At 37.7% G+C, this 54,157-nt stretch carries 39 protein-coding genes and 2 pseudogenes; 9 read left to right on the plus strand and 32 right to left on the minus strand.

The window, feature by feature from the left end:
• Together ZA06_RS16145 and ZA06_RS16150 are read right to left on the minus strand one after the other, a co-directional pair.
• A partial coding sequence (locus ZA06_RS16145; RefSeq protein ID WP_157503304.1) for an HYR domain-containing protein occupies window positions 1-665 on the minus strand: 665 nt, incomplete at its 3' end.
• Between the two features lie 247 nt (window positions 666-912).
• Window positions 913-12,105: an HYR domain-containing protein gene (locus ZA06_RS16150; RefSeq protein ID WP_157503307.1), complete on the minus strand. Its 11,193-nt coding sequence runs from the start codon at window positions 12,103-12,105 to the stop codon at window positions 913-915.
• 378 nt (window positions 12,106-12,483) lie between these two features.
• Between ZA06_RS16150 and ZA06_RS16155 the strand changes: the two genes are divergently transcribed.
• From ZA06_RS16155 to ZA06_RS16170, 4 genes are read left to right on the plus strand one after another with little or no spacing between them, the layout of a single operon-like run.
• Complete coding sequence (locus ZA06_RS16155) at window positions 12,484-14,886, plus strand: patatin-like phospholipase family protein (protein ID WP_053978536.1); 2,403 nt, start codon at window positions 12,484-12,486, stop codon at window positions 14,884-14,886.
• 39 nt (window positions 14,887-14,925) lie between these two features.
• Window positions 14,926-15,150, plus strand: a complete 225-nt coding sequence (locus tag ZA06_RS16160) for a hypothetical protein (protein ID WP_053978537.1) — start codon at window positions 14,926-14,928, stop codon at window positions 15,148-15,150.
• Between the two features lie 29 nt (window positions 15,151-15,179).
• Window positions 15,180-15,539 (plus strand): hypothetical protein, encoded by a 360-nt coding sequence (locus tag ZA06_RS16165; RefSeq protein ID WP_053978571.1) that lies wholly within the window; start codon window positions 15,180-15,182, stop codon window positions 15,537-15,539.
• 8 nt (window positions 15,540-15,547) lie between these two features.
• Entirely contained in the window at window positions 15,548-15,937 is a 390-nt protein-coding gene (locus tag ZA06_RS16170; protein WP_053978538.1) for a YchJ family protein, read from the plus strand.
• A gap of 39 nt (window positions 15,938-15,976) precedes the next feature.
• On the opposite strand, the gene ZA06_RS16175 is transcribed toward ZA06_RS16170, so the two are convergent.
• The 3 genes from ZA06_RS16175 to ZA06_RS16185 all read right to left on the minus strand — a co-directional run bounded on the left by ZA06_RS16175 (window position 15,977) and on the right by ZA06_RS16185 (window position 20,749).
• The gene (locus ZA06_RS16175; protein ID WP_053978539.1) at window positions 15,977-18,409 is read right to left on the minus strand and encodes a glycoside hydrolase family 95 protein; all 2,433 of its coding nucleotides are present in this window, start codon (window positions 18,407-18,409) and stop codon (window positions 15,977-15,979) included.
• A 161-nt stretch (window positions 18,410-18,570) separates the two neighbouring features.
• The gene (locus ZA06_RS16180; RefSeq protein WP_053978540.1) at window positions 18,571-20,046 is read right to left on the minus strand and encodes a sensor histidine kinase; all 1,476 of its coding nucleotides are present in this window, start codon (window positions 20,044-20,046) and stop codon (window positions 18,571-18,573) included.
• 4 nt (window positions 20,047-20,050) lie between these two features.
• Window positions 20,051-20,749 carry a response regulator transcription factor gene (locus ZA06_RS16185; RefSeq protein ID WP_053978541.1) on the minus strand — a complete coding sequence of 233 codons (699 nt, stop codon included), beginning with the start codon at window positions 20,747-20,749 and terminating at the stop codon, window positions 20,051-20,053.
• A gap of 219 nt (window positions 20,750-20,968) precedes the next feature.
• On the opposite strand from ZA06_RS16185, the gene ZA06_RS16190 reads away from it, so the two are divergent.
• On the plus strand, window positions 20,969-21,724 hold the full coding sequence (locus ZA06_RS16190; RefSeq protein WP_053978542.1) for a spondin domain-containing protein: 756 nt from the start codon (window positions 20,969-20,971) through the stop codon (window positions 21,722-21,724).
• Between the two features lie 75 nt (window positions 21,725-21,799).
• Here the strand turns inward: ZA06_RS16190 and arsB are convergent, their stop codons facing one another.
• The 8 genes from arsB to ZA06_RS16230 form a co-directional block, all read right to left on the minus strand.
• Window positions 21,800-22,846: an ACR3 family arsenite efflux transporter gene (arsB, locus tag ZA06_RS16195; RefSeq protein ID WP_053978543.1), complete on the minus strand. Its 1,047-nt coding sequence runs from the start codon at window positions 22,844-22,846 to the stop codon at window positions 21,800-21,802.
• Window positions 22,846-23,466 carry an arsenate-mycothiol transferase ArsC gene (locus ZA06_RS16200; protein WP_053978572.1) on the minus strand — a complete coding sequence of 207 codons (621 nt, stop codon included), beginning with the start codon at window positions 23,464-23,466 and terminating at the stop codon, window positions 22,846-22,848. Before ZA06_RS16200 ends, arsB begins: the two co-directional genes overlap by 1 nt.
• A gap of 14 nt (window positions 23,467-23,480) precedes the next feature.
• Complete coding sequence (locus ZA06_RS16205; protein ID WP_053978544.1) at window positions 23,481-23,945, minus strand: DUF6428 family protein; 465 nt, start codon at window positions 23,943-23,945, stop codon at window positions 23,481-23,483.
• A gap of 44 nt (window positions 23,946-23,989) precedes the next feature.
• On the minus strand, window positions 23,990-24,319 hold the full coding sequence (locus tag ZA06_RS16210; protein ID WP_053978545.1) for an ArsR/SmtB family transcription factor: 330 nt from the start codon (window positions 24,317-24,319) through the stop codon (window positions 23,990-23,992).
• 140 nt (window positions 24,320-24,459) lie between these two features.
• Entirely contained in the window at window positions 24,460-25,731 is a 1,272-nt protein-coding gene (locus tag ZA06_RS16215) for a membrane dipeptidase (protein WP_168155239.1), read from the minus strand.
• A 149-nt stretch (window positions 25,732-25,880) separates the two neighbouring features.
• A complete protein-coding gene (locus tag ZA06_RS16220; protein ID WP_053978547.1) occupies window positions 25,881-26,972 on the minus strand; it encodes a fatty acid desaturase family protein in 1,092 nt (363 codons plus the stop codon).
• Between the two features lie 192 nt (window positions 26,973-27,164).
• Complete coding sequence (locus tag ZA06_RS16225; RefSeq protein WP_053978548.1) at window positions 27,165-28,382, minus strand: metallophosphoesterase; 1,218 nt, start codon at window positions 28,380-28,382, stop codon at window positions 27,165-27,167.
• A 7-nt stretch (window positions 28,383-28,389) separates the two neighbouring features.
• Window positions 28,390-28,980, minus strand: a complete 591-nt coding sequence (locus tag ZA06_RS16230; protein ID WP_053978549.1) for a CDP-alcohol phosphatidyltransferase family protein — start codon at window positions 28,978-28,980, stop codon at window positions 28,390-28,392.
• Between the two features lie 288 nt (window positions 28,981-29,268).
• On the opposite strand from ZA06_RS16230, the gene ZA06_RS16235 reads away from it, so the two are divergent.
• Together ZA06_RS16235 and ZA06_RS16240 are read left to right on the plus strand one after the other, a co-directional pair.
• The gene (locus ZA06_RS16235) at window positions 29,269-29,655 is read left to right on the plus strand and encodes a hypothetical protein (protein WP_053978550.1); all 387 of its coding nucleotides are present in this window, start codon (window positions 29,269-29,271) and stop codon (window positions 29,653-29,655) included.
• 66 nt (window positions 29,656-29,721) lie between these two features.
• Window positions 29,722-30,573 (plus strand): universal stress protein, encoded by an 852-nt coding sequence (locus tag ZA06_RS16240; RefSeq protein WP_053978551.1) that lies wholly within the window; start codon window positions 29,722-29,724, stop codon window positions 30,571-30,573.
• A gap of 36 nt (window positions 30,574-30,609) precedes the next feature.
• Here ZA06_RS16240 and ZA06_RS16245 read toward each other — a convergent pair whose 3' ends face one another.
• The 16 genes from ZA06_RS16245 to ZA06_RS16325 all read right to left on the minus strand — a co-directional run bounded on the left by ZA06_RS16245 (window position 30,610) and on the right by ZA06_RS16325 (window position 50,586).
• Window positions 30,610-33,108: a glycoside hydrolase family 95 protein gene (locus ZA06_RS16245; protein WP_053978573.1), complete on the minus strand. Its 2,499-nt coding sequence runs from the start codon at window positions 33,106-33,108 to the stop codon at window positions 30,610-30,612.
• 166 nt (window positions 33,109-33,274) lie between these two features.
• A complete protein-coding gene (locus ZA06_RS16250) occupies window positions 33,275-34,708 on the minus strand; it encodes an FAD-dependent oxidoreductase (RefSeq protein ID WP_053978552.1) in 1,434 nt (477 codons plus the stop codon).
• Between the two features lies 1 nt (window position 34,709).
• Window positions 34,710-35,381 (minus strand): phosphoglycolate phosphatase, encoded by a 672-nt coding sequence (locus tag ZA06_RS16255; RefSeq protein WP_053978553.1) that lies wholly within the window; start codon window positions 35,379-35,381, stop codon window positions 34,710-34,712.
• Between the two features lie 103 nt (window positions 35,382-35,484).
• Window positions 35,485-35,919, minus strand: coding sequence for an MBOAT family O-acyltransferase (locus tag ZA06_RS16260; protein ID WP_205625724.1), 435 nt, complete (start codon window positions 35,917-35,919; stop codon window positions 35,485-35,487).
• Window positions 35,920-36,324: 405 nt separating this feature from the next.
• Window positions 36,325-36,504, minus strand: coding sequence for a hypothetical protein (locus tag ZA06_RS17110; RefSeq protein WP_053978555.1), 180 nt, complete (start codon window positions 36,502-36,504; stop codon window positions 36,325-36,327).
• 87 nt (window positions 36,505-36,591) lie between these two features.
• The gene (locus tag ZA06_RS16270; RefSeq protein ID WP_053978556.1) at window positions 36,592-36,978 is read right to left on the minus strand and encodes a VOC family protein; all 387 of its coding nucleotides are present in this window, start codon (window positions 36,976-36,978) and stop codon (window positions 36,592-36,594) included.
• A gap of 81 nt (window positions 36,979-37,059) precedes the next feature.
• The gene (locus ZA06_RS16275; RefSeq protein WP_053978557.1) at window positions 37,060-38,589 is read right to left on the minus strand and encodes a carbon-nitrogen hydrolase family protein; all 1,530 of its coding nucleotides are present in this window, start codon (window positions 38,587-38,589) and stop codon (window positions 37,060-37,062) included.
• 229 nt (window positions 38,590-38,818) lie between these two features.
• A complete protein-coding gene (locus ZA06_RS16280; RefSeq protein ID WP_053978558.1) occupies window positions 38,819-39,427 on the minus strand; it encodes a hypothetical protein in 609 nt (202 codons plus the stop codon).
• A 60-nt stretch (window positions 39,428-39,487) separates the two neighbouring features.
• A complete protein-coding gene (locus ZA06_RS16285) occupies window positions 39,488-41,350 on the minus strand; it encodes an adenylate/guanylate cyclase domain-containing protein (protein WP_053978559.1) in 1,863 nt (620 codons plus the stop codon).
• A gap of 290 nt (window positions 41,351-41,640) precedes the next feature.
• A complete protein-coding gene (locus ZA06_RS16290; protein ID WP_157503309.1) occupies window positions 41,641-42,429 on the minus strand; it encodes a DUF6090 family protein in 789 nt (262 codons plus the stop codon).
• A gap of 250 nt (window positions 42,430-42,679) precedes the next feature.
• Complete coding sequence (locus ZA06_RS16295; RefSeq protein WP_053978561.1) at window positions 42,680-43,057, minus strand: DUF1428 domain-containing protein; 378 nt, start codon at window positions 43,055-43,057, stop codon at window positions 42,680-42,682.
• 118 nt (window positions 43,058-43,175) lie between these two features.
• Window positions 43,176-43,733 carry an OsmC family protein gene (locus tag ZA06_RS16300; protein ID WP_053978562.1) on the minus strand — a complete coding sequence of 186 codons (558 nt, stop codon included), beginning with the start codon at window positions 43,731-43,733 and terminating at the stop codon, window positions 43,176-43,178.
• 145 nt (window positions 43,734-43,878) lie between these two features.
• Entirely contained in the window at window positions 43,879-44,739 is an 861-nt protein-coding gene (locus ZA06_RS16305) for a helix-turn-helix domain-containing protein (protein WP_053978563.1), read from the minus strand.
• 212 nt (window positions 44,740-44,951) lie between these two features.
• Window positions 44,952-45,590 carry a hypothetical protein gene (locus tag ZA06_RS16310; protein ID WP_053978564.1) on the minus strand — a complete coding sequence of 213 codons (639 nt, stop codon included), beginning with the start codon at window positions 45,588-45,590 and terminating at the stop codon, window positions 44,952-44,954.
• A 65-nt stretch (window positions 45,591-45,655) separates the two neighbouring features.
• Window positions 45,656-47,071: a sodium:solute symporter family protein gene (locus ZA06_RS16315; protein WP_053978565.1), complete on the minus strand. Its 1,416-nt coding sequence runs from the start codon at window positions 47,069-47,071 to the stop codon at window positions 45,656-45,658.
• Window positions 47,072-48,162: 1,091 nt separating this feature from the next.
• Window positions 48,163-50,586: a DUF5916 domain-containing protein gene (locus ZA06_RS16325; RefSeq protein WP_053978567.1), complete on the minus strand. Its 2,424-nt coding sequence runs from the start codon at window positions 50,584-50,586 to the stop codon at window positions 48,163-48,165.
• A gap of 175 nt (window positions 50,587-50,761) precedes the next feature.
• Between ZA06_RS16325 and ZA06_RS16330 the strand changes: the two genes are divergently transcribed.
• Complete coding sequence (locus ZA06_RS16330; protein ID WP_168155241.1) at window positions 50,762-51,823, plus strand: sensor histidine kinase; 1,062 nt, start codon at window positions 50,762-50,764, stop codon at window positions 51,821-51,823.
• Window positions 51,816-52,547: a LytR/AlgR family response regulator transcription factor gene (locus tag ZA06_RS16335; RefSeq protein WP_053978569.1), complete on the plus strand. Its 732-nt coding sequence runs from the start codon at window positions 51,816-51,818 to the stop codon at window positions 52,545-52,547. The genes ZA06_RS16330 and ZA06_RS16335 overlap by 8 nt, the downstream gene beginning before the upstream one ends.
• Before the next feature lie 128 nt (window positions 52,548-52,675).
• Here the strand turns inward: ZA06_RS16335 and ZA06_RS16340 are convergent, their stop codons facing one another.
• The 3 genes and pseudogenes from ZA06_RS16340 to ZA06_RS17040 form a co-directional block, all read right to left on the minus strand.
• Window positions 52,676-53,398, minus strand: a complete 723-nt coding sequence (locus ZA06_RS16340) for an NAD(P)-dependent oxidoreductase (protein ID WP_053978570.1) — start codon at window positions 53,396-53,398, stop codon at window positions 52,676-52,678.
• A 1-nt stretch (window position 53,399) separates the two neighbouring features.
• Window positions 53,400-53,792 (minus strand): annotated as a pseudogene (locus tag ZA06_RS16345) (serine hydrolase); the annotation flags it as partial.
• A 123-nt stretch (window positions 53,793-53,915) separates the two neighbouring features.
• A pseudogene (locus ZA06_RS17040) lies at window positions 53,916-54,157 on the minus strand (hypothetical protein); the annotation flags it as partial.

The raw sequence follows: 54,157 nt of genomic DNA on the forward strand, positions 1-54,157 counted from the left end.
ACGGTATATGTAATTGTGGTTGTCCCTATCGGGAATGTATATGTTCCGACCTGTCCAGAACCGGTATCGTTTACAGCACCGGTCATTACCCATGCAATTGAGCTTACGGAACAATTATCGTTGAAAGTGGCATCGGTGATGGCCACGTCCACGGTACAGTCTCCAGAGGTATCTGCACTGGTTGTTGTATTGACCTCGGCAGCAGCGGCTACGGAAGGGCTTTCGTTATCGGTAATAGTAACAGTAAAACTACAGCTATCTATTGGATTTGAATTTACATCAAAGGTATTATAGGTTACAGTGGTAATTCCCAAATTAAAATTTTGACCGCTGGCATCATTTTTGTCTGTAGTTGGGCTTGAGGCAATAGTGGCTCCAGTTAGTTCCCAAGTAACGATATCTTCGGTGCCATCTGCAAGAAATCCAATTCCATTTACAATTGAAGAACAACTATTAGCATCTGTACCTTGATTGACATCAGCAGGACATGAACCGGTCAGTGCCATATTGACTTGGATAATTTCAGTCGCCTGAATTTCTGTATCCATCACGATGGAAACAGTATTTAAACTGATGTACTGGTCTAATTGATTTGTTTTAGCGTAAGAGAAATTGACAAAAATAAGGATGGCCAATTGAACATAGTAGGTGTAGACTTGTTTCATATTCACTAAATTGTTTCGGACGGACCCGCACAGGTTTAAATGTTGGTTTTACGGGTTTTACGTTGTTAAACATTCAATGAGGGAGGTACAAACATACTATGCCTACATTTTATGGGTGAAAAATATTCGATAAAGTGCAATTATATCTCTATAAGTGTTAAGATGTTCATAATGATGGGAATAGGAGTTTAGGTGAATTGCGAAAATCACCGATGAAGTGTAAATGAGATATTAATTTGTAAGATTTTTAATAATTGATAATCAGTTTTTTGTTGTAAGAGCCTTGTTCTGTGACTAGTTTAACGAGGTAGCTACCTTCTGAAATTTTACTTATAGGAATTCGTAGCTCATTGCTCATTTTGGGAGTATTGGTCATATTCCATGTTTTAACCGTTTGGCCAATGGTATTTATTAAATAAACTTGTTTGACTTTTATGTTTTCAGAAGTTTTGATATAAATGTCATGAGTGCTATTTAAATAATTAATCATAATTTTCTCTTTGTTAAGTTCTTCCAAAGACAGGGCATTACTGTCTTGGAAGGTAATATAAAACCTATCTATATATTCTCCTTCGTTTAGAATGGTTTGAAAACTAATATTATTGATTTGAGAATATGTGCCTAAAAGTGAGTCGTAGATATATACATCAATATCTTCTTGGAAGTTTTTCAATTCCATGAGAGAGATTTCAATTGTTCCTGCAGTTGCAATTTTAACAATAAAAGGGTATTGTTTGGAGGAATCAAATTCACCTACACCTTGAATAACAAAAGGCTCCTCATTGATTGACCAAGAAATGTCTGATGGATATGAATCTCGGTTTCGGGCATCGTATCCGTAATCGTACCCATCGGTAACAATTGCGTCCGTAACAAACCCTAGTAATAAGGTTCTTAAACTTCCTTCTGGTGTTTTGGCCCCAAGCAATATTTTTTTTGGGAGTGAAGATGAATTTTGACTTTGTTGTTCTTGATTATTGGCCTGCCTTAAGAAAATAGATTCGTTAGGGTTAGCTTCTCTTTTAAAAAATCTCTGGTCATTTTCAAATTTAACGTTTCCCCCCATGCCTTCTTCAACTGCAGTTGATACAAATCCCTGTCCAACAGGAATAAATAGTCCTGGTTTTAAGTCAGAACTACCCAACCCACTAATCCAAAAACCATCAGTAGTGACATATTGAGAAGATATGGGAGGCACACCTTCATCCAATAAATTGTATAGAGCAAACCCACCTTCGTATTCTTCAAGGTTATGAGAGTCATTTGTGTTATAGTGAATCCAGAATTGTAATGTTCCGTCGATAGCATTTGAGCTGCCGGGGTTTGCATTCGGTCCAGGGATATTGTCTTTTATAAATTCCTCAACATCCATAGCCGAAGGGTAGGGGTTTCCCAAAAAGATTTCATCATTTGCAGCCAAAGGGTTTTCAATTAGTCCATTATGGGGAATTCCCTTAAAGACATAGTTCTGGTATCCATTGCTTGTTCCGCTTCCCTTCATTGTGTATCCTATGCCAGTTTCTATATTTCCAGTATTACCCACCCGAGACCATACGGAATAAGTGTTTGCAGCTCCATTGAACTTATAGATCCAACGACTACTCATGGTTATGGGAGAGGTTGGAGAGGCATCACGCTCACTAGTCCATGTAATGGTCTTGGGGTTTGCAGAATCAGTCCCGTCTAAGAGTACTTCTCCTACAGAATAATCGGAATTTAATCCAGAATTTATAGGACTTACAGGGGAACTCCAATAATTATAGTTATATAGGTTGTAAGTTCCTTGTTGATCCCTTTCTATGAATCCACTACTATTGGGATCTAAAATACTTTCACTTAATTGAGAAGGAGTATAACGCTTTTGTACAAGCTGAGATTCCCCAATTAAATCTATGACACCATCAAGTTTCAAATAATGTGAAATAATAAGACCATTTCCTGGATTATTTTCGTCTTGTGGTACATTACTGTCGGTTATGGTTAATTCATTACTATTCACCAATAATCCAAGTAACTGTAATTCTACATCATCAGGGTTGTAAACTATATCATGGGAAGTAATAACTATGTTCCAATCTATGGGATCACCATTAATACCCGTAGAGTTTGGATAGTCCCAAACACTGTGACCCCAAAGCCAAGGAGAGCTGGCAGATGTGTCCATCCAATTACCATTGTTATCTGATGTATAAGGCAAAGGGGCATTTTCTTCTTGCCAAGTAGTGATGTTTCGCATGCGTCCATCTTGGGTTCCCGCGTTTGGTATTATATATCCACCAACAATATCTACCGTTTGATTCATTTGGTAATAGCCAGTAAAGTTTGCCCATGTTAATCCAGGAGCGTCAATTGGGACAACAGAACCTCTTATATTACCACCGATGTTTTCAACCTCTTGGTTCATCATAAACCTAATCTGTTCAACGGTAAGTGCGGTGTTCCAAATACGCAATTCGTCCATCCAACCTGTAAAATAATTTACAGGGTTGGGAGTTCCTCCAGAGGCAGCCTGGTCCATGGCTCCCAAAATGCATTCAAAATTATTATTGATTGGTGTGGAGCCAGTAGCTGCCCCAACCAAAATCCCATCTACGTATAAATTATATGTAGTTCCATTAAAGGTAACGGCTAAATGATACCATCGGTCGGTTCCAATAGGATCTGAGGCTGTCAGTGAACCTCCATTGTTCCAATTAAAGGAAAGCATGTTGTTTACAAGTCTTAAATCATAACCGTGAACCATATTGGTGGCATCGCGTTTAGAAATAATGGTTTGTACTGAGCTGTTAAAGGCTTCTGATTTTAACCATAATTCAATACTAAATGGCCCACTAAAATCATAATAATTTCTAAAGGTTACATTGTCATCAACACCATCAAAATCCAAGGTACTGCAATTCGTCAATGTAACTATCATAGTATCTGAAGAAGGAGAACAAGGAGACCCTTCGGCAGGTGTAACGGTCCATGTTAGGGTATAGGGACCTTCTTCATCCCCGGTAAATGTGGTGTTGTACGCAGAAGGGTCGGCAAAGCTATATGTGCTTGGGTCCTGGCCAGAGGTTACCGACCATTCTCCAGTTGAAACCAAATTTATTGTTTCTTCCAGATTGTCAGGATCGGGTATAGGGGTTACACCTGTCAACTGTTCAGCTGCAAGGGTTACCGTATTTAAACCACACTCGGCCTGACTAATTGTGATATCCGGACCAGCATTGGCCGTATCGGTATCATAAACTATCAAGTCTACAAATTCGGAGTTGTCTGAGGTTACTTCGTATCCACATGAATCTACTAAATAGGATGTTACTGCATAAGTGTGAACACCAGGGGTTGGAGGAATGACAGTTATACTGTTTTCGTAGGATATTACAGTTCCAGGGACAGCAGACCAAATCAAAACATCTTCAATTGGAGGGGATGGAAATGTTAATCCATCTATGGCCCAAAGACCATTTGTACTTGTTCCTGTATAGGTGAATTTTATCCTTAAGTTAGGCAAACCGTTGTATTCCTCTAGATCAAATGCAACTTCATTAACATTAAAGGGGTTGTAGTTACCCGAACTGGCAGGCCCACTAATGTTTTGTAGGACTTCAGTGTAGTTTGCTCCACCATCTAAAGATAGTTCTACTAATATTTGATCTCCTGCGTAGATATTATAGGCTTGAATGAATTCAAAAATAGCATCCTCCAACCCAAAAGTGTTAAAAATAGGGGTTTCCAAGGTTGAAGTCACAGGGCCTCCAACAATACCGAATTTAAGTTCACCTGAATCCAAATGACCAATTACAGGGAATGGGTGATCATTAGTACCTGACCAATTGGTAGGAAGTTTTATGTCATCTCCCGAAGCGGTCCACCCACCTGGGTTACCATCAACCAAAAAGCCATCAGGGTCTTGAGTGTTAAGTTGCCCTGTGTTGAAATTACCTTTTGTAATGAATTGACCATTTGCAATACTGCTTTCTGCACTTAAAGTAGAAGGGTCCCCTAAACAAAGTGTATAGGCCGATACTGTAACCGGATTCGGTTTTAAGTCGTTTGGAACCACACTTACTACCGCGGTAGTAGAGTATACTTGACCGCAGGGTCCGTTTTCAATGATTACACGGTAAATAGTAGTGTCTATAATTTCTGAAAAGTTATAAGAACTTGAAGTGATAGGATTTCCTTCCTCCAGTATAGAATACCAGTCAAGTCCTCCATTATTTGAATACTCCCAGCCAACAATAGAACCTGTTTGGCTAGAAAGGTTTAGTGTTCCTCCTGAAGATTGACATATTAATACTGTTGAAACATCATTTACCTCTCCATTAGGGCCAATAGCTGTTCCTGTTAAAGTCCCTCCAGAAGGTTCTTCATATAATGTTAGAGAATTGGAATGAGAAACAGCTACACAACCATCAGAGGCAGGGATGGTGTTGGTAATAGAATATATTCCCGCACTACTTGCTTGTAAGTCTATTATTCCAGTAGTAGGGTTTAGGGAAAGACCCGCAGGGCTAGACCAGAAGGTTCCTGCAACACCGCTCCCACTGAATATAGGAGTGGGATTTGTTGTTTCAGAAAGGCAATACTCGTTATCATTATAGGAGAAAGTTGCCTCAGGTAGCGGGTTTATACTGATTGTGGTTGTGGCTACGACAGCTTCACAACCATTAGCTTCAGCAATAGTATATGATATGGTATATTCTCCAACAGTACTTGTATTTGCTGTAATTTGACCTGTGGACGAATCGATACTTAGCCCAGCTGGACTTGAAGTAAAAGCACCACCACTGCTATCTGTTTCGGATAAATTAACGGATATTGGGGAGGAGTCAGTTTCACAATATGCAGGTTCGTTATAACTAATATTGGCGGTTGGTAATGGAGAAATTGTAACGTTGGTGATTGTGGAAACTTCGTCACACCCCCCAGAAGCTGGAGCAGTATATGTTACCACATAGGTGCCAGGATCACTTGAGGAAGGGGATATGGCACCGGTTGAAGGGTCAATAGTTAATCCGGCAGGCGCGGAATATGTTCCGCCAGTATAGGCATTGGTCCCACTTAAGGTAACTGCTTGTCCAGTTGCAATGTTATTGCAAAATGGACTGTCTGAATAGATTATGCTTGCTGTGGGGAGGGCTGTGACTGTCAATATTTTCGGAGAAGACGAAATACTTGGACAAGTCCCTCCAGGTCCTGAAATTACAACATAATAGCTTCCTGAATCTGAAGGTGTTGAATTTGAAATGGTTAATTCGGGGGTGTCTGCACCTGATATGTTTCCACCATCACTCAGGACTATGTCAGGACTTCCCACTTGGTACCATTCATAGCTTGTAATAGTTCCTTCAGCATCCACGCTAAAAATAGCATCGATACCTTCACAAATTTCTAGATCTGTAGATTCACTAGTAATAGTGATTTCCTGGTTCACATTTAAGCTGAAAGCATTTGAGGTTGCAGGCGTACAACTACCGTCACCACTAACAATCACGTAATAAGATCCTGCATTGCCAGTGCTTACTTGTCCAAAACTCAAAGTGCTGGATGTTGTATTGGCAGTGATACTAATATTGGAATTTGGAGTGATAGGAGTGCCTCCTGGAGCTGTGCCGCTATACCATTGGAAGGTGAGATCATCACCGGCTCCAATTACTGTGAAACTCGCTGCTTCACTAGCACATACTCCTAAATTCTGAGGTTGCGTCGTAATAACCGGTGGTTCTTTAACAGTAATAATTCCTGATATGGAGGCTGATTCGCAACTACCCTGTGTGTTTACGGTATAGTTGAAATCTCCCGATACACTTGGTATGCCCGAAATTGTAAATGTTGAAGTTCCATCAAAATTTTGAGTTGCTCCGGAAGGAAGACCGCTTGCTGTAACATTCGTAATGTCTCCTGAAACAGTAAATTCTATAGGATCTAAAGCATCTACCAAACATATGGTTTGATTAATATTGGTAGGGGTATTGATAGTTGCATCAGGTGTAACTGTTATGGTTGTAGTGCTAGAAAGTGTTTCTTCACATGATGGAGACGCAACGTAGGCAATACTTAGCAAATTATAAGCTGTATCGGTTGTTAGATTCCCGGTGTCTATTGTGAAAGAAGCATTCCCAGAATCATCTGTTGTCGTACTTAAAGTTTGATCGGCACCAGTATCGATATCATATGTTATTGTAATATCACTGTTAGGAAATGCCATGGCTGAAATTGTGATTTCCGAACTGGTATTCTCACAAATTGTGGAGTCACCTGAAATACTTATGGAAGCAAAAGGCGTGTCAAGAACGGTAATATTTCCAAGGGTATTGGCTTGAACACAATTTCCAATAGTCTGTACCGTATATTCGAAATCGCCGGCATCGCTTGGGGTTCCTGAAATAGTAAAGGTTGAATTGACATCGTCATAAACTAAGCTTAATCCAGAAGGAAGTCCAGTAGCGTCAACATTTGTAATGTCTCCTGTAACATCAAATACTACTGGGTCTAAAGTGTCCCCTAAACATATAGTTTGGTCATTGTTTGAAGGCGTAGTGATGGTTGCATTAGGAGTAACGATTATGGTTGCTGAACCTGAGAGCGTTTCTTCACAATTTGGTGAATCAACATAGGCAATGCTAACCAAATTATAGGTGGTATCTGCTGTCAAGTTATCTGTATTAACAATAAAGGAGGCATCTCCAGAACCATCGGTTGTTGTGTTAAAAGTTTGGGGAGTAACTCCATTGATATTGTAGGTAACCACAATATCGCTATTTTGAAAGGCAGTGGTCGAAATAGTGATTTCGGAACTAGTATCTTCACAAATCGGGGAGTCTCCTGAAATAGCTATGGAAGCTGAAGGCGTGTTAAGGACTGTAATGGTACCTGATTCTGAAGCCAGTTCGCAGGGACCTGTGGCTTCAACCGTGTAGCTAAAGGTTCCAGCTTCATTAGCAGTTCCTGAGATTGTAAACAATGAAGGATTGCTGTCATCGAAGTCTATTCCTATTGGCAAGTTTCCACTAAGTGCTACATTGGTAATGGTGCCTCCAATTGTAAATTCTATGTCGTCCAAAGAATCTCCCAAACATATGATTTGATTGTTATTTGAAGGAGAGCTAATGGTAGCATCAAGATCTACAGCTATGGATAGTGAATCAGGAAGGGTTTGTGGACAAGTGGGGGTTTCCGCATACGCAATGCTTAGTAAATTGTAAGTGGTATCTGCTGTCAAGGCTCCTGTGCCCAATACAAAAGAAGCATTTCCAGAGCCATCGGTGGTTAGATTGATGGTTTCATCAGTACCTCCATTAATATTATAGGTTAGAATAAGCTCTTTATTGGGGGAGGCTGTAGCTGAAAAGGTAATTTCAGAACTATTACCTTCACAAACAGGATTTGTTCCGGTAATACTTGCAGTAGCGGTTGGATCTTCCAAAATAAAGATTTGCATTGTATCGATTACAGTTCCTCCATTAGCGCAAGTATTATTTGTAATATTACCAGTGGTATAAATTGTAATTGTAATGATGTCTCCCGGATTTGTATTGTTGGGCAGGTTGTAAGTTGGATTTAATTGTCCATTAATACTTCCATTTGGGTAACTAAAACTACCTCCGTTTACAGATGCTGACCAGTCAAAGTGATTTTTATGATTTACAACTCCTCCAATAGCCCCTTGCAGTTCAACAGAAGTTTCATTTGAACATATATATTGATCAGTGCCAGCATTTACATAGGCAAAAGTGTCTACGGAAATAGGTAGGCTAACTGTTGAACTGCCACATGGGTTTGTGAGGGTTGCATTAATGTTTCCTGTAGATGCTGTTGAACCCGCTGTAACAGTAATTTCCTCTGTACCTTGGCCTGAAGTGATTGTGAATCCAGTAGGAACAACCCAATTGATATTAGTGACATTCGAAGGGTCTGAAATGCTGATGCTGTATGTTTCTGTAGCAGGGGGACAAATTCCCGTAACTCCAATAATTTCTGTTGGTGTTTCAGGTGGCCCGGGAAAAACAGTAATGGTACCACTTGAACTTGCCGTACCGCAGCCGGTTGTGTTTACTGTATAGTTATAAGTTCCAGATGTAGTTGTTGAACCATTAATAGTGTAGGTATTGGTCCCAGAATTGTAAGCACCCGAAAATCCAGCTGGCAAACCACTAATAGTAGCACCAGTTGCACCGCCTCCTAAATTGAATGTGATTTGTGAGATGGCCTCGTTAAAACAAACTTCCTGATCGGCATTTCCTGAACTTAATGCAATTGTAGCATCGGGAATGATTGTAATGGTGATTGAGTCTGTATTATAACAGCCCGTGGATGAATTTTCACCTCTTACAAAGTAAGTTGTAGTGCTGCTTGGGGTGACATTTGGAGAAATTGAGTTAGCACCATTATCAGCTTCAGATTGCGTTTCGTGATAAGTAAGGGTAGTGTCCAAAGAACCGGAAGCAATTGTACTCAAATCAAAGGAAGTTCCTAAACAAATATCTTGATCTGTGCCAGCATTTACAGTTGGCAGGTCGTCAATAGAAATTTGAATACTAGCAGTACTATAACATCCAGTTCCTAGTTCACTTCTAACCCAGTAAATTGTTAAAGTGGTAGGAGATACTGTTGTAGATATTGCTGAAGTACCATTCTCAGCATCAGTTTCATTTTCATAAAAATAAAGCATTCCACCACCATTATTGTCTACTAGGCTATTGAGGTCTATACTGGATTGCCCAGAGGCACAGACCGATCCATCGGAGGTTGTTAGAGCAGGTAATGGGTTTACTGAAATGCCTATTATGTCGGTTACATAACAACCAGAGGCTAGTTCACTTCTAACATAATAAGTTTCTGGGCTGGTTGGGCTAACAAGGGCTCCAATTGGATTTAAGTCATCATCAGCGTCTGATTGAGAGCTATGAAAAGTAATTGTTGTACCAGTGGTAGTAACCAATGAATTTAAATCGACAGAAGACTGCCCTTCCCCACAAACGGATGCGTCTATTGCACTAAGCGTCGGTAATGGATTTACCGTAATAGTTACGGTAGCTGTATTTTGGCAGCCATTGGCATCTGTTCCAGTAACTGTATAGGTTTGCGTGGTTGTAGGAGAAACTTCTCCTTGTTCATTGTTTACTCCAGAGGCCGTCACACCAGAGCTCCAAGAATAGGAGGCCGCTCCACTGGCATTGAGCGTTACGAGGTCTCCATAACAGATTGTGGTATTGCTAGGTGTAATAGTGACTGTTGGCAAAGGATTGACGATTATTTCAATGGAAGCAGTATTTTGGCAGCCATTGGCATCGGTTCCTGTAACTGTATAGGTTTGCGTGGCTGTGGGTGTAAAGGCAACGCCGTCCGTTAACCCTTGATCCCAAGAATAGGATTGAGCTCCAGTTCCCGACAGGGTAACCTGATCTCCAAGACATATTTGAGTTTCAGAAGCATTAATACCAATTGTTGGAGGGGCATTAACCGTAATTGAAATACTGTTACTTATGGCTGTGGCAGGGTCTGGACATTGCACACTAGGATCAGGGGTCATGACCAATTGAATTACGTCACCATCATTCAAATCACTTGCAGTATAGGTGGAAGTCGTTGCTATTTCAATTGAATTACGTTGCCATGAAAAGCTAGGATTTAGCCCCATATTGAAAGTAGAACCCTCAATGTTTGAAAAAGTAACCGATTCCCCCTCACAAATGGTATTGTCGGTAGCTTGGATAACTACAGAAGGAGTAACAGTAGTGTTTACGGTAAGTGCAATGGAGTTACTTTCCACAGGGCAGGCAAAACTATCGGAAGTAATCTCAACTTTTACTTGGGTACCATCTGTTACGGGATTGTTTAGTGTTAATTGCGAGTCTGGTGATGGCCCAGAAACTATTGTAAATCCGGATCCGGTATTTGTGTACCAAGTATATTCCACACCATTGCCAGCATTGTTGGGAGTGGCATTGAAGGTAATATCCTCATTAGAGCAAAGGGTTGTTCCCGTAGTACTTGCAATGGCAACGGAGGCTGAAGTACTGTTGTCTGTAACCGTTACTGTCGCACTACAGGAACTGCTATTACCAGCTGCATCCTCCACAGTTAAGGTGACTGTATTGTCACCTATATTGGAGCAATCAAATGCTGTAACGTCCAAATCCCAACTTACAATTCCACAATTGTCATCAGAGCCAAAATCAATATCACTTGGTGCGATAGTAACAATTCCAGTTGAAGGGTCTAATGCAATATTTGTGTTTTGACATTGTACGTCAGGGGCTTCGTTGTCGGAATTAACACTTACTAAAAAACTATGTATAGCAGAGTTTCCTTGACTGTCAGTAGCACTATAGCTTATGGTTGTGTCTCCTTCGGGGAACAAATCTCCACTGTTGAGTCCTGTGCCATCCGTTCTGACAACCGTTACCGAACTATCACAATTATCTGTTACTGTAGGATCTGAAAAGGTGATGGTGGCTCCACAGGCTCCAAGATCCATTGGAATGTTGAGTTGGTCTGCTGGGAGGTTAGCTAAAATGGGATCTTCGTCATCGGCATCAACTGTTACTTGAAAACTGTAAGTTTCAGAATTTCCGTTAGAGTCAGAGGCACTATAGCTTATGGTTGTATTTCCTGTAGGAAAGATGTCCCCGCTGTTAAGTCCTGTGCCATCCGTTCTAACAACCGTTACCGAGCTATCACAATTGTCTGTTGCTATGGGATCTGAAAAGGTGATGGTGGCTCCACAGGCTCCAAGATCCATTGGAATGTTGAGCTGGTCTGCTGGGAGGTTAGCTAAAATGGGATCTTCGTCATCGGCATTAACCGTTACTTGAAAACTGTAAGTTTCAGAATTTCCGTTACTGTCAGTGGCAGTATAGCCTATGGTTGTACTTCCTGCAGGAAAGAAATCTCCACTGTTAAGTCCAGTGCTATCTGTTCTGACAATCGTTACTGAGCTATCACAATTGTCTGTTGCTGTAGGATCTGAAAAGGTGATAGTGGCTCCACAGGCTCCAGGATCCATTGGAATATTGAGTTGGTCTGTTGGGAGGTTAGCTAAAACGGGAGGTAAATTATCAACAACAGTAACATTTGCCGTACATGTTGTGGAATTATTTGTGTCAGTAATGGTTACTAGAATTGTTGAGGCTGCATCCGCACAGGTAAAACTATAAATGTCTAATACGAAATTGGCGCCAGTATTGGAAGGATTAATGTTTTCCGGTAGAATGGATACATTCCCAGTATCGTCTAAATATACCTCAATATCTCCGCAAGATGGATCGGCTGCCAAAAATAGAGCGGAGGTTTCAGAAGTGTCCTCGTTGAGGTTTGTATTTATAATGATAGAAACATCATTAAGACTAATGTATTGATCTAATAAATTGGTTTTAGGGAAGCTGAGATTTGAAATTAATAACAGCACAGCCAGTTGGATAACGCTTGGGTAATGGTATTTCATAGTTACATTGTTGTTAATAGGGTTATGAAAACCTGGGGCAAACAATACCACAACAACCAAAAAGCAATCTCAAAAAATCTTTTGGTTATCGTAGAAACAATGGCTATTAATCAAGCTGTTACTTGTATTAGGAATAACTTAAAAGTATTTTAAAACCAGTAGGTTATGAAATAAAATCGACAAACAACACCTTTCGACTTTGTGTGTTTTTTAGGGTAGGAATTTTATATTAGTTTCGTAAGTTTAATCTGTAATTGATTGATTTGTAGTTGTTTGATTGTGTTTGGTTTGGAGGGAAATAGAATCTAAATTATCTCCGATTTTAACTGAAATTTATCTGTAAATGTTGTTTCTTGTTGTACGAAAACACACAATCAAATGAAGGCCGGTAACTTTTCAAAAACTATCTTGTTTTCAAAAGTGAAAATGTATAAAAAATCCCTTTTAGGAATCTTCTTTTTTATGCTGTTGGTCGTGCCTGCAAATTTGATGGGTCAAGACAAAGTTCCTCAAGAAGAAACTTCTCAACAAGAAAAACCTAAGGTGGCCTTGGTACTTAGTGGAGGTGGTGCTAAAGGGATTGCCCATATCCCATTAATACAAACTTTGGATAGTTTGGGGATTGTACCAGATTTAATTGTTGGTACCAGTATGGGGAGTGTGGTAGGAGGTCTTTACGCCATGGGATATTCTGGAGATAGTATTGCAAAATTGGCTCAAACAGCCAAGTGGAATGATTTGTTGGGAGGAACTGTTTCGCTTAAAGATGTCGGGGTGGAAGAAAAGAGTGAATTCCAACGGTATTTGTTGAGTTTGGATGTAGTTGATGGCAAACCTCAAATAAAACCTTCTATCTTAAGGGATCAAAACCTTAGGGAGTTTTTTAGTTTGTTAATGCACCCGGTTTACAATATTGAGAATTTTGATGAACTGACAATTCCCTTTCGAGCCATTGCTACCGATTTGGTGAACGGTCAAAAGGTAGTTCTGAAAGATGGGCAGTTGGGGGTGGCAGTTAGGGCAAGTATGTCAATTCCTAGTGTGTTTGCGCCGGTGCCTTATAGGGGAACGCTTTTGGTGGATGGCGGGGTTGTGGACAATTTTCCAGTAGATGTTGCCAAAGAAATGGGGGCAGATATTGTCATTGGTAGTGATGTTGGGGGAGGTTTACAGCCTATGGAAAAACTCAACAATATGGCAACCATCTTGTTTCAAACCTCCATGCTCACCAGTAATCTTAAAAATGAAGACAGTAGGGCGCAATGCGATATTTTGTTAGACCATACCCAAAATCTGAGCTATTCCACTCAAGATTTCGAGAAGAGTGGAATTATTTATGAAGAAGGAAAGGTGGCAAGGGATCTCAGTGTATCTGCTTTGGTTACTTTGGCTGATATTTTAAAACAATTTCCGCAGCGGGAACATAAATTGCCAAAGGTTTCGGATACTATCCATATAGACAGGATTGTTTACCAAAGTATAAGCGAACCTAATTTAAATCTGGTTAAGGCCAGAACATTATTGGAGGCCAATAAAAGCTACACTACCCAAGAAATTGTACAGGCGATAGATAGAGCCATGGGTACGGAACTTTTCTTTCAAATCAATTATTATTTGGAGGACAAGCAAGGTGCTACCATTTTAAATTTGGTGGTTTCAGAAAAGAGTCAGCACCAACTTAGTGGCGCCTTACATTATGATACCAATCATGGAGTAGGACTCATTGCCAATTACACGGGACGAAACATTTTAGGGAACGCTTCACGAGTGTTGATAGGATTGGATATTGCAGAACAACCAAGATTTCGAGTGCAGTATCAAACCAATTTTGGGAAACTAAAAAATTGGTGGTCGCGTACAGAAATTTTTGGAGAGCGTATCAATCAGCATTATTATGGAAATGGTGTAAGAGGGGATGAACTGATAAATAAATACAATAGGGTCAACACCCAATTCAATAGAAATTTGAATCCCTTTAAAAGTTATATCGGATTGGATTTGAGCTATGAATATTCCAAAATTAAGCCTAAAACAGATCCGGAAATCAACAACAATGCCTACGACATAAGACGCTACAGTTTTAATAATTTCGAATTGAGCGCCCACTTTTCCTATAACAGTTTCCATCAGGTCTTTTTTCCAAAACGAGGGACAAGAATAATTACAAGAATTGGGAGGTCGTTGGTACATGACGTAAATGTGTCGTATGTGGAACAATTTGAATATGATGCCCAAGGAAGTACCGATGGATTTACCAAGGTTAGTTTTGAATATGAAAGGCGCATTCCCTTAAGTCCAAGTACCTCGGTGATTGTTGGAGCTGATGCAGGCTATATGTTTTTGGACGCTCCCGATGATGATGACATTTCTTTTCTGGATCATGGACATTCCGGAAAATTCTTTTTAGGAGGCAACTTGGATAAGCCTAGGCGGGACACCTATAAATTCCAAGGGATTGATCATGCTGAATTAGTGGTAACGCAATTCACCAAATTTAATTTGGGATGTCAATGGAGCCCCGTCAGAAAGGTTTATGTTACACCTTATGCCAATTGGGCCTATGTGGGATTTGGAAGCTTTAAGGATTATATGAAGCATGCCTTTAAGGAGCAAGACAAATGGATTAATTCCGATGATCCCGGAATTATGTTTTCAACAGGTCTTACCCTTTCATATGCATCGTTTTTGGGGCCTGTTCATTTCGATATGTCCTATATGAACAACCTAAGTAGCCTGCAGCTCTTTTTTAGTGCGGGATTATTGTTAAACATTCCGGATTAATTCTAAAACTATTTTCACTTTTAAAACCTCAAACCAACCATGAAATTATTAAAGCACACGGCTCTTTTAGGTGTTGCGGTATGCCTGTTGAGTTCCTTTAACATTGCAGAGACTAATGTGTATATTTGCAAAGGCAATTACAGTAAGAAATATCATTACAATAAATCTTGTCGAGGCCTGTCCAACTGCTCTACGGATATTTACAAGGTATCCTTGGCAGAAGCTAAGGAATTAAAAAGAACACTTTGCGGTTGGGAAGATTAGTCTCTAAAGATAAAACAGAATACATTTTGATGACGGTTGAGGATATTGTGGGCAATTTTAGCCTATTGGGAAAGAATCAGGATGATACCGAACATTCCTATAAAGGCGTTTTGACTTTGGAATTGGATGCCAACAATAGAATAGTGGCCAATTGGTTGATTAATGGAGAACAGGTGCAAACGGGTACAGGGTTTTTCAAGGATCAAATCTTGGTGCTTAACTTTAAGTACAAAGGTGAAGACGGAAATACCTATAAAGGTGTTGCGGTTTACCGTTGTATTTCTGCCGATGTTTTGGATGGATTTTGGTCTGAAAAGCATGGAAACCCCTTGTATTTGGGGGAAGAACATTGCTTTAGAATTAAAGATAAAAAAGAACTCGTTAATTAATCATTGATATGCAATGTCCGTGCAACCCTTCCAAATTATACAGTGAATGCTGCCAAAAGGCTCATGATAACATTCTGTCGGTGACTACTGCCGAAGCTTTAATGCGTTCCAGGTTCAGTGCTTTTGTATTGGCTGATATCGATTATTTGCAGAAAAGCCACCATAGCAGTAAGCGTCCCTCAAAACGGGAAAAGAAAGAAATTCAGCAATGGGCAAAATCTGTGGATTGGATAAAATTGGAAGTACTGAACACTACTAAAGGAACCGCTTTAGACGATACGGGAACTGTAGAATTTAAAGCCTTTTTTATGGAAGATGGCAACATACAGGTCATCCATGAAAATTCCCGATTCTGTAAAGAACAAGGACATTGGGTATATCTGGAAGCTGTGGAATAAACCTTTTAAGAATTTGGAAATAATAAAACCGTAGAGGTGCTATTCCTTAGCAATAGCACCAAAAGGGTTCTGTTCTTTTAGAGGGAAATATGCCTTTCCTTTTTCGGTTTCAAAAGTGATTTTTTGTCCTTTAAATTCCAAGGTACATGTACCTCCTTCTTTAGAAAATACTTTGACATTAACGGGAATGCTTTCTTTCCAAATAACATCTACAACAAAGCCACCACGGGCACAAAGTCCTTTGTAGCTTCCATTGGCCCAAGATTTTGGTAGGGCAGGTAACAAACGAATGCTTCCAGATTGACTTTGCAGTAACATTTCGGCAATGCCTGCTGTCGTTCCAAAATTGGCATCTATTTGAAATGGTGGGTGCGAAGTGAATAGGTTAGGATTGGTGCTTTTTTGCAATACCATTTCCAATCCGTGAAGGGCATTTTCAGCTTCCCCCAATCTGGCATATTGATTGATCAACCAAGCGGCACTCCAACCTGTATGGCCACCACCATTGGCAATTCTAAAATCCAAAGATTTCTTGGCTGCTGCAGCCAACTCAGGGGTTTCTTCAACATCTATTTGATAGCCCGGATGCAAACCAAATAAGTGAGAGATATGACGGTGGCCTGGCTCTACTTCCTCGAAAGCTTCGTTCCATTCCATCAATCGGCCATCTGTCCCTATTTTTGGTTTTGCCAAACGTTCTTGGGCAACTGTCACCTGATGTACAAATTCATTGTCTATTTCCAAGGCATTGGAAGCGTCTATAAAATTTTTAAAGAGTTGCCAAATTACTTGCTGGTCGTGTGAAGGTCCCATAGAAATCTGGCACTTGCTGCCATCTGGAGCAATAAAGGTGTTCTCTGGTGATACCGATGGCCCAGATACCAAGGCGCCAGTTATTTTATCTTCAACCAACCAATCCATATAAAATTGGGTAGAAGCCTTTAAAATTGGGTAGGTGTCTTCCAAAAAGGCCTTGTCCAAGGTGAAGTAATAATGCTCCATGATATGTGAGGTCAACCAAGCACCGCCTGTAACGTGCATTCCCCAGCTGGCACCTTCTCCCGGAGAGGTGTACCCCCAAACATTGGTGATGGGGTGCACCACCCAACCATCAGAATTATAATGAACTTTGGCTGTTTCTGATCCCGGAGTTTGCAATGTTTTTGTTAAGTCGAAAAGAGGTAAATGCATTTCACCCAGATTGGTGGTTTCGGCTGGCCAGTAGTTCATTTGTACATTTACATCCGTATGGTAATCGCCATTCCAAGGGGTTTGAACTTTGTTGGCCCAAATACCTTGTAGGTTAGCAGGAAGCGTTTCTGGTCTAGAGGACGAAATCAATAAGTAGCGCCCGTATTGAAACAACAATTCCACTAAATGTAAATCGGTTGTTGAGGTTTTAAAGTTTTGAAGCCTTATATCTGTTGGAATGGTATCTCTAAGATTTGAAGTCAAATTTAAATCGACTCTTTTGTAGTATTGTTGGTAATCGGCTACATGTCTGTTTAAAAGTTCTTCGTAAGACGTTTGCTTTCCTTTTTGAAGGTGGGTTTGTGTAAGGTCTTTGTAAGGGCGTCCTTTGTATTTTGGATAGTCTAACACATAGTCTGTAGAAGCCGTTAGCAATAAAGTAACTTCATCAGCATTTTTAACCACAAGTTCGTTATCTGTAAAGCTAAGGTCTCCACTTTTATTGACTGCAGAAAGACGTACCATATAGTTAAGTCCTTCCCCTTCTTTACCGTCTGTCATAGTCCCTTCCATGATTAATTGATCATTTTCAGTGTGGATTTGAGAGTGTTCCGACCTACTCATACTAGTACTGAAGGACAGCTTTCCTGGTTGGTCTGCCGTTAATTTGATGACCATCAATTGATCTGGATGACTCACAAAAACTTCTCGTTTGTAGTTGACACCATCTTGGGTATATTGAATTCTGGAAACCGCATCTTCAAGATCCAATTCTCTTTGGTAATTTTCGTAAGGTTGTTTGTTTTCAAAATCAATCCACAAATCACCCAAGGTTTGGAAGCAGCCAAAAGGAACATTGGCCCCGCTACCATATCCCGAACCCACACCCTTACAGATTTGGGTGGCGTTGGTGAGTTCTGTGGCCTCTTTATATTTGCCTTCGTATAAAAGCTCTCGGATTTTCCCAAGGGCCGGAAAGGCGTCTGGATTGTTATTGTCGTTTTCACTTCCAGACCACATACTTTCTTCGTTCAACTGAATACGTTCCTTGTGCACATCGCCAAACACAACGGCCCCCAAAGCACCATTTCCCATAGGCAGACCTTTAAGCCATTCTGCATCGTCGTTCCATCCATTTGGATCGTCGGTAACCGAAGCCTTGGCAGGTGTTTGATACCATAATTTCATGTTGGATGTCTGTGGCTCGGCAGTTTGTTGTTCGCAAGAAGTGAAGCTTAGGGCTAAGCCTAACAAGGTGAGGAGATATAATTTGGATGTCATAGTGAATGGTGTCTTCTGAAATTTTTAAGAGTTAAGGTCTAAGTGACCTTAATAAAATGTAAAGATAACCAATTACCCTGATATTATAGGATTTTCAGAAGGGTTATCAACCTAGTAAATGTGGTTTTTATGTTAATGGAATACTGCTTTTGAAATTTGATTTACACCGTTGATAGTCTTTTTATGGGAAGGCTAAAGAAAAACTCAGTGCCTTGGTTGAGCACGCTTTTTACATGTATGGACACTTGGTGTAAATCCATAATGCGCTTTACAATGGCTAGGCCAAGCCCGCTTCCTTTTTTGGAATCGGTTAGGAATTTCCCTTTTCTGTAACGTTCAAAAATATGGGGCAATTCTTCAGTGGAAATACCACTCCCAGTATCGGAAATGCTTACTTTGAGTTCGTCGTCATTTCTAGTCAATTCCAAAGTCACCACATCGCCTTGTTCGCAATGGTTGATAGCATTGTCAATAATATTTTGAAGCGCCCTGTCAATTAAGGCGATATCGGCATACACTAAAGGCAAATCCTTTGAATATACCGTATTGATGCTAACTCCTTTTTTTTGGGCAATGATGCGGTATTTGTCGGCAATATCCTGAATGATTTCGGCCATTTGTACAGGTTCATAATCAGGGGTTCGTTGTTCCGCTTCCAATTTGCTCAGTTCAAATAAATCATCGACCAATTTTTTGAGTTTATCAGAATTTTTGAGCACAATTTCCATATAGCGCTCCTTTTGCGCTTCGGTCAGTTCATCGCCTTTAATCATTAGGGTTTCCACAAATCCTCTGATGGACGCAATGGGTGTTCTAAGGTCGTGGGAAATATTGGCAATCAATTCTTTTCTAAGGTTATCTACGCTTTGAAGTTCTTCAATATTGGAAGCGATGGTATCGGCCATATCGTTAAAGGTATTGGCCAGAAGCCCCATTTCACCTTGTTTAACGCCTTTAACCCGAGCATCGTGATTTCCAGCTTTAAATTCCCGAAATGCAGAGGTAATTTTGTTGAAATTCCGCGTAAGCAAATAAATGGTCAATAAAGAAATGACCAAGGCAGCTAAAAGAGCATACAACATATTTCGTACGCTGAGTTTACGGATGTAACTGGCTTCGTGTTCTTTGATGAGCGCATCATAATCGTTACCTCCAACAATGGTGTAAATGTAACCAACGGTTTGTCCTTCGTGAGTATAGGGAGCAGCAGAAAATATCTTTTTGCCACCGATGGTTTTGGGGTCATCGCCTTTAATGTAGATTTGACCGTCTTTGGAAATAAATTCCCTTACGGGATCTAAATCTATTGCGGTTGCTTTCACCTCTTTGTTCATGGCGACATGTTTGAGGATGTTGCCTTCTAGATCTAAAAGATAAACTTCTGTGGCGGGGTTGGTAGCCATCACGTGGTGCATTAAATCTCCCATTTTTGATTCTACTACCGAGTCGCCATCAAAAAGGCCTTGCACTTCTTCTACAATGTATTTGGACACATCCTTATTGAGTCCTTGGGTGATTTCATCATGATAATCTTCCGAAAGCTTTACAGAGGAATTACTTATCAAAAAGGCCAAGCCCAAAAAAAGGAGGGTTAAAACTGCAGCAATTTTGTAAAATAAGGTGTTACTTGTTTTCATGATTTTAATCTTCAGTAAATCTGTACCCAACGCCCCAAGTGGTCAGGATAAATTCTGGTTGACCGGGATCCTTTTCCAATTTAGCCCTTAACCTATTGATGTGTGAGTTGACGGTGTGCTCATAGCCTTCAAATTCATAGCCCCAAATACGGTGCAACAGTTTGGCCCGGCTAAAGGTTTTTCCAGGGTGATTGGCCAAAAGCGAGAGCAGTTCATATTCCTTTGGGGTAAGGCTCAATCGTTCGTTGTTGAATTCTACTTTTCGTAGTTCCTGGTTGATCATTAGGTTTTTAATCTTGATATCTGGCAATTTTTCCCCATCATTCTCATGATTGTCAAAAGTGGAACGTCTTAAAATTGCTTTCACGCGGGCTTGAACTTCCCTCACACTAAACGGTTTGGTAATGTAATCGTCTGCGCCAGTTTCCAAACCCAAAATTTTGTCAATTTCATCACTCTTACTAGTCAACATCATAATAGGCGTGTGAATTTTACTCGCTCTTAAATCCCTACAAATGTCCATGCCTTTTTTTCCAGGCAGCATTAAATCCAGAATAATTAAATCGTAATCGGTTTGCGTAGCTTCAATATAACCTTCACTACCATGGTAACAACAACGTACTTTGGTTTGATCGTCCTCTAGGTTAATGGCTATCAATTCGGCAATGTGCCTATCGTCTTCGATCACTAATATATTGGTCATGAATTGGATTCTTTTCAAGCAAGTTAGCGAAGAATTTTCGAAAAAGTATCACAATTGTATCACATTCTAAAAAAGGTGAAACAACCAGAAGTGCTTGGTGGATAAAGGTGAATTTAACGAAGCGCAGTATAAAAATGTGACACATCCTTTACAACCTTGTTATAGGATTGTGATACTTGGCGAGTAGGTTTGTGTAGTCAACAATTAAAATCAATTATTATGAGAACAGTATTATTTATGATCGCGTTTATGGCCTTAATGTTTACGGCCTGTACAAATGACACAGAAACCATTGCCAGTGAGGCAGGAACTTCTGAAGAAGCCGCTAGAAAGGCTAATGAAAACAATGCTTTTACCACTTTTAAGGTAACCATTGCGAACATTGGCGCCGAAACAACCTACCCAACGGTGCTTTCTCCTGGGGTGTTTGTGGTTCAAAAGAAGAATACCATGCCTTTATTCATGGCTTGGGAAGCTGATTATGGGGAAGGTGTAGAGGGCATTGCCGAGGATGGTAACCCAAGTATGTTACATGAAAGTTTAAGCAATGCGGCCAACCCGGATTTACGATCTTTTGGGGTGTTTAATACCCCTGTGGGAGCTGATATGCCGAGTCCTATTACACCGGGAAATTCTTATGAATTTTATGTAACGGCCAAACACAATGATTATTTGAACTTTGTAACGATGTATGCCCAGTCCAACGATATTTTTATTGCACCAGAGGCTATGGGTATCGCTTTGTTTGATGATAACAAAATGCCCATTAGTGGGGATGTGAGCATGTATTTGTCGCTATGGGATGCGGGAACCGAAGTAAATGAAGAGCCAGGGATTGGACCTAACCAGGCACCTAGACAATCGGCTCCGAATACTGGAGAAGATGAACATGGTGTGGTAAGAATGGTAGACGACGGATTTACCTATCCAGAAATTGCCGATTTTATTCAAGTAACGGTAACCCCTATGGAGTAGTGGAAGCAAGTTTAGTTGAAAAGAAAAATGCCCTGAATAAGGGCATTTTTCTTTTAATAGGTTTCTGAAAATATACTAGGCTTTGGCCTTTACATAGTATTTGTCTTTCAACCAAAAGGCAACTTTTACCAATAAAATCAGAGCTGGTACTTCAACCAAGGGACCAATAACGCCTGCAAAGGCCTGCCTAGAATTCAATCCGAATACGGCAATGGCAACGGCTATGGCCAATTCAAAATTGTTTCCTGCTGCGGTAAATGCTACTGAGGCAGTTTTGTCATATTCGGCACCCATGGATTTGGTAACGAAAAATCCAATGATGAACATTAATCCGAAATAGATCAATAGCGGAATGGCAATAATGAGCACATCCATTGGGATTTCAACTATCAATTCCCCTTTTAGAGAGAACATAATCACTATGGTAAACAATAAGGCAATAAGTGTCATTGGAGAGATTCTAGGTATAAAAGTATTCATATACCATGCTTCGCCTTTTAGTTTTACTAAAATTAATCGGCTTAAAATTCCCATTAGGAAAGGGATTCCCAAGTAAATAGCCACACTTTCGGCAATGGTTCCAATGGAAATATCTACAATAGCGCCTTCAAATCCAAAATAGGGAGGAAGTACGGTAATAAAAATCCAAGCGTAAAAGCTATAGGCAAAGACTTGGAAAATACTGTTGAGTGCTACCAATCCTGCACCATATTCGCTACTACCTTCGGCAAGGTCGTTCCAAACCAAAACCATGGCAATACAACGCGCCAATCCAATCAGTATCAATCCCACCATATATTCGGGGTAATCCCTAAGGAAAATAATGGCCAAAACGAACATTAATATCGGGCCTATAATCCAGTTAAGCACCAATGAAATGGATAGGATTTTTTTGTTTTTGAACACTTGTGGCAACAAGGCGTAGTTCACTTTTGCCAAAGGAGGATACATCATTAAAATCAACCCGATGGCAATGGGAATGTTGGTAGTGCCTTGATTGAAAGAGTTGATATAATCTGGGAAGGAAGGGATGAAATATCCCAAACCAATCCCAAGTGCCATGGCAACGAAAATCCATAGCGTAAGATTACGGTCTAGAAAACTTAATTTTTTTGTAGCCATTAGTTAGTTTGGATTTTTGAGAATACATAAAAGAGTTCAGTAGCAATTTGTTTGCTACGTTCGCTATATTTTTCAGCCTGCTGAGGTGTGTTGTCGAAGGCTTTTGGGTCTTTAAACATAATTGGAATGCGTTGTTCTGCACCAGGAACAATAGGGCAGGCTTCGTTGGCTGAATCACAGGTCATAATGGCTGCAAATTCAGATTTTGGATTGAATTCATCATCCATTTTTTTTGAAAAACCAATGATTGGGTGGGCGTTTTCAGCATATTTTATACTGTAAACGGGATTGGTGCCTTCGGATAATCTGGCAATTTCAAATCCTGTGTTCTGAAGGGTTTGCGCAGCCATAGGAAACAAGGCCGTGGCTTCTGTACCTCCCGAATAACAAAACACTTGTTTGATTCCAAAATGGTAAGCCATGGTTTGTGCCCAAACTTGCGATAAGTGACTTCTTCTTGAATTGTGGGTGCAAATAAAATTGATACGAATATCGTTTTTCTGTGCTACTTTTTGTTGGATATAATCCACAAGAGGCTGAAGGATTTCTTTGCGTTCTTCTGAAATAGAATTCAAATCTAGGGTAGAGATGAACTCCTCTATACTTTTAAATAATGACATATTTTGAATGGTCTTTAACAACAACCGCTATTAGGCGTGCAACAAGCGTTTTGAAGGTCTGATAGTTTTACTTTTGGTTTTTGAGCTGGGATACCACAGTTGTCTTTTGCCAAACAATCTGTTTGTTTTGTGGTAAGTTGAAAGTTCATACCGTCAAAATCCAAACCAAATTTTTGAATGGTCTCTCCTTGGTATTCCACTTCAATTTCGGAATCATTTAGCCCAAGTGTCTTTTCTGAAAGTTCTATAATGTGCACGAGTTTTTCTGGATGCAATCTGTGGTTATAATCGTTGGCATTCCAAAGCTGGAAGTTGATGACTTCTTCTTGTCTCACCGTTCCACCACAATCGATAAAATGCTTCGTGATTTTGCCTATTTCCGTGACGTGGAAATGTTCAGGAACCAAGGTTCCGTTTGGTAATTGGAACGTTAGTGTATCCAACTGTTCCAAATGTTTTTTTACTTCTGATAGTTTCATATCTATAGGTTTTTAGCAAAGCTGCAATTAAACATGTTTGAATTTTAGCAACAATCCGTTTTTGGGATGTCCTTGTTGAGGAATTCAGAGAGAAGGGTTTTCATCTCCGTCCAATTTTCTTTGTGAATGCAATAGCATACACTGGTGCCTTCAATATTTCCCTTAATCAAACCAAGTTGTTTGAGTTCTTTTAAATGTTGGGAAATGGTTGGTTGCGCCAAGCCAATCTCTTCTACCAAATCACCACAGGCACAAGCATCAATTTTAAACAAATGCTCTAGAATTGCCACTCTTGCAGGGTGACCAAACGCTTTTGCCAATAGGGCTATTTGGTTTTGGTAATCGGTAAATATTTCGGTTTTGGTAATGCCCATAAGCTCTTTAATTGTTTCATTGCAATATTACGATTAATAGTGGTGGTAACAAAATATTTGAAGTGAATTCTTTATTGGAAAGGGGAAAATAGATGCGGGCTTTATAGGAGGTGGGGAGTAAATGTTTGATCAATATACCTCTAATAAAATGTTTGTAGGAAATTCTTTGTATTATAAAAGAAGAATTTAGATAAAATTTCTTCAGGAGTTATTGTTTTGTTTTCTTTTAAGGTAAGAGGGTTGGAACCTTTTAAATATGAAGACGATTGAGTAAGTAAATCTTTCTTTAGTGAATAGAAATATTCAGTAGTCCAAACCCCAGGCAATGGATTTATTGTACCGTCATAATCACTACCTATACATGCTGTTCCCCAAGCGAACAACTGTTTTTTGTCCAATATTTCCGCTATGTATTTTATTTGTTGCCAAATAACTTGTGCAGCTAAGTGTGTACTTTGCTTTCTGACTAAAGTTTTAAGTGTTTTTTTTACTAATCGTGGATTGGCAATTCTTCGTGTATCAAATTGAATAGCAAAAAGCCCATTAGATTTTCCGATAAGTTCAATTTCTTCATCAAAAAAATTGATGTCTGAATGATAAAAATTATCTGAATGTGTGCTTTTGTTTTTTTGTTTTAGAGATATACCATTTACCGCTCCATGGCTCACAATCGTAGGTGGAATGTTTAAGGAATAATCACTTTCTAAAATTTTGAAATAGTCTTTCCGTGATTGTAAACTCATATGTTTTATATCTATGTAAATTGGATTTCCATTTTCAGTAGAAAGTAATTCGTGGAGGGCTTTAACTCCCAAGCCAGTGAAACCGGAATGCATTCCCTTCTTTTGATTAACGAAATATTTAATTGGTTCTAGACTTTGAGCATGCCCGCATAAATCATTGTTGAAGTTATGTGCAAAGGTTATGTAGAAAGGAGGGTGTTCCCATTTTTTGATTTTTCTAATATTTTCCAGTACCTCAAGTTCTGAGGTGGTTTTGCCATATTCTGAAAGACCAGTATTGAATACATGAGCCCCTTCGATACTTAAAATGACTGCTATTTCATACTGATTTGAAAGCGATTTGCTTAATGTGTTTTGGTTTGAAATTAGGCGCCAACTATATTCTTGGTTGTCTATTTTAAATGATTTTTGACTGTTTTTTAGAAAGTTGTATTCTCTTTCCAAATCAACGAAATAATTGGTGTGTTGTTGTAGATGTCTGATTCTATGAAAACCAATGTCCGTTACAAAATTGCATAACCAAGCCGATAAGGAGCCCCGGCCCGCTGCATTAATGAAAAAGCCTTTCTCAAAGGGGTATAATGAAGCAAAGATAATTTTTGCATTTCCTTTACTGAGTGAAGTGAAATCTGCTTGTGAAAATTTGGTGACTCCAAGGGTAATGTTCAATAATTTGGTGAAAAAGTTTGGAGGGTTATAGTACCATATATTTTGTTTTTTAGTTGAATTCCCTTTACTGAATGAATGACCATATGTTTTTAGGTTTGGATGGCAATGTAGATCTGAATATTGAAATTTAGAACACATAGTATAGAATATTATAAATCCATTTCGTGTAAGGGTAGTGCGTTTTTGCGTATGAGTTCATAGTGCTTTTTTAAGGCTAAACCAAGCGGGTACGATTTATAAGGTAAGTTATTCTTTTTGCAAAACGATTTTAACAAAGAGGTGGCTTCAGGAGTGTAAACAGAGCTAATGTGTGGAAAAATATGATGTACAACATGAAAATTAAAGTTCCCCATAAAATTGCGAGTTAACCAATTTGAATTGTCAATATCATTTGTTGTAATAAGCTGATGGCGGAACCATGAGCTTCCAATTTTTCCATTTGAATCAGTTTGTGGAAATTCATTGGAAACATTTATATGGGGAGTCAAAAGAACGATCATAGCTAAGATACTTCCTGAAACAGTAAGACAAAGTAGGCCTCCAAAAGCGTGAAGTAAATGGGTTTTTGCAAATAGGTATGGTATAAATACTAGAGTGAAAATGTATAGCAGTTTGAAAAAAAACAATTTGAAATATTCAACTGATGGAATTTTTACTATTTTTTTGATAATTCTTTTTTGTGAAAAGAAATCGCGAAAATCACGAATGAAGAGCCAATTAAGCATGAATAAGGGATATAGTAAAAAAATATATCGATGTTGATATTTTGTAAGACTCTTATTTTCTTCACTGGGAAAAATTGCAATGGGTCCCTTTTGTTCAATATCGGCGTCCCAACCATTAACGTTCGGATATTGGTGATGTAGGTTAAGGTGTCTTTTTTGCCATATGTAGCTATTTGCGCCTAGAAGATCAAAAAGGTTAAGTGCTATTTTGTTGTGATGAGATTTTTTGAAAATATTGTTATGGGTAAGTTCGTGAATTAATTCACAAAAAATTATGACAACCATAAATCCCATAAAACAAAAACAGAGGAGATAGAATCCAATATTATCAGCATTATATAAGGCTATTAGATAGAGACCAAAATATATTAGAGGATAAATAAAAAATTTAATTTTTAGTTGATGTAATCGAGATTTAGGAAGGGACTTAATCATTTCATTTGTTAGCCTTTTTAACTCTAGGAATAGCATTTGATCCTTTTCAGTATTAATGTATTTAGGTCTTGATTTAATCATTGTCTTGCTACATCCTATAATTTGTGATGTGATTGGTTAACAAAAGGAAATACTAAGATAAGGATTTTATGTGTTTCAATATTTAAATAATTGATTTTCAAGAATTTAGGAAAGTGTTCTAATTGGTTGAATGGATGGTTTTTAGAGGTGTATAATAATTTTATTTACGTTTAATACACTTAGAATAGAAAATTATTTCTTTTCTAATTCAAACCAAGTAATTTCGGGGCGCATGCCCAATCTTCCAGGGAATCCCAGCCAGCCCAAGCCTTTGTTGACATATAAAAACTGCTCATGGTGCATGTACAGGCCTTCCCAATGTTTGTACTTGTATTTTATGGGACTCCAAGTTTTGTTTTTGTAATTGACTCCGAATTGCATACCATGCGTATGACCTGACAGGGTTAAAGCAATATCGGTATTGTCCAATACTTCTTCACTCCAATGTGTGGGATTGTGGGACAACAAGATTTTAAAAGGAATGTGCTCTGTGCTTTTTATTGCCTTTTGTAAATCGCCATATTGTTTAAAAGGAGGCGTGCCCCAATTTTGTACGCCAATTATGGCAATACTTTGGTTGTTGGTTTCTAGATTTTCAGACTCATCCATGAGTAATGTGAAGTCAATTTTTTTGAAAAAATTCAGTATGCCCTCAAAATTTTCTTCTTTGTCCTTGTCATTGTCCCATTTGGAATAATCGCCGTAGTCGTGATTGCCCAACACTGCATATTTCCCTTTGGTGGCCTTTAGTTTATTGAGCACTTTATCCCATCCAATCAGTTCCCAAGCATAGTTATTGACAAGGTCACCCGTAAAAACAATGAGATCTGGATGGAGGTCATTGATGAGTTTGACCGCTTTTTCTAGGATATCATATTTATAGTTGAAACTACCAATGTGCAGATCGGAAATTTGGACAATTTTTAATCCATGAAAAGCTTCAGGAAGCTTCTTGAAATGTAATTTATGGTGAATGATTTTAAAGCGGTAAACCGCTTTAAAAATTCCGTAGAGAATTACGGCAAAAGGTAGCAAGCCAGCTAATAGCCCTACAATTGGAATAATGACTGCCGATTCGGTTTCTGAAAATGCTTGATTGGCATAAAAGAGAATTGAGATAATAATTACAAAGACTATTTTGGGAATAAAGGAAGACACGGTGAGTCCGTACAATGAAGAAATGAGCAAGTGCTTTCTTCTGGGATTGATATCGTCCAAAATGACTTTTAAGATAATGATACCCACTACCAGACCAACAGAAAAACACCAAAACAAAACATTTACTGTAATTTTTAAAATGGAAGAATTAAAAAGACTGGTAATGGATTGTAGCCAGTAAAAGGCCAAAGCATCAACAAGCAATAAAGCGAGGCATAAAAGTAATATTGAAAACAATGAATAACTTTTCATGACCCTTCTATTGTTTGTTTTCTAAACGCCGTTTGTCCCGTAAGGCCCAATAAATTCCTTTAACATCCGAGGCCCAATTGTCGTACATAAAAATAAGGGTGATTTCTTCTATAGTTTCCAAGATGCCAATAATCAACATGATGTAAAAAAGCGCATACACTGGACTAAAAAATAAGGACCAGAGAATGAATACACTCTGTACCACGGCAGACAGTTTTGCCAAATAGGTATGAAATGCTGTGGCTTTGCCATATTTGTAATAGGCAATGAACATTTGGAGAATAAAGGGGAGAAACGCAATTAGAATTAGGGTAAGGTTGGTTTTGATAAAATCGGTTTCAAAATACAGTAGCCCCAATAAACCAACAATTAGGGTAAGTTGGTCGCCAATTGAGTCCAACTGGGAACCCCTCGGACTGGTTATTTTCAGTTTTCGAGCCAATTGACCGTCAATGGCATCTGTGAGGTAGCTTACAAGCAATAACCAAGAAAACACCAATCTTAAATCTAACCAGATCAGCGCTAAAAGCAAGGGGGAGCTGATGATTCGGTAGAAAGAAAACCAATCGGCGATATTAAAGTTTTTAAAAGTAAACATGTTGTGTTTAAACCTTTTGCTGCTATGTATGATTAATTTAAAAAGAAATACGTTGCATTGCAAATGTCCTTATTCCGGACGATAGGAATAAAGATACGTTTGTACAACAAATTTTACTATGATATTTCTCAGATTATTAGGATGTTGTGTATTGGAAACCAGAAGATAAATCGCCTTAGATTGATAAATATCATTTTATGTTAACTGGTTTATTTATAGCTTAGTAAGGATAATGTGTTATCATGATAAAACAGTTTTTTGGGGTGCTAACACAAAAACTAACATACAATGGACACTTCAGTTTTTTTAACTAAATTTTGGGGATGGTATCTTATCATTTTCTTCTTTGTATTAAGTTTTAACCCAAAACGTATACGGCAAATATTTAAGGATTTGAGGAATGAAAAATTTCTTATCCTCACCGCTTTTATTGCCATATTGGTGGGATTGCTCAATATTTTGTTTCACAATATTTGGGAAATGAACGAGAAACTCATCATTACCCTAATTGGTTGGGCCTCTTTGTTCATTGGATTGGCTTTATTCATTTTCCCTAAGCTTACAGTAGATTGGTTGGAGTTTTTAAATATAAAACTGGTACAGGTTTTTTATATCCTTCTGTTCTTGGTCGGCCTTTTTTTGCTGAATACAGCTTATGGCATAGTCACTATTTAAGAGAGGAGCTAAGGGGCAGCTGAGAGCATATGTAATGTCTTTCAAAAAGTTCAAAATTATGTAGTCATGAAAAAAATACTTTTACCAACAGATTTCTCCGAAAACTCTTGGAACGCCATAATATATGCTTTGCAATTGTTCAAAAATGAGGAATGTACTTTTTTCTTGTTAAATACTTATGCGCCTGCGGTATATCAAGTAGAATACCTTTTGGTAGTCCCCGAACCCGATGGGGTAATGGATTCTTTTAAAGAAAATTCTCTGAAGCATTTGGAAAGTTTGAAGGAAAGGATGCAAACGGAATTTAGCAACCCTAAACATTCCATAGAAACCATTTCTATTTTTAACACCTTGGTAGAGCAGATCAATGAAGAGGTGAAGGATAAATCTATAGATTATGTCGTGATGGGGACAAAAGGCGCTACAGGTGCTAGGGAAGTGCTTTTTGGATCCAATACGGTGTTTGTGTTTAAAAAAGTGAAATGTCCAATCATTGCCGTGCCTGACACCTTTACTTATGAATCTCCTCATGAAATCTTATTTCCAACAGATTATGGAATTGACTATCAGCCTGAGCACATACAACCCCTTTTGGACTTAATAGGAAAGAATGTTGCGAGAGTCAATATTTTGCACGTGTTCAAAGGAAATGGCTTGACGGAGTTTCAGGAACAGAATGAACAGAAATTGGAACGCTATTTTAAGCATTCGGCATATGTATTCCACAGTGTACAAAATGAAACGGTGCAAGAAGCCATCACAAATTTTCAACTTAAGGTTAGAGTAAATTTATTGGTGATGCTAAATAACAAGCACTCGTTTTTTGAAAACCTATTTTTTAAATCAACCATTAACCAAATAGGATTTCATTTGAACATTCCGTTTTTTGTCATTCCTACCAAGCTTGGGAAAAAATAACAGGGTTTTAAAGACTTTCGTGTTATGAATAGTTCATCATTCTAAACTAAGATTAATAATCTCTCCAGGTTTTGTATTGATATCGTATTCGTAAACGGTTACTTCAGAAGTTTCCATGTCTTTGGTTGAATGTATTAAAGGGCTTAAGGTTGGTCTAACCCTAAAATATGGATTAGGGTTGTCACCGTTCGCTTCTGTAATATTTTCACCTTTTAAAGGAACATAGGAACGAATACGGCAATTACATCCCAATGTAGATTTTATCGTTGCATTAGCTAGTGTTCCATTTTTCCAATTTATATCCACAGTAAATCCTCCATATGTTTTTAGGCCTTTAATAGAGCCTTGTTTCCATGTGTCAGGTAAAGCCGGAAGTAGATGGATAGCGCCATCGTGACTCTGCAATAACATTTCGGTAATCCCTGAGGTGCAGCCAAAATTGCCATCAATTTGAAAAGGAGGGTGGGCATCAAATAAGTTGGGATAAGTGCCTCCTTCGTGACTTCCATCTTCTTGTATGGATGGTTTTAGTTGGTCCTTGATTAATTTCAACGCATGATTACCGTCCAATAATCGCGCCCAAAGGTTGACTTTCCAGCCCATGGACCATCCTGTAGATTTATCACCACGAGCAAGTAGTGAGGTTTTCGCTGCAGCAAACAAATTAGGCGTTCTAAAAGGCGATATTTGGTTGGATGGAAATAGGCCGTATAAATGAGATACATGACGGTGTTTGTCGCCTTCTTGGTCCCAATCCTCCATCCATTCTTGAAGTTGCCCCCAATTACCCACTTGCATTGGAGCTAATTTGGGTAGTATTGAACTTAAACTGTCGGCATATGCTTTATCAATCCCTAGGTTTTTGGAAGCCTCAATAACATTGTTGAAGACATCATTAACCAGCTGATTGTCCATAGTGGTCCCACCTGCAATGGTAGTTTTTTCATGATGGGAATTTTCCGGAGACATAGATGGGCAAATTACCAACCAATTATTTTTGGGTTCTTCAACCAAGATATCTTTATAGAATAATGAGATCCCTTTTAAAATTTGGTAATTCTCTTTCAAAAAATCTTTATCTCCAGTAAACAAGTAATGGTACCAAAGATGTTGACTCAACCAAGCACCTCCCATTGGCCATAAGCCGTAATAACCCCCATCTACAACTCCAGATATTCTCCATATGTCGGTATTATGGTGGATGTTCCAACCTCTAGCGCCATACATTTGTGAGGCTGATTCTTCTCCTGTTTTTGAAATGTCCTCAATAAGGTCGAACAATGGGCTGTGCATTTCCGAAAGGTTGGTTGGTTCGGCAGGCCAATAGTTCATTTCCGTATTGATATTGACAGTGTATTTGCTATCCCATGGCGGTTTTATTTTGTTGTTCCAAAGACCTTGTAGGTTGGCAGCTTGGGTTCCTGGTTGTGAGCTTGAAATTAAAAGATAACGTCCAAATTGATAGTACAATGCAACTAATTGAGGATCATTAGAAGTGTTAAACTGCTCCAAACGTACATCTGTTGGATTGTTGATGGAATCTGTTGTCCCAAGATCAATTTCAACCCGGTCAAAATAGTTTTTGTACGCGGTTGTGTGTGCTTTTTGTAATTCAACAAATTCTTTTTTATGGGCTTCTTCTAATAATTTGGAAGCTTTTAAATCGGCATCCTCTGTAAGGTCATTGTAGGACTTGAAATTGGTAGCTACCGATAAGTAAATTATTAGTTTGTCGGCATTGGAAATAACCAATGAACTATCCGTTGAAGTGAGCTTTCCTCCAAAAAGCTTTGGCTTAATAATGGATGTGAATTTTACACTCCCTTTTTTGTTTTCGTAATCACTACTGATGCCTCGCAACCATAAGGCATTGCTGTTCACTTCTAAATTCTGATTTTCATGAGGGCTATTAACCGAAAGGATACAAGAAATGCTAGAAGGGGTGTTGGACGATATTTCAACTGCAATAATATCATCTTCAAGGGAAGCGATGACCTTTCTTTGGTAGTTGATACCGTTGGCGGTGTATTTTACGGTAGACACGGCATTTGAGATGTCTAAATCTCTATAATAATCGGTAATATTTGTGCTGTCAGGTAAGGTTATTTGCAAATTGCCCACTGGCTGATAGCACATGCCATAGTTGTTATTACTAGTGGCTCGACGTGGTAAATAGGAGTTTGCCAAATTTTGGGCTTTCTCATATTTGCCTTCAAAAATGAGCTGACGAACTTTAGGTAAGTGTTCCTTAATCTCTGGAAGTATATTGTTTCCAGGCCCCCCGGCCCAAACAGTTTCTTCATTAAACTGAATGACCTCTTGGTTGGTTTTGCCAAAAACCATGGCGCCAATTCTTCCGTTCCCAATAGGTAAAGCCTCCTCCCAAAGTTTTGCGGGCTTATCGTACCAAAGTTTAAGATGTTTTTCGGGAGTTGTTATTTCGGAAGGCTTATCCGGGGAACAGTTTGAAAAAGTAATAGCAAGGAAGCTTACTGAAAGTAATTTGATTATAGTGTTCAATTTTGTCTTAATCATCAAGTTTGGTTTTTCAGGTTGATTAAAGACCAATTAGGTTCATCCAATCGTTCTTAACTTGTGTGAAAATACTGAACTTTTTTATCTTAAATTAAGAATGAAGACAAAAGGTGTTATGACACTCTGTGTAATTATGGGTAAGCCGTGAATAGTGAGTGTATTGCGACTATTTTTTTTCAATAAGCAATCTTGACAGTGCCTCTGGGTATCCACGTTGAATGGCCAATTCGCTAGCGAAGTCATTAATTTCATCTTTAGAGATACTATCCAATAAGGCGTTTTGCTCTAATTTGGTTTGGATGGGAGGAATTATTTCTTCCTCTTGAATTTTATGGATGATTTGATTAGCAACCGTTAGGGCAGAAGAGGCTTTGATGATTTCGCTTCGCGCATAGGATTTGCTAGGAAAACTAACCTCACCAACCCTTAAGCTTGGATCGTCCCCAGAAATTTGCTGAGCTCCGTACAAAGGCGGTCCACCAAGAGAGGCAGAATCAAAAGAAGGTACAAATTTGGCAACAAAATCAATTGCTTTTTTTGTTCTGTTTTTAATTTCATTGTCTTCCCAACCGTTCTTTAATTTTTCCTTAATGTCATCGTTAAATTCAGGCTGGGCTCCATTATCTTTTGATTGTACCAATCCATTTTCGAACAATGTAATGTCCTTGGTCATCCCGTGAATTTGATAATAATCATCACAATAGGGAGTAAGTTGGGCCATCCCATTTGGAGTGCCGCGTTCCCCATGAAAGATGAGTTCAGGAATTAAACCAGAGATGGGCTGCCATTTTGAAACATAAGCAGCTTTAAATTCAATAAGACGTTTCGTGTTTATGCGTAAGGACTCATCAAATTTTCCAGTATTAAAACCGCTAGAATTGACTAAATATTTGACTTTGTAAACTCCGTCGTGCGTATAAATCTCCCAGTTATAATCCAACTTTTCATTTCTAACATCTTTAATCTTGGTAACAGAGGTATTTGTTTTTAGGCTACACTTATTAGATTTATTTAAGGCTAATTGCGCTTGAGCTGCCAACCTGAAAAGGTTCCAGCCATATTCCTGGACCAAGACTACGGGTGTTTTTAATTTTTTGTAATCAATTATTTTAATGGCATTGCACATCCATTCGTCAGGAGAACTTGGACGTTCTATGGTTGGTTGTTTGGATAATGCCTTTAAATCTTCTTCATTATAAAGTTTGTAGTAGTCTTTTGGAACTCCTAGGATTTCATTTTCAGGGTCTTCTTTTATTAATGTTTGGTAATAGGTCACCAACATATCAAGGCGTTCCAAAATGTTGCCAATATCTTGTTTTTCTGACTTGGGAATGCTTATAAATGTTGGTCTTTCGTCAATAGATTGCGGAAACAAACGTGCCATCTCTATCGACTGTTTCATGAGTATTTTGCACTGCTCGTCGGAAATCTCCGGATACAGATTTCCACCCGCATGCAAATGGCAAAACGGAGGGCCGTTAACCACACTGCTCTGCTGTTCAAACAAAATGCTATCTACGCCATAATTTGCCAATTCCAACGCAGTAACCACTCCAGAAATGCCTCCTCCAATAATACCAACATTGTAAATTTTGCTCATGCTAAAACAGTTTTTGGAGCTCAGAGAATTGATCCACTACAAGGGTAGGGTTGTAATCTGCAATATTTTCGTTGTAGTTGTACCCATAACTTAGACCGATATTTTCCATATTGGCATTTTGTGCCGCAAGAATATCGTTTTTGGAGTCTCCCACCATAATGGACTTTTCTATAGTTGTATTCATGGTGTCGACCAAATGAAGTAGGGGAGCCGCATTTGGTTTTTTAAGAGGCAATGAATTTTCTCCAATCCAATATTTGAAGAATTGTTTGATTTCTAATTTATCCAAAATAGGTTCGATAAAATCCAACGGTTTATTGGTGCAGATTACCATTTGGTAACCAGTTTTATCTAGATAGTTTAAGGTGTCTAGGACTCCTGGATACATAAAGGTATCGACACAAGTGTCCTGTTTGTAAGCTGAAAAATAAATATCAAAAGCTTCTTTCATAAGCCCCTCCGAAATACTGTTGTTTTGCATGGAAAGTTCCAGAGATCTACGTACTAAGGGTTTGGCGCCATTGCCTACAAAAGGCGTTACCTGTTCGATGGTTAATGGCAATAAATTGTAGTGTGATAACATTTTATTGATTGCCAAGGTGAGATCTGGAATGCTATTGATGAGCGTGCCATCAAAGTCGAAGATAATGAGTTCTTTGTCTTTAAAATTCACAATGCCTAATTTGTGGCAAAGATGCGGAAGTTTTCAGAGAATAGTAAGTGTTTAGTGGAATTTTAAGAGTCTATGCGACGTGTATGTGTTGGAATTTAAGTGGTTATTTTCCAATTCTTAATTGATAGGCTACTAATAAACAGCCTGAAATGATTGTTAGGTTGATTGCTGCACGTACAGCCCAAGGAAATTTTGAATAGTTAATTTTTAAATAATCACTTAAAATCAAAGAGAGTCCCATGAATAGAAACCAAGGGGTTAGGAGGAGGGTAAACTTCCATTTTAACAACATAATGGCTAAATCGTGAATAAAGCCGCAGACTACAAAAGTAATGAGTAATGACAAGGATGACGGGGCAATAGATTTGAGAGGTTTGAAAATATATTTGCCCAGATAATACCTCCAAATAGGATTCCAATAATGCCAAAATCGTGAAAACGTTCCAGCTCCCAACGAACGACTGAGCATATTGCGTAGGGAATTACTAGCACCTATGGGAACCCCATTTCTTCTTTTTACATAATCGGATAAATTCAAAATGGGCTGTATTTATTATCTATGATCTTGGGTTTTTATAACTGTCAATTTTCGGATTAAATATACTTGAATTTTGGTTAATGATTAGTTCTTGCATTTCAAAGTAGATTCTAATGCATCAGGAACCAAGAAAATATCGGTTTGTATATGAACCTAGCAAAACAAGCAACCTTTATCGGTTTGGAACTAAATTAGCAATTTTTTATATACGTTGTTACCCTTTTTTGCGACACGTTTTCCCTTAATTTAACATTCAATCTGTTAATTAGGAATTCGATCTAGATAAAATTCCGATGTGATTTCTCAAGCGTTACTTTTTCAATTCTTCAAATCGGTTTGATGCCTTTTTTAGTTTTTTTGTCAGTAAATGTTTGCAGACAATAATTATAATTTGAAAACTTGAAGTTAAATTGAATACATTATTATAAGACCAATCATTGCCAACGCAAAAGCTGCGTAAGTTGCCTTTTTCCATTTTAGTGGGACAGTTTCACTTTTATAAACCCCATAAAGTCCAAGTGGAGGAAAAAAAATCAATAAATAACCTAATATATATCTGTTGTACCATTTTTTTTTTGTTTCCATTGTAGTAAAATTATAATTTTAATATTTTCTAATTTAGAATTTTTTTTCAGATGGTTATTGTTTTTCAGGAGCAATTAAGGGTAACGTTTATATATTGTTTTCAATTCGCCAAGGTGGGTGCAATCGGTTTTCTCCGGCATAAAACAATATCAATTGGTTTCCATCCACATCTTTCAGTCTAGCTTCTCTCCACAACCAACTTTGATCTGTTGGTTCTTGATCAAATTGAATGCCTTTTCTTTTTATTTTTTCAACTTGTGCATCAAGGTTTTCGCATTCAAAGTACACGTAAATTCCATCGCCGGTAGGTAACTTTTCCGTTTGATGAATTGAAAAGGTTGAGGTGCCATTGGGGCATTCAAATCTTGCATAATGGGGTAAGGATTTTACAATCAATTTAAGTCCTAGTTTTTCATAAAACGGTATTGATTTTGTCAAATCCAACGAGGGAACTGTTATCTGATTTAGGTTCATGATTTCTAAATAAGCGTTGCAGCTGGTTAACACTATTGCCTTATTCCATAAATCAACAATGATGTACTATAAAGTTCTAGGTTACTTTTTTCTTTTTAATTCAAACACGTCCTTTCTTCTGTCTTTAAGGTTTCTTACGCTACCAAATTCATTTAATTCTCTAAGCAAATCAATATCAACATCGGCAATCAAAATCATTTCGGTGTTTGGGGTTGCCTCGGCTTTTATGCCATTGGTGGGAAATGAAAAATCACAGGGCGTAAACACCATGGACTGGGCAAACTGAATATCCATATTGTGCACATTGGGCAAATTCCCGACACTTCCCGCGATGGCTACATAACATTCATTTTCAATTGCCCTTGCTTGTGCGCAGTGTCTTACCCTAGAATACCCATTTTGAGTATCGGTTAAAAATGGCACAAACAATATGTCCATACCATCATCGGCAAGAAGTCTGCTTAGTTCGGGAAACTCGGAATCATAGCATATCAAAATTCCAATTTTACCACAATCGGTATCAAATACCTTTACTTCATTTCCTCCTTGCATTCCCCATACTTTTGCCTCGTCTGGGGTGACGTGGATTTTTTCGTAGGGCTCTATAGTACCGTCTCTTTTACAGAGATAGCCTACATTGTAGAGCGTGCCATCTCTCATTTCTGGCATACTTCCCGCAATGATATTGATGTTGTATGTTATGGATAGATTTGAGAATTTCTGAACAATGTCATCTGTGTATTTCGCCAATTCCCGGATGGCCTCAGGCTCGGTTAAGTGATTGTATTGCGCCATTAAAGGGGCATTGAAAAATTCTGGAAACAAGGCAAAATCCGATCTGTACCCAGAGACAGCATCCACAAAATATTCGACCTGTTGAAGCAACGAATCAATATCCTTGTAAGGCCTCATTTGCCATTGGATTAATCCCAGTCGGACCACAGTTTTTTTGACTTCCGCCTTTTTGGTAGGCTTTTCATAATAAATGTTGTCCCATTCAAGAAGCACGGCAAACTCCATGGATGCCTGGTCTCCCTCAAGGTATCCTTTTAAAATCCTAGCAGGGTGAAAATCGTTAGAAATTTGAAAGTTTAGTACAGGGTCGTGGATTTCTTTTCTTCTTACTTTTTCGATGTATTCTTTTGGGGTAAGTTCCTTGGAATACTTGTGATAGTTTGGAATTCTTCCCCCAAAGGCTATTCCTTTTAGGTTTAATTTTTCACATAGCTCTTTCCTATAATCATAAAGCCTTCTTCCTAGTCTCAGTCCTCTATATTCAGGTTTGATGAATACGTCTATTCCGTATAGCAGATCACCATCATACGTATGTGAATCGAAGGTGTAATTTGCTGTTATTTGCTTGTAAGAATGGTTGTCGTCATGACTATTATAATCCACGATAATGGATAATGCGCACCCAGCAATCTGCCCGTTTACCTTTATAACAACTTGTCCTTCTGGGAATTTTTTCAGTAAGGCTTCGATGTGTTTTTCTTTCCAATACACATCGGGCATGGAGGTGTATGCAGACTGCATAACATCCTTAATCTCCAAGTAATCGTCCATTTGAAGGTACAAAAGTTCAACTTTTTCTATTTCGCTTAGTTCCATTTCTGTTGTTATTTCTGGCTTACTTCAAATTTAAGGTAAAATTCCCAGAGTAGTCATGATGGTTGATGGAGGTGTTGATAGGGTGCACCATCTATATTAGCTTCTTGAGTTTTATGTGGAAAGACTTTTTAGTAGGTGTTTTTTAAAATAGAGAAAGAAGACGGTTCTTGTGGTAGCTATTGATTTTCTAAGGTATAAATAAGAAGTTATCAATATTGAATGGGCAATATTATTTTTGAATGTTAAACGCTATTTGGTAATAAACACAGAGGACAAGTGCCATTTTGTTTATTTCTTCTTTAAAATCAGATTCACTTGCTCCTGCGTAAATAAAGTCTCTTATTGTATTAGGACTCAATCTTAATTTAGAATTTGCAACAAGAAGATTTTCTATTCCCTCACAATCAGTTTGCTTGGTTAAGCAATCAGAAATGTTTTTATCTAATTTAACATTGTATTCATTCATTTCTTCAACATGGAGGAGTTTGGCTTCTCTATTCATATTTTCATCTGAACGAATACTTGTGTTCCATACTTTTAATTTTCTGATTTGATCGTTAATTGTCCTTGAAATACTGTCAAGGAAGAAATTAGAGGTGATTTTTTTGGTGCTTAAATCATCTACATACTTGAAGTATGCCATTTCAATGTTCATATCGGGATATCTGTCCTGAAGTTTAGATTCAAAATGATCAATTCCAGTTTTGATTATTTTAATCTGTTCTTCACTAAAGCAATTTGTTGTCTGTGAATAAGAGTGATTTTTTAAAGAACAAAGTGCTAAAAATATTAGAAGTAAAAGTTTTTTAAAAGTAAAGCCAATGATTTTGAATCTCATAATCTAAATGTTTGGAAATTGAAATGAGGACGTTGTTTTCAGGTGATCTTTCAAAATCATTCATTTTTTTGAGACAAAATACATCTCGATTTCACCTTTGCCCTTTGCTTCAATCTTACCTCTTGGTTCAAAGACAAGGTCTTGTTCGTTTTTCAATAAGTCGTAGGTTGCTTGACTAATATTTACTTTGCTAACCTGCCCATTAGTTTCAATTCGGCTGGCCGTATTTACCGAATCACCAAAGAGGTCGTAGGCAAATTTCTTTTTTCCAACAACGCCTGCAATGACGGGTCCTGAATGGATCCCTATGCGCATGTTCCATTGAATGTCACTGTTTTTATTGCGTTGTTCAAGAAACTCTACCATGCGGAATGCCGCTCTCACACAATTTATAGCATGATTCGGATTTCCTTGAGGTAAACCACTTGCGGCCAAATAGGCGTCGCCTATAGTTTCTATTTTTTCAATGCCAAATTCATCCATGATATCATCAAATGCCCCAAAGATGTCGTGTAGTTCAACCACGAGTTTTGTGGCAGGAATGGAGGCGGTGAGTTTTGTGAAGTCCTGGAAATCGGAGAATAGTATCGTGACACTCTCAAACTTTCTAGGTTCAGATTTTCCCAATTCCTTGAGTTCTTGGGCCACCTCTTTGGGGAGGATGTTCAGAAGCAGATTGTCCGACCGTTCCTTTTCAATTTGTAATGATGCTTTGGATTTTCTAACGTAACGCCACCTCATATAAAAACTTCCAGCCAATAACAAGAAAAAGGCTCCAACTATTAAGCTGATGTTTCTTGTGTTTTCTTCGTGGCGAATATCCTCGTTATGTGCTTCCTGTAAAGAACGAGCTTCGGCTTGAAACTCCATTTGCTGTAGTTTTTTTCCCGTTTCTTGAAATTTGAGGCTATCTTGAGCTGTATGGAATAGTTCTAGGTAATAGAGGGCTTGGTCGTCATTGCCTAGTGCTTTGTAAATATCATATAAACAATGGCAACTGGCTCTTTTTCTAGGCAGGGAGTTAATACTTATGGCAATGTCATAGCCTCTTTGGCAATGCTTGAGTGCTTTTGGATAGTTTTTTTGCCTTAGGTAAATATCCCCAATGTTATTTACAGAAACCGCAATGCCATTTTTGTCTCCAAGCTGTTCGTAATAGGTCAGGCCTTTTTTGTAATTGTCCAGTGCCTTGGGATATTTGTTTTGAAGGTAGTACAGTTGTGCAATATTGCCATAGGTTTCGGCAATTCCTTTTTGATGATCAATTTGTTCAAAAATGTGAAGGCTTTGGGAGTAATAGTCGAAGGCATTGTTGTAATCCTCTTGATGTCTATAAATGTCGCCAATTTTAGATAGGGAGAGGGCTTCTGCTCCTTGGTCTCCCTTTTGCTGATTGATTTCCAAACTTTGCAAGGTATATTCCAAAGCTTTGGTATAATTTCCTTGGTTTAGGTAGATGGTCCCTATATTATTGAGCGTCGTGCCCATTTGCTTAGGTTCCTTGAACTTAAGGCTTTTGATGTAATGGTCCAGAGCTTTGGTATATTCGCCCTTGTCATGATACACACTACCCACATTATTATAGGCAATGGAAAGGGCTGCTGGATGCCCCATTTGTTTCGCTATTTCTAAGGCTTTGAGGTAATATTGAAGCGTTTTTTGATACTCACTTCTGTTTACCCATGATACTCCTTGAATGGTATAGCCCGCAAATTCCGCTCTTGGATACTTGGCGGTTTGTCCAAAGGCTACCAATTTTTCCGCAAGAATAAATGCCGAATCGGGTTGGGAAAAGAGGTAGCCATCCCAGATATAATCTGAATATGCTTTGGTTCTAATAGAATCCTGAAGGGTGTGGTCCTTCCAAATTGTGTATAGCGAATCGAGGTTTACTTGGCTTTCCAAGACAAAACTACTTAACATACATATTATTGAAGCGATGGTTCTAAACATTGCGTTTTATATCGGAGAGATACAATGGTTTGTTAAGATTAAAGATAGTTAAAGAAAATCAACTTTCAGGTATTCAGTATGTTTGTTGATTGTGCATCTTGAAAGGAGTCTTTTCTCTTTTTGCATGTTGCTTTTTATTACCGAAAATCAAGTTTGGTTTTTAACCCTAATCTTACCTAAGGAAATGGGAGCTGGATTTGCGATCGGAATCATTAACTTTTAAAATTGTTTAAGCAGCCCTTCATGTTATTAATTCTTTGCTAATCCATTGGTGTTTTTATGTCTGAAAGCAATTGCTCTGTATTTTTCTGGACTGTTTTGTATAGTTCCATATGCGACATGGCAACAACGGTTCGTTGTTCCAACAAATTGAAGAGGTGTAACGTATTTCTGTCTATAGAAAGTTCATTCTTTGATATTTGCCGTATGCGGCCCAGTGATTTTTCATTGAAAATAGCATTGTTTATTGTTTTTAGATCGCTATCGTCTTCATCTAAAATAAACGTGGTTTGTTTCAACAGTTCCTGTTGGTAAATAGCATCTACAATATGAATGTTGTTATTTCCAATTACCAATGAAATTCTTTTCAGCTCGTTGTAATATTGTATGATTTTTCTTTTGGTGGTCTCGTCTTGTAAGATTCCAATGGTTCCAGTTGAGATGAGTTCCTGAAAGGTGGTATTTATGGGGTTAAAGGTTTGCCTTGATACCAATGAATTCAGTTTCCCATAAATACTGTCGGCACCATAAAATGTTTGATTTACTGAAAAGTACTTTAAAAGATCCCTGCCATTTTGATAAAAGCTTGATTCTACTTCTATATAGTTGGTCAGTACTTTTGACTGATCCTCGAGGTCCACAATGAGTTCATTGATAATCTGTTTTTCCTTTTTGCGTTCAATCCTGTTTTGGTTCCAGTTGTTGATACTTAGGGCAATTAAAATTCCAATGACCACAAGAATGATTTCTCCTATGGCGTATTTCAAGTATTTAGTGGTGTTATTTTGCAGCATAATATTGTAGCGTGTTTTCCTAAAGAATTTTATCATGGGTTGGTGGTTGGTTGGAAACGGTTAATTTTTTTATTGGTTATGGGCTTGATGGCTGGATTGATGTTGAAGTGTTGGTTGTATTAAAGATAGGTAAATGGAACCAACTTTAGTATTTGCTAGTAATTTTTCTGCTGCGAGTTTGCTTTTACTTGGAGGAGGGGGAAGAGCTTGAAAAAGGAATGTTATGATATATAGTAGTATTTTTAATTATTACAGCGTATCTATTGTTTCTTATATTCTAACGTAACTATTTTGATTCAACAAAAGGTTTAAATCCTCCATAGGCCATTCTGCTGGCATCAAAAATCAATTTTTCAGGATTAGTCAAGGGGTCTACCAGTTCTTTTATTCTTGGGTCGGTTGGCACTTTTTGGTTGGCCAAATCACGCACTTCTTTTGAAGGGAATACCGTCCAACCAAAGATAACTTTCTCGTCTTCTTTGGCATTTACGGTTTCAATAAAGGATTGGGTTCCTTCCATATGTAACTCGTCACCAATAAATTCGAAGTAGGCAATTGCTCCGTATTCTTTCCAAATGTCAGCTACTTTTTCCGCGACCTTTTTATATTCCTCCAAATAAGCTTGAGGAATTGGAAAGACGAAGGCATCTATGTAGTTTGTCATGGTTTTAGTTTTTTGATTCTTTAAGGTCCGTTGTTATGGTTCTAATTTAGGAAATAAAATGGGCAAAATTAAAAAGAGGTCTTTGGCGGAAATACCAAAGACCTCTTTTTGGGTAAGATCAATTTTGCAATCCAACTTGAACATCCATGGGGTTGACAAGGGAGTTGAAGATTGGCGACTGCTTTGCCAAGGTTATCAATTCCTGTTTTTGAGCCTCGTCTGAACCTTTGATATCAAAAGTTACCCTAATTTGTTTGAACCCTTTTGGCCCTGTGGCATTTAAGCCTAGGAATCCTTTAATGTCTATGTCGCCTTCAATTTTAGAGGATACGCTTTCAATTTCAATGCCCCTTGCGGCGGCCAATAATACCATGGCAGTGGTCATACATCCCAATAATCCGTGAAGCAAAACTTCTCCTGGGTTGGCACCTTTGTTGTGTCCAAGAAGTACCGGAGGTTCATCATTGTCATAAATAAAAGGTTCCGTTCTACTGGTGTCTTCTTGACAGGCTCCGTAAAAGCCCTGAATGTAACTTCTGTTGTGTCCTCCGTCTATCCATTCGTTGGTGGCACGAAGTTGAAAATTTCCAATTTCAGGGGTGGTTTGAAGCGCTGTTACTACCGCGACGATATCTTCCTGATTAAATCCGTTTACTGTTTTTGCTAGAGTTTCCATACTTTGATATTTTATTGATTAATAAATGGTTACAATACAAAAGTATAGATGGAATGCCCCTTAGGGATAGGCGCAAAAGTCCATAAAATTGACAATTCGGTCCAAAAGGGTGAAAATGGACTTTTACAATTGTTTATTACTTAGTTTAAGCATCTCTATATTGTAGAGGTGTTACCGAAAATCGTTGTTTAAATGCCCTTATAAAACTGGAAGGCTCTTCGAATCCACATTCAAATCCAATGATATTTACGGCTTTATCGGTGGTGGTTAGGAGGTGGGCGGCAAGGTCGAGGCGCTTGTTGGAAAGCCATTTCCCCGGTGAGGTTTTGTAGATGTCCTGAAAATTTCTTTTGAACGAGCTCAGGCTCATATGGCACAAACTGGCATACTGCTCCAGATTTAAACAATAGGCAAAGTTTTCCTCCATAACCTGTTGCAATTGGGCGCTTTGTTCCTTAGTGATGGATAGGAGGTATTCAGCCAATGTTTGGTGAATGGGATTGGTAAAGATATTGAGCAACAGTTCTTCAAATTTAAGCTGGAGTAGGTTTTTGTCGGGATAGGAGGGGGAGCCCAAAAAAGCAGCTAGGGAATTAATATAGCCTTCCAAATACGTATCTAGCTGGACCCTGATTACGGCATCTGTAGGATGCTCTTCATTTGAAGCGCTTTTCGTAACAATAGCGGCAAACCTTTGAATGAACTTCTTAATAAATTCATCTGGGATGAATACCATCAAGGCACAATAGTCTTCATCAAAATATTGGTGCACCAAGTTGGCGCCTTTTTTTACAAATAGGGAATCTCCGGCCTCCACCACATAATCCTCATAGATGCTCCGCCACATTTTTTTTCCAGAGGTCACAAACACAAAGTAATTGGATTGGGACCAAATGCCAGCTTTTACTTCATTTACCAAACATTTGTATTCAATGAATAGCAAATCATGGATTTGAAGCTTTTTGTAATTGGTAGTGGTCTTAAGATATCCGTAAAGGTCTAGCATGGTTGTAGCAAAAAGCTGTTTTTAATGATAAGCTGATACAATTTCTTCAGTTTGTGTATAGTTTGGTTGCGTGAAAATCCGCTAGGATTTTCGGGTTAAGAAACTAATATAGTGAAGTTTCGAGGATTTTTCGTGAGGGCACGAGCACAAAATGCGAACTGGCGAAGCAAAATCGGAAGCAATGAATTATACACGGTGTTGTACAACGTTTTTTAATTTATTATTTGTTCGATTAATTCTATGTCGATTTTCTCGGTATTTAATTTTATATATCTATAAGATTTGACTTTAGAACTGTCCATTTGCAAAATCAAAATTTTGTTCTTATTCGAGTAAGCAATTCCATTGTCAAAAGTCAGATAGTCATTCCCAAATTCAGATTCCAATTCCGTTTTTAAAAGTCCTATTAGATTTGCTTTTCCTAAATCCGAATCTTCATTGAAAATTCTCATTTCTATTAGAATTTCAGATTCATCTTCGAATCTATGTTTGTTTTCTCCGTATTTAAAAACTACAATTTCGTTTATTCCTTTTGGTCCAATGCTGTCAGTAATAAAATTGTAACCATAAAATATTGAATCACTGATTGCAGGATGGTATTGATATTTCAATCCGTTATTTACACTCGTTGTTACATTTCTGTTTTTCTTGGACTTGAATTTCTGTAAGTCAATGGGATTTTCAAGAAAAGAGTTCAAATTTTGTGACTTTAAATATTTTTCCTGTTCAGCACTATCTGGGTAAGGAAGTAATTCAAACCTGTCTGTTTTTGTTGAATCTGAATTATTTTCAGGCGTATCTTTACAACTACTGCTAACCAATATTAATATAATTAAAAATCCGATTTTCATTGTGAGGTTAAATGTTGTACAACAGTGTTATAAATATAACTAATTGAAATGAAAATACTTTGTACTTATTTGTCCCTTAGTATTGTAGTTTGAATGGCGCTGTGCTTAATTTTATCAGGGAAAAGCAAACTACCCATTACCATGCTTACACAACTTATGGCCGTTCCGTAGATGGTAGCGTCTATTCTGGTTTCATACATAAAACAGAAGAACCATGTAAGACCTCCAATGATTATGGCAGCCCAGGCTCCTGACACAGAGGCTTTCTTCCAAAATAAACCAAAGGTAAAAGGCGCAAAAAGACAGACCAAAATAAGACTTAGAGAGGCTGCCACCAAACCTACAATATCGGAATCATCAAACGCAAAATAGCAAGATATGACTGCCACTAAAACAACGCTTAGTCTGGTGTATAGCAGTAACTGTTTGTCTGAAAGTTTTTTTACGTAAGGCTTGATCAAGTTTTCTCCTATCACTGTTGCCGGTGCTAACATTGCCCCACTTGAAGTACTTAAAATGGCCGATATCATCGCTCCATAAAAAAGGACCTGTACTGGAACACTTGTCATTATTTTTACCAAGGAAGGTATGATGTCTTGGCTATTGCCATTGTTCATTAATTCGGGATATAAGTAAACACCTCCTAAACCAATGATCAGTGGAATGCTGGGGATGACCACCATTAGAAAGGCTCCTAGGAAGAGGCCCTTACGTGCTGCATTTTCATTTTTAGCAGAAAACACGCGTTGATAGATTTCTTGAACAGGAATGGCTCCGGCAATAAATGCCAACAGAAGTGCTATATATTCAGACCATGCATCTAGGCCTCCTTTCGGAGTTAATTTAAAGAAATCGCTTGGCTGGTTTTCGAAAATTGGTACAATACCTCCTGTATTGTGTAATATTTCAAATAGCAGTATAAATAGGCCTAAAAGAATCATGATGCTTTGCACCATGTCTGTATAGGCTACGGCCCACATGCCGCCTATATATGTGTAAAACACAACTATTGAAGCGCCTATCAAAATTCCATAATTAAATGGGATATCCATGACCGCATTGAACAAATAGGCCAAGGCAACAAATTGTGCCGCGATCCAGTGGGGGTAGGAGAACACCATTAAAAGAGAAGAGGCGGCTTCAAGATTTTTGTTATACCTTCTTCCGAAGAAATCATTTATGGTAACAATATTCATTCGGTACAGTTTTCGGGCGTAGAACTGTCCAACAATAAACAAACAAATCCCACCTGATAAGGTTAGCGTGATGTATGAAGTAAAGCCATCTACAATGAAATATCCGGGATTTCCCATAATTTGACTGCTCCCAAACCATGTAGCAAATAGGGTGACGCCAACAAGCGACGTGGAAAGGCTTTTCCCTGCAAGGGCAAAATCTCCAGAAGTTTTTATTTTTCGGGAAGCCCAAAATCCAATTCCAAGCGTGATTAATAAGTACCCTATTATGAACAAACTTACCATTGGCGGATTTTGGATTGGTTAGAATTTATTTATGTCATTGAAGCAGTTTGTGTAATACGGCGGTTGGGGCCTTAAGTTGCTTAAAGATAAGGAAATCCAAAGATATGAACTATTCCTTTTGCTGTGAGTAGTTATTTTTTAGTTTATAATATTGGGAGTATTTAAGAGCTTTCTGTTTTTATGAGTCCGCACGAATATGCAATTCCGTTTTGGAATTATCAAAATCTGTTCAATCAGAAGTGAATTCTGGCTTGTTTTCGAATCTGTCTATGGAAATATGGAACATTTTCTACTTTAATTTTTTGATGACTATTGTTTACAAAAGTTCCGATTATTAATGGTATGTTAAAAGTTATGATAATTATGTGATAAAAAAATATCACATCAAAATAACTTGCTGGTACTTTCTTGAAAAATAAACACAAATAGCCAGTATTTAAAGAGCTTTTAGGTATAAAAGTAAAGTAGTAAGTATTGTTGTAGTGTGATTAAAACTATTAATACGGTGTTTATTGTTACCTCAAGTAACGACCATTTTATTTGTAGTGAGGCATCTTCTGTTATTGCAGGAAAGAACGATACAAAACAATGGAAAGCCCTGCCATAAAAATAGCGGTGAATATGTACTTGTTATATTTTGCAAGCCAGTTTGGGAGGAAAATGTCAAAATTGTCCTTGGTAGAGTCTGAATACTTTCTGGCTAGCAAGGTAAGGGGACAGAACATTCTGAAGATTAAAAGCGTTAATCCTTCAACTAGAACCAAAGCAATACAGGTCCGGGTGTAAAAATTAATATTATTGGTTATTCCACAATACAGAATATAGAAAATTATTGTAGCAAAAAACACCCAGATTATGGTATGGAATAGCTTGATGGTTAAGAGTTTTTCTTCGGGTGTCAAATTTATAGTGTTACTAGGCCTTTTTACCTCCCTTAAATTTATAAAAGCGAATGTTTAAAGGTTATTTTTTCTCAAATTAATTATTATAAAAGCTTGCTGGTTGACTATGGATTCTAGATCATAATTTTACAAATACAACGGAGCCGTAGCTTTTATTATTAAATGATTTATTCTAACATTAAAAAATCTTTAAAATAGCCTATTCCAGTCTAAGTAATAAATTAATTTAATGGCCAATTGATTTGTTTGGTCGCTTTTCCAAGTATTGTTTAAGTTCCCAAAATAATTTTGATCAATCTCGTTTGAATAATTACTAATTCCATTTTTCCAAATTAGACTGAGATAACTTCCAGGGGCAAATTGCCAGTTAAATACGAAATCTATATTAAAGACATTATAATTTATATCATCGTAAGCGATATCGTTTGGGATATCATTATTCATGGTTCCATCCTCGTTAAGTAGATAAAATTGTTTGTAATTAATTGGAGCCCAATAGTGTCGAGAGCGTAGAGAAAGCGAAATGTATTCGTTGAATAGATAGCTGAATTCTAGTGTGTTGGTGATATATTTGGCATCATATCTTCCGAAATAAATATCAGAATCACTTATATTGCCAACGTATGTGTAGCCATTTTTCAAAAAGGTAACAGCTGAGGTTAGTTCAAGTTTCATTTTGCTGTTGATTCTAAATAAAGGACTTAAAGATAGGTTAGACGCCATTTTATTCTGTTCAAACGTTCCCCAATAATCTGCAGCTACAGAAATGGATAGGGCTCTTCTTTGATCTGTTTGTATATTGAATCCGGTATAGGCAGCAGTTGGTTCCATGAATTTTTTACCTTCGACCCTAGGTTCGTTATAATCGTATTTATTTACGGGAGTTCCTCCAATGTAAAGACTTGTTTTCCAGTTGTTTTTAAATAAAATTGTACTTTGAGCGTCAATCTCAAACGAAGCAAATTTTGTTGGATTGTATAAATAATTATTAGAAAAAGTAATATTGTTATACATGCTCAATATATGCCCGAAGGGCTCATAAATGTTATATTCAAACACAAAACTATTCACAATTTTGTTGTTATTATCCAAGTATCCTAAGTAGTTTGGATTGTACTCATCGTCAATGATTTTATGGGTAAGCGCATATCTAAAATTCCCTTTTATCTTATTGAATGATAGATTGTAATAGTATCCTAAAGAGATTTCACCCTCATCGACATAGCTCATTGCAGCTTTTCCGAAAATGGCATGAGAATTAGATTTATTTGTGAAAGTAAAATCGGTTCCAAAAACATCCGAAACTATGTCAGAGTCGGTCTCATAATAATTCGTATTAATGAAACTTATTGTATTGGTGTTTTTTAACGACTTATCAATGACCATAACATTGTAATTTGTTAAACCTTGCGTTTTGAATTTTCTTGAATCGCCACTAATTGTATCTTTTATGCTTGCATTTGTATTTGCCGTAATTGCATTTAGAAAACCAATGGCCAATCCTTTTTTGTTTCGCCCCGATATTTTTGTTGCATTCATAATTTGAGTTTCATCAGGGTTTTCTGAGACAATTTCATTTTCATCCAAATTAGAATAGACATCACTGTATTTAATTGGAGTGGTTCCAATTCGCCTTGAATAAAAAACATTTGCTTTTCCAAAAAGCTCTGATCCTTCGGTAAAGAATGCTCGTTTTTCGTCGTAATAAGTTTCTACACTCGAAAGGTTTAAGATTTCATCATCAGATTGAACTTGTCCAAAATCGGGCACTAATATCATATCCAAAGTATGGCTTTTACTTAAACCTAATTTTAAATCCATGCCGCCTTTAAATTCTGAATCCCAATTATTTGTGTTTCCATTATGCGTTTCGGAAAAAGAAACATAAGGCATAAATGAAAGCCTGAGCGGCGGATTTATATCCGAAATTCCCGAAAGCAACCCTGCTTGGTGAACGGTGCTTTCTTCTTTTTGGTTAACATAATTCCAAGAAACCCACTCTTCGTTTCGTTTTATACAGCGATACAAATGCATACCCCACACTTGATTTTCTGCTTTTGGAATTCGCAAAGACGAAAATGGAATTTTTATCTCTGCCGACCAACCATTCTCCGAAATAGTTACATTGCTATACCAAATAGCATCCCAAGTTTTGTCCCAATTAGAGTAGGTTACCTTTTCGTCGATTTGCACATTTGAAGCCGAAAGTTTAAAGGCGTAAAGCAATTGGTTGTCGTTGTGCGGATTCAGTTCAATGATAAATAAATCCGAATTTATGTCATCATCTTCAGAGTCTCGTTCCCCTAAATCGTGTTTAATCCCGCTAGGGTTGTCATCAAAAAGCATTGCTCCAACATAAATAGCGTCATCGTCATAACAAATTTTCACTTCCGTTTTTTGACTTGCCTTTCTTCCATTGTGCGGAATGGTTTGCGTGAAATTGGTCGCAATCATATTGGTGTGCCATGCGTCGTCGTCTAGAATTCCATCAATTTTCGGAGGGTTACTTATTCTATAAGTGGTGTAATTCTTTTTTTGTGGAACAATGCTCTGTTGTGCATATAAAAAACTATGCAACAATATAAAGAATGAGACCAGAATCGGGGTTTTCATTTTGAATTTTACCCAAATGAACTCCAGAAAATTCAGTTAAAAAAATAAGTTTCCTAAATGGAATTTTAATTGCATAGAAAACATATTGGCTTGTGTTTATGTCATTTGTGCGCAATAAATGTTGTTGGTGAAAATCATAGTCATATTTAGATATTTTGTATTAAACTTGTGGAATATGCTAAATACATATTCAATATCGGATAGAATTAAGCAAAAAACCGGGATTCCGAAGTGGTTGCAACACGTGATTTATTGGTTTTTATGGTGCGCATTTTGGGCTTTAATGTGGGGGACTTACGATAATGATTATATTAAAACATCCTACAATCAGATAATTGAATTGCCGTTTAAACTCGCTTTGGTTTACCCTGTTATTTATTGGTTAATGCCGAAATATTTTGCTAAGTCTCAATATATTTTGTTTACAATCAGTTATTTAGTTTTATTGTTTGTGGTTGGAGTAGTAACCAAATATGTTACTTATATTACTGTAGATCCGTTTTATTTTAAAGAACATTTGCAAAACGGCCCGTTTAAGTTTACAGATTTGTTGAATATGATACTTACGCTCAACACTTCCGTAATCATTCCATTTAGTGTTAAAGTGGTTGAATATTGGTTGCAACAGCAGCAAAAAAGCTCGGAGCTTGAACGCGAAAAATTGCAAGCGGAACTCAAATTTTTAAGAACTCAGATAAATCCACATTTTTTGTTCAATGCTTTGAATGGATTGTATGCCATGTCGCTAAAAAACTTAGCGCAGACTTCTGATGGTATAGTTCAGCTGTCTGATATAATGAGGTATATAATTTATGAGGCAAATGAGTCTAAAATAAATATCGATAAGGAATTACAATTTTTATCGAATTACATTGCTTTTGAAAAATCTAGAGGTTTGAGTGAGGTAGACATAAGTTTTACGGTAAATAACCAACGTTCGGGTTATATCCCACCATTGCTTTTCATTCCTTTGGTTGAGAATTCGTTTAAACATGTGAAAGCTTTTGGGAGTGATAATCCTTGGATTTCTATTCAGTTTTTTGCGGATTCAGAAGAGATTAAATTGTTGGTAGAGAATAGTATTGGAACAGAAAAAATTAATGAGCAAAAAGGAATTGGAATCGAGAATTTAAAACGGCGATTAGAAATATTATTTCCCGATAATCATCGGCTAGATATAACCCAAACAGACTATTCATTTTTAACTATATTGAAAATATTTGATAGGAATGAGTGAACTAAAAAAAATATCATGTTTAATCGTGGATGACGAACCATTGGCTCGCGAGATTATTGATGATTATTGTTCTAAAATTGATTTTTTACATATAGTTGGAACCTGTAGAAACGCGATTGAAGCTCAGAAATTCATGCTGAACAATCAAATTGATTTGCTGTTTTTAGATATAAATATGCCACATATTTCTGGTATAGAATATCTGAAGCAGTTGAATCCAAAACCAATGGTAATTTTTACAACGGCATATTCTGAGTACGCTCTAGAAAGTTACGATTTGGATGCGATTGATTATTTGGTGAAACCAATAACATTCCAGCGATTTTTTAAATCTGTACATAAGGCGGCCAAATGGTTTGGTGTGTTAGAAGAAACTTCACAAATCATGGCAAAAGAAGAAAATCAAAATGATTTTCAAGAAGCGTTTATGTATTGTAAAACGAACGATAAGGTTGTTAAAATCATGATGAATGATATTTATGTTGTTGAAAGTTATGGGCATTACGTGAAAATTCATACAGATGAAAAACGATTTGTAATCCATCAAAGTATAAGTCAGACAGAGGAACGATTATCGAAAAATTTTATTAGGGTTCATCGTTCATTTATTGTGAATTCAGATAAGATTCTGGCATACAATCACAGTGAGATTGAAACTGAAATAATGAGAATCCCGATAGGTAGAAGTTATAAAAAGCTTTTTTATCAGAAATTAAATAATTAACTTAATTTTCAGGGTTCTGTCTCATCTAATTTAGTCGCATCTGAACAAGATGTCAAGACCATTAGCGAAAAAATAAAGGAGTATATGTTTAAACTCATTCTTGTTTTTTTATTTACAATCTAAGTTATTCAAGATTTAGAATAAATTACGGGCATTTGCCCTTTCCATGTATTCCAAAGCGTATCGTTATTGATCAATTCGGACATAAAATGCCCTACATTTATTCGGCTTATGGTTCCTGCATCAAAGATGGCACTTCTTATTGGTGAAGGAAAGGCTTCATATGCAGTAACTTCCTCTTCATTTATTAAGCCATCCGGTCTAACGGCAACCCATTCAATGTACTTATTTTTCTGAGCAATTTGTGTCCTTAAATAATCGGCTGCTTTCTCGTTATCCACATGTGGCGGCAATAATAATCTAAGAAGTCCAATAACACATTTTTGAGCAAATGAAATGGGTTCGTCTAAATCGCGATTACTGTTTCCAGAACTGTTCATTAAAACAAACTTGATAGGGCTTTGGGGCTGATTGGAGTTGATAGCATTACAAAGTCGTTCAGTGGTGTCTCGTACAAGTTGCCTCGGTTGGCCATACATCCCTTTGAAAGTCATATTGTGTCCTAGGCAGGATGCAACGGCATTACAATCTTTGGTGTACTCGCTCATTTCATGGTCACTTAATTCTAAGATGCTTGCAGTAATCATCCCTAAATTTTCATTGTTGTACCAGGATTCAGGTAAGCCTTCTTTTGAGCGCACAACAACTTTAACTTTATTTCCCTGTAATAAAAGCTGATTTACCAACTGTCTTCCTGTGGCACCACTTGCACCGACTACCAATATTGTCATTTTATTTCTGTTTCTTTAAAATTTTATAAATTCTATTATTAATGATTTCTGATAAGTTCCAATTGTACAGTTTGGAGTCGGTTGTGTTGTAGAATTCAACAATAACAGCATCAATATCTTTATGGTATTTTGCAAAACTCTGGTAACCTGGGACCCAACCGGAATGTTCAAATTTATAAATGGAAGCATATATTTCCTGTTCTCCCGGTTCAAATAATGATCCATCATTCAATGCCCTTAGGAAAGTGCCCACGTCTTCTACGGTGGCTAGCATACCATGTTCGTCTGCCTTTAAATCATGGGGATGGCCCACATGGTAACCACTCATTACATTGTCCATATCTACTTCACTTAAAGAACCAAAAGTGCTGTTTAGATGCAAGGGGGATAAAATTAGATCCCATTTATGGTCAAAAAAAAGGCTGTTTTTAAGGTGTTTTTTGTCAAATAACGGTTATTGATGTTATTGGCAAGTATATGGCTCGTTTTAATGAGCTATATAGATTGTGATGTCTTGTTATTCAATTTTTTTGGCTTTTATTTCCCCATTTGATAAAATTGTAAGTTGAGAAATATTTTTATTCTCATCCATATTAAATACAATCCTTATTCCATAATCAAAGACATCAAATGTATTCTCATTAACGGCCGTCAATTCTACTTTTATTTGGTTAGTTATTTGAGCAAATATTTTTTCACCTTCATTAAAAATGGTTAAATAGAATTCAGGTCCAAGTTCATATTTACCAAGGTATTTTT

The organism is Mangrovimonas xylaniphaga (assembly GCF_001280435.1).
Classification (GTDB): domain Bacteria; phylum Bacteroidota; class Bacteroidia; order Flavobacteriales; family Flavobacteriaceae; genus Mangrovimonas_A; species Mangrovimonas_A xylaniphaga.

Bases quoted from the DNA above. Each gene is read 5' to 3' on its own strand.
- ZA06_RS16220 (WP_053978547.1), bottom strand. From the start codon at position 26,972: ATGATTAAATCAAGACCTAAATACATTAATACTGAAAAGGATCAAATG.
- ZA06_RS16315 (WP_053978565.1), bottom strand. From the start codon at position 47,071: ATGGTAAGTTTGTTCATAATAGGGTACTTATTAATCACGCTTGGAATT.
- ZA06_RS16175 (WP_053978539.1), bottom strand. From the start codon at position 18,409: ATGACATCCAAATTATATCTCCTCACCTTGTTAGGCTTAGCCCTAAGC.
- ZA06_RS16170 (WP_053978538.1), top strand. From the start codon at position 15,548: ATGCAATGTCCGTGCAACCCTTCCAAATTATACAGTGAATGCTGCCAA.
- ZA06_RS16150 (WP_157503307.1), bottom strand. From the start codon at position 12,105: ATGAAATACCATTACCCAAGCGTTATCCAACTGGCTGTGCTGTTATTA.
- ZA06_RS16245 (WP_053978573.1), bottom strand. From the start codon at position 33,108: ATGATTAAGACAAAATTGAACACTATAATCAAATTACTTTCAGTAAGC.
- ZA06_RS16335 (WP_053978569.1), top strand. From the start codon at position 51,816: ATGAGTGAACTAAAAAAAATATCATGTTTAATCGTGGATGACGAACCA.
- ZA06_RS16225 (WP_053978548.1), bottom strand. From the start codon at position 28,382: ATGAAAAGTTATTCATTGTTTTCAATATTACTTTTATGCCTCGCTTTA.
- ZA06_RS16235 (WP_053978550.1), top strand. From the start codon at position 29,269: ATGGACACTTCAGTTTTTTTAACTAAATTTTGGGGATGGTATCTTATC.
- ZA06_RS16185 (WP_053978541.1), bottom strand. From the start codon at position 20,749: ATGACCAATATATTAGTGATCGAAGACGATAGGCACATTGCCGAATTG.
- ZA06_RS16270 (WP_053978556.1), bottom strand. From the start codon at position 36,978: ATGAACCTAAATCAGATAACAGTTCCCTCGTTGGATTTGACAAAATCA.
- arsB (WP_053978543.1), bottom strand. From the start codon at position 22,846: ATGGCTACAAAAAAATTAAGTTTTCTAGACCGTAATCTTACGCTATGG.
- ZA06_RS16205 (WP_053978544.1), bottom strand. From the start codon at position 23,945: ATGAAACTATCAGAAGTAAAAAAACATTTGGAACAGTTGGATACACTA.
- ZA06_RS16190 (WP_053978542.1), top strand. From the start codon at position 20,969: ATGAGAACAGTATTATTTATGATCGCGTTTATGGCCTTAATGTTTACG.
- ZA06_RS16310 (WP_053978564.1), bottom strand. From the start codon at position 45,590: ATGAAAATCGGATTTTTAATTATATTAATATTGGTTAGCAGTAGTTGT.
- ZA06_RS16285 (WP_053978559.1), bottom strand. From the start codon at position 41,350: ATGTTAAGTAGTTTTGTCTTGGAAAGCCAAGTAAACCTCGATTCGCTA.
- ZA06_RS16230 (WP_053978549.1), bottom strand. From the start codon at position 28,980: ATGTTTACTTTTAAAAACTTTAATATCGCCGATTGGTTTTCTTTCTAC.
- ZA06_RS16180 (WP_053978540.1), bottom strand. From the start codon at position 20,046: ATGAAAACAAGTAACACCTTATTTTACAAAATTGCTGCAGTTTTAACC.
- ZA06_RS16275 (WP_053978557.1), bottom strand. From the start codon at position 38,589: ATGGAACTAAGCGAAATAGAAAAAGTTGAACTTTTGTACCTTCAAATG.
- ZA06_RS16300 (WP_053978562.1), bottom strand. From the start codon at position 43,733: ATGGAAACTCTAGCAAAAACAGTAAACGGATTTAATCAGGAAGATATC.
- ZA06_RS16155 (WP_053978536.1), top strand. From the start codon at position 12,484: ATGAAGGCCGGTAACTTTTCAAAAACTATCTTGTTTTCAAAAGTGAAA.
- ZA06_RS16240 (WP_053978551.1), top strand. From the start codon at position 29,722: ATGAAAAAAATACTTTTACCAACAGATTTCTCCGAAAACTCTTGGAAC.
- ZA06_RS16165 (WP_053978571.1), top strand. From the start codon at position 15,180: ATGACGGTTGAGGATATTGTGGGCAATTTTAGCCTATTGGGAAAGAAT.
- ZA06_RS16290 (WP_157503309.1), bottom strand. From the start codon at position 42,429: ATGATAAAATTCTTTAGGAAAACACGCTACAATATTATGCTGCAAAAT.
- ZA06_RS16200 (WP_053978572.1), bottom strand. From the start codon at position 23,466: ATGTCATTATTTAAAAGTATAGAGGAGTTCATCTCTACCCTAGATTTG.
- ZA06_RS16325 (WP_053978567.1), bottom strand. From the start codon at position 50,586: ATGAAAACCCCGATTCTGGTCTCATTCTTTATATTGTTGCATAGTTTT.
- ZA06_RS16330 (WP_168155241.1), top strand. From the start codon at position 50,762: ATGCTAAATACATATTCAATATCGGATAGAATTAAGCAAAAAACCGGG.
- ZA06_RS16295 (WP_053978561.1), bottom strand. From the start codon at position 43,057: ATGACAAACTACATAGATGCCTTCGTCTTTCCAATTCCTCAAGCTTAT.
- ZA06_RS16340 (WP_053978570.1), bottom strand. From the start codon at position 53,398: ATGACAATATTGGTAGTCGGTGCAAGTGGTGCCACAGGAAGACAGTTG.
- ZA06_RS16250 (WP_053978552.1), bottom strand. From the start codon at position 34,708: ATGAGCAAAATTTACAATGTTGGTATTATTGGAGGAGGCATTTCTGGA.
- ZA06_RS16210 (WP_053978545.1), bottom strand. From the start codon at position 24,319: ATGGGCATTACCAAAACCGAAATATTTACCGATTACCAAAACCAAATA.
- ZA06_RS16280 (WP_053978558.1), bottom strand. From the start codon at position 39,427: ATGAGATTCAAAATCATTGGCTTTACTTTTAAAAAACTTTTACTTCTA.
- ZA06_RS17110 (WP_053978555.1), bottom strand. From the start codon at position 36,504: ATGGAAACAAAAAAAAAATGGTACAACAGATATATATTAGGTTATTTA.
- ZA06_RS16160 (WP_053978537.1), top strand. From the start codon at position 14,926: ATGAAATTATTAAAGCACACGGCTCTTTTAGGTGTTGCGGTATGCCTG.
- ZA06_RS16305 (WP_053978563.1), bottom strand. From the start codon at position 44,739: ATGCTAGACCTTTACGGATATCTTAAGACCACTACCAATTACAAAAAG.